This window comes from Pseudomonas extremorientalis (assembly GCF_001870465.1).
Taxonomy (GTDB): Bacteria; Pseudomonadota; Gammaproteobacteria; order Pseudomonadales; family Pseudomonadaceae; genus Aquipseudomonas; species Aquipseudomonas extremorientalis.
In genome coordinates this window covers 1-56856 of sequence record NZ_MDGK01000011.1, presented here as the reverse complement: position 1 = coordinate 56856, position 56856 = coordinate 1, and the positions used below count along the sequence as shown (strand labels likewise).

Here is a 56856-nt window from a genome sequence, read left to right as displayed (position 1 = left end):
AGCCTATGAAAAAGCGCTGGAGCCAAAGAAGCTTGTGATGATCAAAGGAGGGCACTTCACCCCCTATGTTGAACACTTCAAGGTCACCAGTGAAGCCGCCGCCAGCTGGTTCAATCAACACCTTAATACCTGATATGACCAAAGCCTTGACTTGGGCGGGCATCCCGGTATCAGTGATCGGCAATAGACGCGGAGCATACCTAGGGGGTAGGAAAATTACTTGTGAAAGTGTTTGGATGCGTGGCCTGCTGCAAATGCAGTTAGAGTGGTGATCATCGTCCTGACCGCTGTGTGAAAAATGAATGCTCCGCTTTTTATTTCTCTGGACGGCCCCAAAGGCACCGGCAAAACCACGTTGTTGGAGGCCGTAACGGCAGCACTGAGGGCGGACAACAAGAAAGTCATCCGGCTTTGCGAGCGAAAAAGCGATCCCTACAGAGGGGAAACCATGGCCCTGGTGAACGAACTTGCCAGAAATCCCTTACGGGATCTGGAATGGGCTGTGTGCGAGCGCTTTGCCGAGAGTCGCAGTTGGATATCCCGGAATGTCCTGACTCGGCAGCCGTTGGGCAGCATCATATTGATTGATCGCTGGTATCCGTCTGAGGCTGCGTTTCGACACACGATTCCGTTTGCAGAGATTCTGCAGTTGAACCTGGAGCGAAGCGTGCGAGTGCCGGATCTGCATGTCGGTGTGATCACTGCGCCGGATATTTCATGGGCGAGAGCAACGGCACGTTCACGAGGATTGGGCGGCACTGTGATTCAGAAGTATGCAGAGCATGTTGCATGCACAGAGATGTTCGAGCGGGCGATTGTGGGTCAGGGCTGGGTGTTGTGTCGTAATGAGGGTGCGATTGAAGAGGCAGTGAAGCAGGTGGTTGCTGAGATCCATAAATTAACTGAGCGATAAGCCTAGAGTAATACATGATTTAACATAATATACATTATGCGTAATACCGTATTGCGCAATCAGAGGCAGTGCCCGTCAGATTTCAACGGGCAAAACCTCTGTCATGCTTAAACCTGAGCAAAGCCTCCATCGACAAACATTTCACTGCCCGTCATGAAGCTGCTCTCATCCGATGCCAGGAACAACGCGGCGGCTGCCACTTCTTCAGGTTGACCAATGCGGCCCAGTGGAACCTGTGCCGTCATGTCGTCGATGATCGCTTCCTTCTGGCCCGTGCCTGACAACGCCGAGTCCAGACCTGGTGTCGAGATCGGGCCTGGCGACAGTACGTTCACACGAATGCCGGTGCCTTTGAGATCCAGCGCCCAGCTCCTGGCGAAATTACGCAGAGCCGCTTTGGTGGCGCTGTACACGCTGAACGCCGCGGTGCCCATTGTCCCGGTGGTCGAGCCAGTCAGGATCACGGAACCGCCGGCCTGCATCAGTGGCAAGGCTTTTTGCACGGTGAACAGCGTGCCTTTGACGTTGATGCCGAACGTGCGGTCGAATGATTCCTCGGTGATCGAGCCGATCGGTTGGAAATCCCCCAGGCCTGCATTGGCAAACAGTATGTCAACCCGGCCCTTGGCAGCTTTTACCTGGGTGAACACGCGGTCCAGGTCGTCCAGCTTGGCAATGTCGGCCTGGATGGCGATGGCTCCAGGCCCGATCAGCGTCAGCGCCTTGTCCAGTTCTGACTGTCGACGACCTACAATCACCACCTGTGCGCCTTCAGCTGCAAAGCGAATCGCGGTTGCCAGGCCGATGCCGCTGTTACCGCCGGTAACCACTGCGATTTTCCCGTTGAGCTTGCTCATGATGACTCCAAAAAAGAATGTTGAGGCGCAACTCTAGATCCGCTCTATTCTTTTGAATAGTATGCACCTTTTAGTAAGTACCCTTGGGAGATACTTCAATCATGGCCAATAACTCATTCAATTGCGGACTTGAGGCTGCCCTGGCGGTGATTGGCGGCAAATGGAAGCCGCTGGTGCTGTTCAACCTGGCGCAGAATGTTCATCGATATGGAGAATTAAGACGCGCGATTGGCGGTGTGACCGATAAGGTGCTGATCCAGCAACTCAAGGAATTGGAGCGCGATGAGATCATTTTTCGCGTGGATTTCCAGGAAATACCGCCCAAAGTCGAGTATTCCCTGACACCGTTCGGGGAGTCCCTGGCGTCGGCATTGGGTGGATTGTGCCAATGGGGTACGCAGCATATGCAAACGGTAGAGCGCATCGCTGCACGGCGGACGTCTGCCCTCTCCCAATCCTGAGCCCCCTGCCCTGATTGCCAACTCAACTAAATGACTATTTAGTTGAGTTAAATCAGTAGGTTACAAGTGAAACCGATCAACTGACTGCGAAAGCTTACCGGCCAGGCCGGACAACTCATCCGTTGTCGACGCCGTTTGGCCAATAACGCGACTGTTGTTTTCCGACATGCCCGCAATCATCTCCACCTGGTGCGCAATTTCGTTGCTGGCCAGGCTCTGTTCACCAATGGTGCGGGAGATATCGTTGACCATTTCCGTGGTGTTCAAGGTGGCTTGCAGAATTTCGCGAATCGCCCGCTCCACCTCGGCGGTCACCGCCATGCCCTTATCCACTTGAGCCACGCCCTCCTCCATGCTGGTCACCGCTTCGCGCGTGCTTTGCTGGATACGCTGGACCATGCTGGCGATTTCCAGGGTTGAGGCACTGGTACGGCCGGCCAGGCTGCGAACCTCATCGGCAACCACTGCGAACCCCCGCCCCTGTTCACCGGCGCGGGCGGCCTCGATCGCAGCATTCAGGGCCAGCAGGTTGGTCTGGTCGGCGATCCCCTTGATCACTTGGATAATGCTGAAAATTGCCTCGGACTCCTTGTCCAGCGTACGAATCACCTGGGCCGACTGCTGCGCGGAGCGGGCAATGCCGCCCATGTCGTTGACCACCTGATGAATCACCCGCCCACCGTCCTTGGCCAAGGTCTCAGCCTGGTTGGCCATGTCCAATGCGCGCCCGGCATGCCGAGTGATTTCCTCGATACTGGCGGTCATTTCACTCGCGGCCGCGGCCATGGTGCTGGCCGCCGCACTCTGTTGCTGGCTGCTGCCGGCCACTTCATGGCAGCCGTGGCTCAGTTGCTCGCTCATGCCACTTACGCCGTGGGCGTTGCTGCGCACCACTTCGATCATGCCGCGCAAGTCCCGTTGCATGGTGGCGAGGCTGCGAATCAAGGCGCTGGCTTCGTCTTTGCGCCGGGGTTCGACAATCGCTTCGCTCAAGTTGCCCCGCGCAATGCTGGCGGCAATGCGGCTGGCGGCCTGCAATGGCGCCATGATGCTGAGCATCACCCAGCGCCCCTGGGCCAACAGCAGTAAAAGGCTGGCGATCAACACTGCGCCCAGGGTGAAATTGGCGTTGCTGATGGTCTGCCGTGTGCCGACACTTGTCTGCTGGGTGTTGGTCTCGATCAGCTCGCTCAGCGCGGCCATTTGATCTTCAAGCTGGGTGAAGGCGGCATTGAACGTGCCCAGTTCCGCGCGAGCGGCTTCGGGATTGTCCAGCGCCAGCGCGACGATGCGCTCACCGGTGGCGATGTAGTTGTCCAGGCTCGGTTTGATTTTTTCCAGGTTGGCCTTGAGCGAAGCGTCCAGCGGCAGCGCGAGGTTATCCGACAGTACCTGGCGAAAGTGTTCGGCGTGTTCCTTGAGCGAAGCGTTGACCTCGGCCGGTGTGCTGGTGCTTTTGCCCAGGCCCACCAGCATCGCCGACAGCACATCGGCGCGCAGGGCGTCGTGCATCATGTCGGCTTCCATGTGGTTGCGCAGCACCGTCATGCTGACCTCGCTGTCCTGTACGGCATCGCCCATCCGTGAATTGCCCAGGTAACCGGTAAGGCTCATGATCAAAGCAGTGAGCAAGCCAGTCGCTATCAACAACATCAAGCGTAGTTTGATCGTCATGCAAAAATCCCCTTGCCTGGTCATCCGGTTGGGAGCCCAACCGCAGACGCCCCGCTTCTGATGTTATCGGCCACCGTCCCTGGTTATTGAAGCCTAAGTTTGCGGATCTGCGTGGATCCCTTAAGCTGACCGCCCTTTTCCGTGCGGAACCGCTCATGTCTCGACGTATCGCCCACCTCGCCCTGCTACTGGGGTTGATCACCGCCGTCGGCCCTTTCGCCATCGACATCTACCTGCCCGCACTGCCGACCCTCGGCGCGAGCCTGCATGCCTCGCCGGCGCGGGTGCAGATGAGCCTGACGGTGTTCTTCGTGATCGTCGGCGTATGCCAGTTGTTCTACGGGCCGGTCAGCGATGTATTCGGGCGCAAACCGCCGATCTATGCCGGCCTGGTGATTTTTGCCGTGGCCAGTGTCGGATGCGCCTTGGCGCCGACGATCGAAACCCTGATTGCCTTTCGCGCCCTGCAGGCTTTCGGCGCATGCGCCGGCATGGTGATTCCCCGGGCCATCGTGCGTGACCTGTACACGGGGCATGAGGCCGCGAAGTTGATGTCCTTGCTGATGCTGGTGATGAGCGTCTCGCCGATTCTCGCGCCATTGGCCGGCAGCCTGGTGATTTCGCTGTGGAGCTGGCGCGAAGTATTCGCCGTGCTGGCGGTGCTCGCGCTGGCGTGTCTGGTAATGACCATCGTGCAACTGCCCGAAACCCACCCTGCCGAACGCCGGTTGGGCAAGACCCTGGGCAGTGCCTTCAGCAGTTATGGCGCGTTGTTGCGTGACCCGGTATTCATCGGCCTGTCGGTGGTGTGCGGCTTTGGCCTGGCGACCTTCTTCGTGTTTATCGGCAGCGCGCCGTTCGTGTACATCGAGCATTACGGCCTCACACCCACGCAGTTCAGCCTGGCCTTTGCGTTGAATGCCGCGTCGTTTTTCGCCATGAGCCAACTCACTGCGCGCCTCAGTGCGCGCTTTGGCCTGGCGCCGTTGATTCTTTGGTCGGTAGCGGCTGTGGCTGCAGTGATGGCTGTCCTGGCCGTCACTACGCTGTGGGTCGACAGCCTGGCCCTGACCATGGCCTTGCTGTTTATCGGCTTCGGCTTTCTCGGCCTGCTGCTGCCGGCCGCCGGGGTATTGTCCCTGGAGGATCATGGTGCCGTGGCCGGTTCTGCCTCGGCCTTGCTCGGTGCGATCCAGATGATCATCGGGGCCCTGTCCATGACCCTGATCGGGGTGTTCGCCGATCACACGCCGGCGCCGATGCTGATCGGGATTGCGCTGTGCGCCATAGCGGCGATGTTCACCACGGTGTGGACACTGCGGCGCCTGCCGGCTCACCTGGCGAGCGCCCCACCCTCGTCCTGAGGGCGGCCCATGCACTTGAGGTTGGCGTTGCCTGGGGCCAACGCCAACCACTCGTCGGCCCTCGGCGGCATCCGTTACAACTATCAACCGGCCGGCAACTACTAATCCCATAGCCACGTTGGAAACTATGGAGATTGACATGACTGATTACCCTCACCCTCCCTTCGCCCCCCAAGCGCAGACCGTACCTGGTTCGCAGAAGAAAATGGACCCGTACCCGGATTGCGGTGAACAGAGCTACAAGGGCTCCGGACGGTTGGCCAACAAGATCGCCCTGATCACTGGGGCCGACAGCGGCATCGGGCGCGCCGTCGCCATCGCGTTTGCCCGTGAAGGCGCCGATGTGGCCATCGCTTATCTGGATGAGCACGAGGACGCCAGGGAAACTGCGCGTTGGGTCGAGGAAGCCGGTCGCCAATGCCTGCTGCTGCCCGGCGATATCGCTCAGAAAAGCGTGTGCCACGAACTGGTCGACAAAACGGTCGAGCAATTCGGCCGTATCGACGTGCTGGTCAATAACGCAGCGTTCCAGATGAGCCACGAGACTCTTGAAGAAATCTCGGACGAGGAATGGGTCAAGACCTTCGATATCAACATCACCGCAATGTTTCGCCTGTGCAAGGCAGCGGTGCCGCATATGAAGGCTGGCAGTTCGATCATTAACACCACGTCCGTCAACTCAGACATGCCCAAGCCGACGTTGATGCCGTATGCAGCCACCAAGGGTGCGATTGCCAATTTCACCGGTGGCTTGGCGCAGTTGCTCGGCAGCAAGGGTATACGCGTCAACAGCGTGGCCCCGGGCCCGATCTGGACGCCGTTGATCGTGGCGACCATGACCGATGAAGATGTGCAGAGCTTCGGCAGCGAAACCCCGCTGGGCCGCCCTGGCCAACCGGTGGAAGTCGCGCCGATCTATGTGTTGTTGGCCTCGGACGAAGCCAGCTACATCTCCGGATCGCGCTACGCGGTCACTGGCGGCAAACCTATTCTCTAAAACTGCATCGCCCCCCCTTGAGGGGGGGCTGCAATCGTCAACCCTACAGGTCAAACCGGTCCACCGCCCGCCGTCGCTCATTGTCGTCACGCACGTCATAGCTGGCGGTGGTCTGGATATTGGTATGGTGTGCGAGCTTCTGCGCGATCGACAGGTCATGCTCCTCGATCACCCGGGTGATGAACGAGCGACGGAAGTCATGGGGCATGATCTTCACGCCCACCTGTTCGCCGCGCTGGCGGGCGATGTAGTAAATGGCATGTTTGGTGATGCGCTCGCGGGTGATGTGGCTGCCACGGCGGATACGGTTGAACAGGAAGCTGTCATCCTGCTCGCCCTCCTTGAGCTGCTCGCGCCGAAACGCCAGCCACGCCTGCAATTTGGCGAACGCCCAGTCCGGCGCGTACTTGATCAACTCCTTGTTGCCCTTGCCGATCACCCGCAAGCTGCGCTCTTCGAAGTTGATCTGGGCCAGGTCGAGGTTGACCGATTCCGACTTGCGCATGCCGGAGCCGTAGAGAATACCGATCACTGCGGCGTCTCGCAGGCCCTGGGGCCGTGGGTCGTCGGCGCAGACTTCCATCATTTCGCGGATCAGGCTGCGCCGCAGGTTGCGGCCCTGGCCCAGGCGCGTGCCGGGTGCAGCCTTGACCGTGCGCATGCGCAACAGGTGCTCCTGGCTGATCAGGTTCAGGCGCCACGCCTCATTCATCACCCCGCGCACCGCGTTCACATACAACGAGGAGGTATTCGGCGCATAACCGTCTTCGCGCAAGGCGGCGACCAGGGCAATGACGTGTTCGGGCTGCAGCAAGTGCCAGTCGATGTCTTCGAGGTTGATGTCCTCGAAGCCAAGGCGATCGGCCGCATCTTGCAGCACGTAGCGCATGGTCAATTGGCTGGAGGGGGCCAGGCGGGTGAGGTAGAGGGTCAGCGGGTTGCGGATAGACTCAGTCAAGCTAGATCAGCCTTTGGTTTAAATACACCATTTAACTGATTGTTAAATCGACATATTTACGATTGAACAGAGCAAAGAAGTCTAGCCCATGAGTACCGCTGGTACAAAGTACTGAAACGTACCGCGAGGCGGTGCGTCAACGCGTCAGGTACGCGCCGTATTGTCCTATGGAGCGATAAGCCTAATCACTACCGGTCGAAGCATTTTCCTATGCTGCTTTGTAGGCGCCTTGCTTTATTTTCAGCTTTTCATCCCTGCTCATTCACTCAGACAAAGGTCACTTTATGCCTATTGACACTCCTACCTCGCGTTATGCGAACCCTAATCCCTGGGCTGTCAAGCACTCATCCATTGCTCCAGACAGCCAGCCTCCTGCGTACAACACAACACTGTATGCCCCCTCGTATTTTGCGACGGTGGAAAACAAAGCCAAGGTTGATATCTCCCGGGATGACTTCAACCAGATCAATAAGCAGGTCAATGCGCTCGATAGAAAAATCGAAAAGATAGAGCGATTTTCAACCCGATATCCAGCCGCTATAACAGGCAAAGACACTCAAACATTGCGCCAGACAATGCTCAACCTGCGCAACCATGTAGCGACTGGGAACGGCAAAAGCAATGAAATGCAGGCATTGGCCCAAACGGTCAACAATCAAACGACAGCCATTGCGCTGAAAGCGTTACAGGGCGTGCAGAAGAGTGAACATGGCACGCCGGCTTTCGCTCAGAATCTGCAATTGCTTTCAGATGTCGAAAATATGCAGCAAAAAAAATACTGATGGTTTTACCTTGAGGCCTTGGCAGCTAGTCGGGCTCAACCGGGCCGTCCTCGGTTTGCGGTTGGCTCCAAGTCTCATCCTGTTTCTGCATCAACGCAAACCATTGGGTGCGCATGAAATCCAAGTACGGAGCGGGCGCCTTGGCAAAGTCCTTCTCATCGCCATAACACCCCGGCAACGGCAACTCGGTGCCCTGCTCCTTGTACTGGCTGACCAGCGCCTGCTGAGCGGCCACGCTGCAGTCCTTGGGCAGCGGCATGCCGCGCAGGGCGCCGGCCTCTTCGTCCCACCAGGCCGCACCGACGCGGTCGACCCCACGCAGGCGGTACTTCTGCGACTTGCCGACGTGCATGATCAACTTGAATTCGTTGGGGCTGACATCACTGGTGCAGGTGCGCGAATAGCCAACGGTGGCCTGGGTGATGCCGTCGCCAGTGAGGTCGGTGACTTTGGTTGCAGCCCTGTCAAAGCGCAGGGACGCATCGAATTCGCAGTGCTGCACATCGTCGTAGAGCATCCACACGCGCTTGGGGCGGTTGCCGTCGATCAGGTACTGGGCCGCATACACGAATGCCGACTGGGTGCCGTCGTCATCGCGCTCGCTGACTTGTTCGGCGAGCACCAGCAGGTTCTTGCCTTGTTTATCGTCCCAGGTATACGCGGCGATCTGCTTGCCGCGCACTTCCACGCCGTCCGGCACCTGGTCGATGCTGGTCAGCGCCACCCCATCATCGGCGCATACGGTGGTGATGCACGCGACGCTCATCAACAACCCCATCAACACTGGCCGCAATTGGCCGCGTAAAAGCTGCACGCTATTCATCCGTTCACCCTGGCAAGAGACGGCTTACTTTACCGGCACTTGGCGGGCATTGCAGAGAATATTCTTTACTGAACACCGGATTGAATAACATCGCGTCGCGCTCGCCCGGACGCCTTGCCTGGCACCTCGTCCACTTAGCTGAACCCTAGCTGTCTACCTGTCAAATAAACGAGTTTTTCATCTGCCTTTCATATCTGTTCCACATTTTTACGCTTAATCTTGGATACAGCACTTCATAGCAAACCGCGCTATATCGTCTAACCTCTTGATTACGTTCTATCTTCAGTGCCGCTTTCCAACCTGCATTCTGGACGTTTGCCTAATGATTGCTGCTGTTTCCACGCTCCAAGTTGCTCTAACCCCGAGGTCATGAATCTTTGAAACCCTACCCTATTCATTGCGTGTCGATCGTTATCCCGGTCTACAACGAACAAGAAAGCCTGCCTGAATTGCTGCGCCGTACCACCGCAGCCTGCAAGCAACTGGCCTACGCATACGAAATCATCCTGGTGGATGACGGTAGCCGCGACAATTCGGCCCAACTGCTGGAAGACGCCGCCTCGGAAGACGGCAGCAACGTGGTCGCGGTAATTCTCAACCGCAACTACGGCCAGCATGCGGCGATCATGGCCGGTTTCGAGCAATGCCGAGGCGAAGTGGTGATCACCCTAGACGCCGACCTGCAAAACCCGCCCGAAGAAATCCCGCGCCTGGTCGAGCAAGCTGCCCTGGGCTACGACGTGGTTGCCACCGTGCGCAACAACCGTCAGGACTCGGCCTTTCGCCGCTGGCCGTCGCGCCTGATCAACCTGGCCGTGCAGCGCTCCACCGGCGTAGCCATGAGCGACTACGGCTGCATGCTGCGCGCCTACCGCCGCACCATTGTCGACGCGATGCTCGCCTGCCGTGAGCGCAGCACCTTCATCCCGATCCTGGCCAACGGCTTTGCCCGGCACACCACGGAAATCCTGGTGCACCACGCCGAGCGGGAACACGGCGAATCCAAATACAGCGCCATGCGCCTGATCAGCCTGATGTTCGACTTGCTGACCTGCATGACCACTACCCCACTGCGACTGCTGTCCATCGTCGGCTTCAGCCTGGCGGCGCTGGGTGTGCTGTTTGCCTTCGCATTGATCATCCTGCGCCTGGCCTTTGGCGCCGACTGGGCTGGCGACGGTTTGTTCGTGCTGTTCGCGGTGTTGTTCGTGTTCACCGGCGGCCAGTTCATCGGCATGGGCCTCTTGGGTGAATACCTGGGCCGCATGTACAGCGACGTGCGCGCCCGTCCACGCTTCTTTATCGAAAAAGTGCTGCGCAACCAACCGGCAGCACCGGCTCCCGTGGTCGTCGTAGACGGCCTGGTGTCCTCCCATACTTCTACTTCTGCTGATCAGGTCTAATCATGAGTTCAAAAGCTGTTGTATTCGCGTACCACGATATTGGTTGTGCAGGCATTGAAGCGCTGCTCAACACCGGTTACGAAATTGCTGCCGTGTTCACCCATGCCGATGACCCCAAGGAAAACAACTTCTACGGTTCCGTCGCACAACTGTGCGCGCGCAATGGCATCCCGGTGCATGCCCCGGAAGACGCCAACCACCCGCTGTGGATCGAGCGCATCGCCAAGCTGAACCCGGACTACATTTTCTCGTTCTACTACCGCAACCTGCTCAGCGAGGCCCTGCTGGCCACCGCCAGCAAAGGCGCGTTCAACCTGCACGGCTCGTTGCTGCCGAAATACCGTGGCCGCGCCCCGGCCAACTGGGTACTGGTCAACGGCGAGACCGAAACCGGCGTGACCCTGCACCGCATGGTCAAGCGTGCCGATGCCGGCGCGATCCTGGCCCAGCAGAAAGTCATCATCGAACGCAACGACACCGGCCTGACCCTGCACGCCAAACTGCGCGACGCCGCCAGCACCCTGCTGCGCGACGCCCTGCCGCAACTGGCCCAGGGCAAGCTGACGGAAACCGCCCAGGACGAAAGCCAGGCCACTTACTTCGGCCGCCGCACTGCCGCCGATGGCAAGCTGGAGTGGAAAAAACCGGCTGAAGAACTGTTCAACCTGGTGCGCGCCGTGACCCAACCGTACCCAGGCGCCTTCTGCGCCGTGGGCGAACACAAGTTGATCGTCTGGCAGGCCGAAGTGGTCAAGGGCAACGAAGGCCTGGCGCCGGGCCGTGTGATCAGCGTCAACCCGCTGCGCATCGCCTGCGGTGAAGACTCCCTGGTGGTCAAGTTCGGCCAGCGCAACGCCGACGGCCTGTTCCTCGCCGGCCCAGCCCTGGCGGACGCACTGGGCCTGGTCGACGGCTCCGTGCTGCGCGGCGCCGAGTCCGGCCGCAAGCCACGGCGTACCCGCGTGCTGATCCTGGGTGTGAACGGCTTTATCGGCAACCACCTGTCCGAGCGCCTGCTGCGCGACGACCGTTATGAAATCTACGGCCTGGACATCGGTTCGGACGCCATCGAGCGCCTGCGCAGCCACCCGAACTTCCATTACGTCGAAGGCGATATCAGCATCCACACCGAGTGGATCGAGTACCACATCAAGAAGTGCGACGTGGTCCTGCCGCTGGTGGCCATCGCCACGCCAATCGAATACACCCGCAACCCGCTGCGCGTGTTCGAACTGGACTTCGAAGAAAACCTCAAGCTGGTGCGCTACTGCGTCAAGTACAACAAGCGCGTGATCTTCCCGTCGACCTCCGAAGTCTATGGCATGTGCCAGGACCAGTACTTCGACGAAGACACCTCCAACCTGGTGGTGGGTCCGGTCAACAAACAGCGCTGGATCTACTCGGTTTCCAAGCAGCTGCTGGACCGTGTGATCTGGGCGTACGGTGACAAGGGCCTGAAATTCACCCTGTTCCGTCCGTTCAACTGGATGGGCCCACGCCTGGACCGCCTGGATTCGGCACGTATCGGCAGCTCCCGCGCAATCACCCAATTGATCCTGAACCTGGTGGAAGGTACGCCGATCCGCCTGTTCGACGGCGGCGAGCAGAAGCGTTGCTTTACCGATATCGCTGACGGCATCGAAGCCCTGGCCCGCATCATTGATAACGAAAACGGCGTGTGCGACGGCCAGATCATCAACATCGGCAACCCGGAAAACGAAGCCAGCATCCGTCAGTTGGGCGAAGAACTGCTGCGTCAGTTCGAAGCGCACCCGTTGCGTGGCAACTTCCCACCGTTCGCCGGTTTCCGCGACGTAGAAAGCAAGGCGTTCTACGGCACCGGTTACCAGGACGTGGCGCATCGCAAGCCAAGCATCGAAAACGCCAAGCGCCTGCTGGACTGGGAGCCGACCGTGGAAATGAGCGAAACCATCGGCAACACCCTGGACTTCTTCCTGCGTGAAGCCATGCTCGAAATCGCGGACAAAAAGTAATGGATGCAGGTCTTCGCATCGACGTCGACACCTACCGTGGCACCCGTGAAGGTGTGCCACGGTTGCTCGAGTCCCTGGATGAAGCCTCGGTGAAGGCAACGTTCTTCTTCAGTGTCGGGCCTGACAACATGGGGCGCCACTTGTGGCGTCTCATCCGTCCGCAATTCCTGTGGAAGATGCTGCGTTCCAATGCGGTCGGCCTGTATGGCCTGGACATCTTGCTCGCCGGCACCGCCTGGCCGGGCAAGCCGATCGGCCGCGACCTGGGGCACTTGATGCGCCAGGCCAAGGCCGCCGGGCACGAAGTGGGCCTGCACGCCTGGGATCACCACGGCTGGCAGGCCAACGCCGGGCGCTGGAGCGAGGCGCAGTTGATCGAACAGATTCGCCGTGGCGTCGACACCCTCAGCGACATCCTCGGTGAGCGCATCGACTGTTCCGCCGCCGCCGGTTGGCGCGCGGATGAACGCGTGGTGCAAGCCAAGCAAGGTTTCAACTTTCGCTACAACAGCGATTGCCGGGGCACCAGCCTGTTTCGTCCAACCCTGGCCGATGGCAGTGCGGGCACCCCACAAATTCCGGTAGACCTGCCGACCTTCGACGAAGTCGTAGGGCCGGTGGTGGCTGCCAAAGACTTCAATGGGTTCATCCTCGACCGTTTTGCCGAGTCGAAACTCAATGTCTATACGATCCACGCCGAAGTAGAAGGGATTCTGATGGCCAACGATTTTCGCCAGTTGCTCGCCCAGGCCGGGCAGCGCGGCATCGACTTCAAACCACTGGGCGACCTGTTGCCGGTGGACGTGACCACCCTGCCCCAGCAACAACTGGTACGCGGTGCGTTGCCGGGCCGCGAGGGTTGGCTCGGAGTGCAACAGGCATGATCCGCCGTTGGGCCTTGCCCCTGCTGCTGTTGGCGTTTGGCGTGTTCTACCTGCTGCCGCTGGCCACCCATGGCCTGTGGATCCCGGATGAAACCCGTTACGCACAGATCAGCCAGGAAATGCTGCTGACCGGCAAGTGGGCTTCGCCGCACTTCATGGGCATCCGCTACTTCGAAAAACCGGCGGCGGGTTACTGGATGATCGCGCTGGGCCAGGCGATCTTCGGGCAGAACCTGTTCGGCGTGCGGTTTGCCTCGGCCCTGAGTACCGGCTTGAGCATTCTGCTGGTGTACGGGGTGTCGCGTCGGCTGTGGAATGACCCGCGCAAAACCCTGGTCAGCACCGTGCTGTACATGAGTTTTGTCAGCGTGGCCTTGCTCGGTGGCTACGCCAATCTGGATCCGCAGTTCACCTTCTGGGTCAACCTGACCGGAGCCGCCCTGTGGTTCTGCTTCGACAGCACCACCCGCAATGGGCGCCTGGGGTCCTGGGCGTTGCTCGGTTTTGCCTGCGGCATGGGCTTTATGACCAAGGGCTTTCTGGCGTGGTTGCTGCCGGTGTTGATCGCCCTGCCCTATGCGATCTGGCAGAAGCGTTTGCGTGAGCTGCTGGGCTACGGCGTGGTCGCCGTGGTGGTGGCGATTGTCGTCAGCTTGCCATGGGCGCTGGCGGTGCATCTGCAAGAGCCGGACTACTGGAATTTCTTCTTCTGGCACGAGCATATCCAGCGCTTCGCCGGTGACGATGCCCAGCACGCCGAGCCGTTCTGGTATTACCTGCCGCTGTTGGTTGCGTTCTGCCTGCCGTGGGTGGCGTTGTTGCCGTCTACCCTCAAACAGGCGTGGCGGGACAAACGCAGCGCAAAAATCGGTTTTGTCGTGCTGTGGCTGCTGATGCCCCTGGCCTTCTTCAGCCTGGCCAAGGGCAAGCTGCCGTCCTACATCATGCCGTGCCTGCTGCCCCTGGCCTTGTTGATGGGCAATACCCTGGCGGACAAACTGGCCCAGGGACGCAGCCGTGCGCTGCGCATCAACGGCTGGCTGAACCTGATCATCGGTGTAGTGGCATTGCTCGCGCTGACCTGGCTGCAAATGAAGAAGCCGGTGTACGAGCACGGCCAGGAAACCCTCAGCCTGGTGTTGGTGTTCACCTTTCTGTTTGCCTGGATCCTGGTCAACCTGTTGCAGGCGGCCCGGCCTTTGCACCTGTGGGCCGCACCGGTACTCGGCAGTTGGCTGATGGTGGCCTTGTTGCCAGCTGCCCTGCCGCATTCAGTGGTGTACAACAAGACGCCTGACCAATTCATCATTGATCACCTGCAAGAGCTGCAACCGGCCACGGCCCTGCTGAGCAATGACCTGGGCGCAGCGTCGGCGCTGTCATGGCGCCTGGCGCGCCCGGACGTGACGCTCTACAACACCGTCGGCGAAGTCAAATACGGCCTGGCCTACGCGGACGCCACGCACCACAAGGTGGATACCACCCAAGTCCAGCAATGGATGAGCGATGCGCGCCAAAAGGGGCCGGTCGGCGTGGTCATGCGGGTCAAGGGCGACGATGAAATCGCCGAAGTCGACTTGCTGCCCAAGGACGGCAAGCGCTACGAACAAGGCAACATCGTGATCCTGATCTTCCCGCAGGCCGCGCAATGATCACCTTGCTGCTGTTACTGGCCGCCTGCCTGCTCACCTGCATGGGACAGGTCTCCCAGAAGTTCGCCGTGGAACGCTGGCGCGACCTGCCGGATGGCTGGGCGCTGAAACTGCGCTCGCCCTGGTTGTGGTCGGCGCTGGTGTGCCTGGGCCTGGGCCTGCTGGTGTGGCTGCTGGTGTTGCAACGCCTGGAAGTCGGTATTGCCTACCCGATGCTCAGCCTCAACTTCGTGCTGGTCACGCTGGTCGCGCGTTTTGTGTTCAAAGAGCACATCGACACCCGCCATTGGCTGGGTGTCGCGCTGGTGATCGGCGGTGTCGTGCTGCTGGGGCGCCAGGTATGAGCCGGATCCAGGGGTTTGCCCTGGCCCTGGGCAGCGTCGGCCTGGTCAGTGCGGCCCAACTGGGCATGCGCTGGAGCATGACGCGCCTGCCGCTGCCCAGCGGATGGCTGGATGCCTTGAGCCAGAACAGCATCGACCTGGGCGCCCTCGGCGTCGTGACCCTGGCGATCCTGGCCTACGCACTGTCGATGCTCTGCTGGCTCGGTGCGCTCAAGCATTTGCCGCTGGGCCGCGCCTATTCGCTGCTGAGCATCAGCTATGCCTTGGTGTACCTGCTGGCGGCCAGCCTGCCGGTGTTCAACGAACATTTTTCCGTTTCAAAAACCCTGGGGGTGGCCTTGGTCATCCTCGGTGTTCTGGTTATCAACTCTCGTCGTGCTAGCGCCACAAGTCCCAGGAATGCCCCATGAAAATCAGTGTATTTGGTAGCGGTTACGTCGGTCTGGTGCAGGCCACCGTGTTGGCTGAAGTCGGCCACGATGTCATTTGCATGGACGTTGACAAGAACAAGGTCGAGTCACTGCAAAAAGGCCATGTGACCATCTTCGAGCCGGGGCTGGCTGCGATGGTCAAGGAAAACCTGGAGAGTGGGCGGCTGCACTTCACCCATGATGAAAAGTTGGCGGTGGAACACGGCGAAGTCCTGTTCATTGCCGTGGGCACGCCTTCGGACGAAGACGGCTCGGCCGACCTGAAATACGTGCTGTCGGTAGGCGACGCCGTCGCCCGCCACCGCAAAGAGCCGGTGATCCTGGTGGAAAAATCCACCGTGCCGGTCGGCACCGGCGACACCCTGCGCGCCCACATCGAAAAAGCCCTGCACCTGGCCGGCCGGCACCTGGAGTTCGATATCGTCTCCAACCCGGAATTCCTCAAGGAAGGCTCGGCCGTGGCCGACTGCCGCCGGCCGGACCGCATCATCATCGGTTGTGAGCGCGAAGAAGTGCGCGACGTGATGCGCGACCTGTACGCACCGTTCAACCGCAACCATGACCGCATCATTTTCATGGACCTGCGCAGTGCCGAGCTGACCAAGTACGCCGCCAACTGCATGCTGGCGACCAAGATCAGCTTTATCAACCAGATCGCCGAGCTGGCCGAACACCTGGGGGCGGACATCGAAGCCGTGCGTCTGGGCATTGGCGCCGACTCGCGCATCGGCTACCACTTTATCTACCCTGGCTGCGGCTACGGCGGTTCGTGCTTCCCCAAGGACATGCGCGCCCTGATCCACAGCGCCAGGCAAGCCAACTGCTCCAGCGACCTGCTGGAAGCGGTAGAAGCCATCAACCAGCGCCAGAAGAGCAAGTTGTTCGAACGGATCAATGCGTTCTTCAAGGGCGACCTGCGCGGCAAGACCTTTGCCCTGTGGGGCCTGGCGTTCAAGCCCAACACCGACGACATGCGCGATGCCCCCAGCCGCGTGCTGATGGAAGCGTTGTGGGCCGCCGGCGCCAACGTGCGCGCATTCGACCCGGAAGCCATGCAGGAAACCCAACGCATCTATGGCGATGACCCACGGCTGATGCTCATGGGCACCCCGGAATCCACACTGGGCGGTGCCGATGCGCTGATCGTCTGCACCGAATGGCAGCAATTCAAGGCGCCGGACTTCGACCTGATCCACCAGCGCCTGAAAACCCCGGTGATCTTCGACGGCCGCAACCTCTACGACGGCGAGCGCCTGGCACGCAAAGGCTTCCAGTACTACCCGATCGGCCGCGGTGATTCCTGCCAGTTGCCGATTCCCCAGCAACAGTGGCTGCCACAGGTTGTGGAAGCCTGAGACGTGAACAAAGCTCAACCGTCCCCGCTGAATGCAACAATCCGCCGCCAGTCCCTTGGTCTGGGATTGCTGGCGTTGTTGCTGTTTATCGCCGGCAACTGGCACCAGGCGATCATCGGTTTCGACTCGCGCTTTGTGTTGTTTGCCCAGGAAATGCTGCGTCATGGCCCCAGCGTCTTCCCCACCACCTATGGGCAGCCTTATGCGGATTACCTGGCCACCTCGACACTGTTGACCTGGCTGGTTTCACTGCCCCTGGGCCAGGTCACCAGCCTCACGGCCTGCTTGCCCACGGCGATCGCCTCGGCGTTTATCGTCACCTTGGTGTATCGCCTGACGGCGCCCTACTCCCAGCGCTGGGGGCTGCTGAGCATTGCGCTCCTGTTGTTGAGCAGCAACTTCATCAGCGAAACCCGTGCGGTGTCCCTCGACCAGATGCTGGCAGCCATCGCCCTGGCGGTGTTTTACCTGGGGTACGCCCATGATCACTTCGGGTCCGCTAAACGCCTGCATTGGCTGTACCTGCTGCTGATCCTGGGCTTTGCCGTGCGTGGGCCGATTGGCCTGGTGATTCCTACGGGCGTGCTCTGCAGCTACTACCTCATCAACCGGCAATGGCGCCAGTTGTTCAGTTTCGGCTTGCTGGCGCTGGCATTGCTGGTGGCATGCGTGGGCCTGTTGCTGCTGATGGCCAAGTTGAGCGGTGGCGAAAGCTTCATGCAGGACGTGATCCGCATGCAGTTCCTCGGCCGCATGGATGGCAGCGAAGGTTCGAGCGGCATGCTGTACTACTTCACCAGTTCGCTGGGCAATTACGCCTTGGCGTATCCGATGGCGCTGCTGGTACTGCTGGCCATGGTGCTCAGCGGGCGCCGCGCGCCGGGACCGGCATTGCAGTTGGTGTGGTATTGCGCCGCCGCCGGCTTGCTGGTGATGGTCGGCCTGTCGATTCCCCAGGCGAAAAAAGCACGTTACGTGCTGCCGATGTTGCCCATGGCGGCGATCATTGCGGCATACCCGTTCCAGGTCGCACACGGACGGCTCTTCGCCGGGCTGCGTGGGCTGATGCTGGGGATCTGGACGTTGTTGCCGACGCTGTTGATCGTCGGCCTGCTGTTGGCACGACCGCGCTACCCTGAGCAGTTGAGCCATCTCGGCTGGGTGTTGGGCGTGCTGGGCGGCCTGCAGGTGCTGGCCTTGGTGACACTCTTCAAGAGCCGCCTGCGTCCGGTCGGGCCGGCCTTTGCCGCGGTGCTGGCAGTGTGGGCCTCCTATATCCTGGTGGTCGAGCCGCTGGAGCGCAGTATCTACGACACCCGCACCTTTACCTTACGGGTTCATGAGCAGGTGATGCAGCAACGCGCGCCGGTGGTGCTGCATGGCTTGGGCAAAGACGCCAAGGCCATCAAGTACATGGTCAACCTCGATTGCGACCAAGTGCCGTTGTTCACTCAGCAAGCCGCCGACCTCAAGCCACTCCAGGGACCCGCCTGGCTGGTGATGAGCCAAGTGGATTACGAAGGCTTGCAAGACCCGCGCTTTCGTTCCATCACGCCGACCCTGACCGGCGAATTCGACCGCAACCCTTACGTGCTGCTGCACCTGGCCAAACCTGTGCAACCTTGAGTCTGCGCCGGCGCTGCCGGCGCGGAAAATTCCCACGCAGCTTTACGTAATAACTGGTGCCGTTTCTCTTTCCTGCGTCCAAAACCCGACGGTAAACTCGCTTGCCGGGTGCGGTATTCATGTACCGCCACAGGTCATGGGTGACCACAAGGACGAGAGGACAACGCCGTGCCAGATGATGCTTCGCTTGATAACCCAGCCTTGACCAGCACCGAAGTGCATGTCGGCTATATTCCCCTGCCACCGCTGGACCGGCTGATGGGGCTGCGCGACGCGTTGGTGGCGTTGAAAGGCCCGCTGGCCAGTGAACCCGGTTTGCAGGAGAACCTGCGCAAGCGTTTTTTCGATGAAGAGTCCAGTAATCGAGTGCTGGGTAAAGTCTGCTGCTCGATAGTAGTCTGACCGTATTCCAATTCATTATTTTTGCATTCAACCCTCATTAATATGCATTGGCGCCTCTGTTCCACGCGCGGCACACTGCATGGGTTCCTTCCCCCAAATGTTGGAACTTTCAAAGGGCTTTTCCGGGCAACCAGACAAGCCTTTTTTTTGCCCGCTGTTTATGGACTGCCTCCCAATGCTCGCTCGCTGGTTCCCCGCTGCTATCAATACCCGCCCCACCGAATGGAGCCGTGCCGCGATCGGCATGGCCCTTGGCACCTTGTTCAGCGTCTGGTTGTGCTCCCAGGTGTTTGGCATGGATGTCGCGTTGCACCTGCTTGGCCCGCTGGGTGCGTCGGCCGTCCTGTTGTTCGCCGTGTCATCGGGTGCCTTGGCGCAACCTTGGTCGATTATCGGCAGCTACCTGTGCGCAGGCGTGATTGCCTTGCTGGTCACCCGTGTCCTCGGCCCGTCCCTGGGCGGCGCCTGCCTGGCGGCCGGCATGACCGTAATACTGATGTGCTGGTTGCGCTGCCTGCACCCGCCCGCCGGTGGCCTGGCCATGACGCTGGTCCTGGCAGACCCGGCGTCCGCCGCCCTGGGCTGGTATGAGCTGGGTGCGGTATTGCTCGGCGCCGGTGCGCTGCTGGCCTGCGCACTGGCGTATAACAACGCCACGCGCACGCGTTATCCCAAATGCGCGGTGGAAGCACCGGCACCGCTACCGTTCACCCCCAGGGCCGACCGAGACCCTGGTATTACCGCCGCTGATTTGACACTGGCGCTGGCGCAAATGGAGCAGTTCTACGATGTGGAACCCAGCGAACTGGAACAACTCATCCACGCGGCGCAAACCCACGCCAGGCGCCGTAGCATCGGCGAAACACTGGCCAGCCGGTTACCCTGAGCCGGTCGTGCGCTTGCTGCATAAATGCAAAAACGACCTGCAGGATTGAAGGTTGTACTAGGCAAATTTGCACTGGTACGATCATGAGAAGGTTCATCCGTGAACATCTTGATAAAGAACAATAAAAGCAGGGAGTTATCGATGACTGCTCAGGTTTCATCCGAAGCAAGCCACGCCCAGATACTTCAGGACGAAGTCCTCGCCGAGGTCCGCAACCACATCGGCCACCTCACCCTCAATCGCCCCGCCGGCTTGAATGCCATTACCCTGGACATGGTGCGCAGCCTCACGTCCCAGTTGCAGGCATGGGCTGATGATCCGCAGGTGTATGCCGTGGTCCTGCGCGGTGCCGGTGAAAAAGCCTTTTGTGCAGGTGGCGATATCCGTTCTCTGTACGACAGCTTCAAGAACGGCGACACCCTGCACCAAGACTTCTTCGTCGAGGAATATGCTCTGGATCTGGCCATCCACCACTACCGCAAGCCAGTCGTGGCACTGATGGACGGGTTTGTCCTGGGCGGCGGCATGGGCCTGGTGCAGGGCGCTGATTTGCGCGTAGTCACCGAGCGCAGCCGACTGGCGATGCCGGAAGTGGCCATCGGTTATTTCCCTGACGTGGGTGGCAGCTACTTTCTGCCGCGCATCCCCGGCGAATTGGGGGTCTACCTGGGCGTGACCGGGGTACAGATCCGCGCGGCCGACGCGCTGTATTGCGGGTTGGCTGATTGGTACCTGGAAAGCCACAAGCTCGCCGACCTTGACCAGAAGCTCGACCGCCTGCAATGGCACGACTCGCCGCTCAAAGACCTGCAGGGCGTGCTCGCCAAGCTGGCCGTGCAGCAATTGCCCGATCCGCCGTTGGCCGCTCTGCGCCCCGCCATCGACCACTTTTTCGCGCTGCCGGATGTGCCGAGCATCGTTGAACAATTGCAGCAAGTCACCGTGGCCGACAGCCATGAATGGGCGTTGAGCACCGCTAACCTGATGCTGACCCGCTCCCCCCTGGCCATGGCTGTTACGTTGGAGATGTTGCGCCGCGGCCGGCGCCTGCCCCTGGAAGACTGTTTTGCCTTGGAGCTGCACCTGGACCGCCAATGGTTCGAGCGCGGCGACCTGATCGAAGGCGTGCGCGCCCTGATCATCGACAAAGACAAAAGCCCGCGCTGGAACCCGCCCACCCTGCACGGGCTGGCCCTCAGCCACGTTGAGAGCTTCTTTCATCACTTCGAGAAGGTTGCGAAATAAGCCATGCAAGACATTGAATACACTGAAGAACAAGTAATGATCCGCGACATGGCGCGTGACTTCGCCCGGGGTGAAATCGCACCGCACGCCCAAGCCTGGGAGAAAGCCGGCTGGATCGACGACGCCCTGGTGGCAAAGATGGGCGAACTGGGCCTGCTGGGCATGGTGGTGCCGGAAGAATGGGGCGGCACCTATGTCGATTACGTCGCCTATGCCCTCGCCGTCGAGGAGATTTCCGCGGGTGACGGTGCCACTGGCGCACTGATGAGTATCCATAATTCAGTGGGTTGCGGGCCGATTCTCAACTACGGCACAGATGAACAAAAACAGACCTGGCTGGGCGACCTCGCCAGCGGCCAGGCGATTGGCTGCTTCTGCCTGACCGAACCCCAGGCCGGTTCCGAAGCGCACAACCTGCGTACCCGTGCCGAACTGCGCGACGGCCAGTGGGTAATCAACGGGGCCAAGCAGTTCGTCAGTAATGGTAAACGCGCCAAACTGGCGATTGTATTTGCGGTGACTGATCCCGACCTGGGCAAGAAAGGCATCTCGGCGTTCCTGGTGCCCACCGCAACCCCGGGATTCGTGGTGGATCGTACCGAACACAAGATGGGCATCCGTGCGTCCGATACCTGCGCCGTGACCCTGAACCAGTGCAGCGTGCCCGAGGCCAACCTGCTGGGTGAGCGTGGCAAAGGCCTGGCCATCGCGCTGTCCAACCTGGAGGGTGGCCGCATCGGTATCGCCGCCCAGGCATTGGGCATCGCCCGCGCGGCATTTGACGCAGCGTTGGCCTATGCCCGTGATCGGGTGCAGTTCAACAAGGCAATCATCGAGCACCAGAGCGTGGCCAATTTGCTGGCCGACATGCAAACCCAGCTTAACGCCGCACGCTTGCTGATCCTGCACGCCGCACGGCTGCGCAGTGCCGGAAAACCCTGCTTGTCGGAAGCGTCCCAGGCCAAGCTGTTTGCCTCGGAAATGGCCGAGAAGGTTTGCTCATCGGCGATGCAGATTCACGGTGGGTACGGATACCTGGAGGATTATCCGGTGGAGCGTTACTACCGGGATGCGCGGATCACGCAGATTTACGAAGGAACCAGTGAGATTCAGCGGATGGTGATTGCCAGGGAGCTGAAGAACTATCAGCTCTAGCAATGTGGGAGGGGCAAGCCCCCTCCCACCTTTGATACTCAGTCTTTGACACCGGGTTATTTGTCCTTGAAATCCGGCGCGCGCTTGGCCACGAATGCCGCCATGCCTTCCTTCTGATCCTGCGTGGCGAACGCCGCATGGAACACCCGGCGCTCAAAGCGCACGCCTTCCGACAAGCTCACTTCGAATGCTCGGTTCACGCTTTCCTTGACCATCATGCTGATCGGCACCGACTTGCCGGCAATCAGCGTCGCGACTTTCAGCGCTTCTTCCAGCAGTTCATCGGCGGGTACGATACGCGCGACAATCCCGCAGCGCTCCGCTTCCACCGCATCGATAAAGCGCCCGGTCAGGCACATTTCCATGGCCTTGGCCTTGCCCACCGCACGGGTCAGGCGCTGGGTGCCGCCCATGCCCGGCAGTACGCCGAGGTTGATTTCCGGCTGGCCGAACTTGGCGCCGTCACCGGCCAGGATGAAGTCGCACATCAACGCCAGTTCGCAACCGCCGCCCAGGGCGAAGCCGTTGACGGCGGCGATGATCGGCTTGCGGCGGTTGGCCACGCGGTCGCTGTCGCTGAACAGATCGTCGAGGTAGATCTGCGGGTAGGTCAGCTCGGCCATTTCCTTGATGTCGGCACCGGCGGCGAAGGCTTTTTTCGAGCCGGTCAACACGATGCAGCCGATTTCCGGGTTGGCCTCCAGGCCGTCCAGCGCCTGGTTCAACTCGCTGACCAGTTGCGCGTTCAGGGCGTTCAAGGCTTGCGGGCGATTGAGGGTAATCAGCCCGACGCGGCCCTGGACTTCGAGCAAAATGGTTTCGTAACTCATGTATCGGCTCCTTAGAGATTGCGTGAGATGACCATGCGCTGGATATCGCTGGTGCCTTCGTAGATCTGGCAGACCCGCACGTCGCGGTAGATCCGCTCCAGAGGGAAGTCGCTCAGGTAACCGTAACCGCCCAGGGTTTGCAAGGCGGCCGAACAGACTTTCTCGGCCATTTCCGACGCAAACAGCTTGGCCATCGAGGCTTCCACCAGTGCCGGCTTGCCGCTGTCGCGCAGTGCAGCGGCGTAATGCACCATTTGCCGGGCAACCGCGATTTGCGTGGCCATGTCCGCCAGACGGAAAGCAACGGCCTGGTGCTCGATGATGGGTTTGCCGAAGCTTTCGCGCTCGCGGGCGTAGTCGCGGGCTGCTTCAAAGGCGGCGCGGGCCATGCCCACCGATTGCGAGGCAATGCCTACGCGCCCACCTTCCAGGTTGGCCAGGGCAATCCTGTAGCCTTCGCCCTCCTCCCCCAGACGGTTGGCGACAGGAACCTTCACGTCCTCAAACAGGATCTGGCAGGTATCGGAGGCATGCTGCCCCAGTTTGTCCTCAACCCGCGCCACGCTGTAGCCCGGCGAGTCGGTTGGCACGATAAACGCGCTGATCCCGCGCTTGCCCGCCGCCGGGTCGGTCACGGCAAACACAATCACCACGCCGGCGTTCTGCCCGGAGGTGATGAACTGTTTGCAGCCATTGAGCACGTAATGGTCGCCTTCAAGGCGTGCGCGGGTCTTCAGGCTACTGGCATCAGAGCCGGCCTGGGGCTCGGTCAATGCAAACGCGCCGAGCATGGCGCCACTGGCCAGGGGCTTGAGGAATTGCTCTTTCTGCTGGTCGTTACCGAACTTGAGAATCGGCACGCAGCCCACCGAGTTGTGCACGCTCATGATGGTCGAGCAGGCCCCGTCACCGGCGGCAATTTCTTCCAGCGCCATGGCGTAGGCCAGGTAACCGGTGTCGCAACCGCCCCACTGTTCCGGCACCAGCATGCCGAAAAAGCCCAGCTCGGCCATTTCACCAATGGCTTGCGTGGGGAACCGGTGCTCGCGGTCCCACTCGGCGGCAAAGGGTTTCAGGCGTTCCTGGGCAAATTGCCGGGCGGCGTCGCTGATTTGCAGTTGTTCTTCATTGGGCAGCATGATGGTTCCTTAGTACAGGCATTCGACGGCCATGGCCGTGGCTTCACCGCCGCCGATGCAGATGGCGGCGACGCCACGCTTGAGGCCTTTCTGGCGCAGGGCCGAAAGCAAGGTCACCAGGATCCGTGCACCGGAGGCACCGATCGGATGGCCCAGGGCGCAGGCACCGCCATGCACATTCACCTTGGCATGGGGGATCTCCAGCTTGCTCATGGTCACCAGGCTGACCACGGCAAAGGCTTCGTTGATTTCGAACAGATCGACCTCACCCAGGCTCCAGCCGGTCTTGCTCATCAGTTTGCGGATCGCTCCCACCGGCGCCACCGGGAACAACCCCGGCTCGTCGGCGAACGCCGCATGCCCATGGATCACCGCCAAAGGCTTGAGGCCACGTTTCTGTGCCTCGGACTGGCGCATCAGCAACAAGGCCGCCGCACCGTCGGAAATCGAGCTGGAGTTGGCGGCCGTCACGGTGCCGCCTTCACGGAAGGCCGGTTTCAGGCTGGTGATCTTGTCCAGCTTGGCCTTGGGCGGCTGTTCGTCATGCAGGATGGTTTTCTGTTCTTTGCCCACGGTGACCTGCACCGGGACGATTTCTGCGGCAAAGCTGCCATGGGTAATAGCTTCTTGCGCCCGGGTCAGCGAAGCGATGGCGAACGCATCCTGGGCCTCGCGGGTAAAACCGTTGTGCATGGCGCAGTCTTCGGCAAAGGTGCCCATCAGGCGGCCCTTGTCGTAGGCGTCTTCGAGGCCGTCGAGGAACATGTGATCGAGCAACTTGCCGTGGCCCATGCGGTAGCCGCTGCGCGCACGGTCCAGCAGGTACGGCGCGTTGGACATGCTTTCCATGCCACCGGCAATCACCACGTCGACGCTGCCGGCCAGCAGTGAATCATGGGCCAGGATCGCGGCCTCCATGCCCGAACCGCACATCTTGTTGAGGGTGGTGCAGCGCGTGCCCTTGTCCAGCCCGGCGCCCAGCGCAGCCTGACGTGCCGGTGCCTGGCCGAGGCCTGCGGTCAATACGCAGCCGAACAGTACTTCATCCACGGCGTCGGGGGCGACACCGGCACGCTCGACGGCGGCGCGAATCGCAGCGGAACCCAACTGCGGCGCGGTCAGGCCCTTGAGGTCGCCCTGGAACCCACCCATGGGCGTGCGCACAGCGCTGACGATAACGATAGGATCGGTCATGGGAATTGCTCCTTATTTGGCCGCCATGCGCAAGGCACCGTCGAGACGGATCACCTCGCCATTGAGCATGCTGTTTTCAATGATGTGCCGCACCAGCGCGGCGTATTCGGCGGGCTTGCCCAGGCGCGGCGGGAATGGCACGCCAGCGGCCAGGGAGTCGCGCACTTCCGGCGTCATGCCGGCCATCATCGGGGTCTCAAAAATGCCGGGGGCGATGGTCATCACGCGAATACCAAAGCGCGCCAGCTCACGTGCCGCAGGCAACGTAAGGCTGGCAATGGCGCCCTTGGACGCGGCATACGCCGCCTGGCCGATCTGCCCGTCAAACGCCGCTACCGAAGCGGTATTGATGATCACGCCGCGTTCGCCATCGGCATTTGCCTCGGTTTCGGCGATGGCGGCGGCGGCCAGGCGCAGCAGGTTGAAGCTACCGATCAGGTTGACGTTGATCACCTGGGCAAAGCTCGCCAGCCCATGGGGGCCGTTCTTGCCGAGGATTTTCTCGCCACGCACCACACCGGCGCAGTTCACCAGCCCATGCAAACCGCCAAACGCCGCAAGCGTCGCCCGCACCGCCGCTTCGGCAGCCGCTTCCTGGCTGATATCCGCCACGCAGCTGCGTGCGTTGTCGCCAAGCTGCCTGGCCTTGGCTGCCACGGCGTCGGCATTCAGGTCCACCAGCATGACCTTGGCGCCAGCGCCAATCAGCATCTCGGCAGTCGCCGCGCCCAAGCCCGATGCGCCCCCGCTGACCAGGAAGCTCTTGTTCTCAATCTGCATTGTTGTTTCCTTGAACGGTCCGAATCGTCGAAATAGTCGCGCCAGAGCCGCCCGCCGACAATGGTCAAAGCCTTCAACCTGCCTGACTGTTTTGGCCAGTCATCGACCCCACCGATCATCCGGTCGGCCCAAGCGATTGGACGCTTGCGACGCTTGCTTCTAACCTGATGGCTTGCGCCACCTGAAGAAGCCCATCTCTGCATGATAGTCCGCCCCAAACCCAACCTCCTCGGCATCCTGTTCTCGCTCAAGGGTTCCATTGCCAAGCGCATCGCCCTGCGCAGCCTGCTGGTCACGCTGCTGGCCTCGGTGATCGTGCTGGTGGAAACCCTGCACCCGGCCTACTTCTCCAAGGTCAATGCCACGCCGTTCACCCTGCTCGGGCTGTCGTTGTCGATTTTCATGAGTTTTCGCAACAACGCCTGCTATGACCGCTGGTGGGAAGGCCGCAAGCAATTGGGGCAGATGATCATCGATGTGCGTTCGCTGATCCGCGAAACCCAGGTGCTCACAGATCCGGCTGAGCGTGCTGGCCTGCTGCGCAGCCTGTGCGGCTTCTCCCACGGCCTGGTTGCACGGTTGCGCCATGAGGATGAAGCCCGGGCCATCAAGCCGTGGGGGACGGTCCAGGCCAATCACCCCAACCTCCCCGACAGCCTGCTGCAACAGCTGGGCGCCCGGTTTTCAGTGCTGGCCGAGCAAGGTGTGATCAGCGAGTGGCGCTACACACAATGGGAAACCCGACTGGTGAGCCTCAGCCAGGTGCAGGCGTCCTGCGAGCGCATCAAGAGCACGCCGCTGCCCTTCCCCTACACCCTGCTGCTGCATCGCACCATTTACCTGTTCTGCATTTTGCTGCCGTTTGCCATGGCCGAGCCGCTGGGATGGTTGACGCCAGTGTTCACCGCGATTGTCAGCTACACCTTCTTCGGCCTCGATGAAATCGGCGATGACCTGGAGGACCCGTTCGGTTTTGACGAGAACGACCTGCCCTGCAATGCCCTCCTGCGCACCCTGGAACGCGAAGTGTTGGCCGCCCTCGGTGAAACCGACCTGCCGCCACCCCTGGAGCCGGAGGACTACGTGCTCACCTGACGCGAGTTTGACACCCGTCGTGGTCTGACCGAAGCTGACGGCTTTGCTGCCCTCGCTTTCGGACGCCTGCATGTCAAAGTCACGCCGTTATTCCATCGTCGGCCTGTGCGCCCTGCTGTTGATTGTGCTGCTCACCTGGTATTTCTCTCGCGCCACCCCGGCAGTCGTGCCCCCCGCTATTGCCCACGGTTATTCAAAAGCCTTGAAACAGGCGCGCAACGGTGAGCCCGGTGCGGCGCGTGTGTTGTACCAGCAACTGGGTCGACCGGATCTGTCGCCCGAGCGCCGCGCCGCGTTGCACGCCGAACTGCCCAACTACCCCAGCCCCCAGGCGCTGAAACTGGCGGACAAAGACCTGGCCAGTGACTCACCGCTGGTACGCGAGGCTGCCATCCACAGCATTGTCGGCCTGGTGCCCACCGGCCAGCGCACGCTGCTGCTCGGCCCGGTGCTGGATGATCCCGAGCAAGAGGTACGGTTTGCCGCCGCCAATGCCTTGCTTGGCCTGTCTCCCGATACTCTGGGCCTGTACTTCGGGCCGTTGCAGCAGGTGCTGGATGAGTTTGTGAAAAAGCTCAAGGCCCAGCCCGAAACCGCCGAAGGCTGGATTCAACTGGCGCGCCTGTACATTCACAGCGCCCTGCTGCCGGACGCGCAAAACGCGCTTGAGCAGGCCATGCGCCTGCAACCGGATAACCTGCAAGCCGTGGTCGCGCAGATCGAGCTGCTGGACAAGCAAGGCAAGACCGAGGAGTCCCGCCAATTGTTGGCACGCCAGCTGGCCGCGCATCCGGAGTCGGCCTACCTGCAACATGCGCTGGGCATGTGGCTGCTGCACCATGGTGAACGCCCCTACGCCCTGCTCGGCCTGTCCAAGGCGGTGGAGCTGGAGCCGGATAATCAGGATTACCGCTACGACCTCGCGACGACGTTGCATGCGCAAGAGGAATTGGAGGCTGCGCAGCGCCAACTCGAAGAGATCATCCAACGCCACCCGGCCAATCGCAAAGCCCGGGTATTGCTGGTCAATTATTGGAAAGAAAGCGGCCAGTTGCAGAACGTCCAGGTCCTGCTCGCCCAGCTCGAGCAACAGAATCCGGACGATCCTGCATTGCAGCAAGGCCTGTAGGCCGGACTGGAATTTGTTGAACCGCCACAAATTGCTACGGTCAAGAGAACATGGCGCGTCCATTTGGGCGCGCATCCTCTACTCGTATGTGACCTGAGGGCACTTCTTGTCTACATCCCAAGCGCAATTACCCGAAGAGAAAGCGGCCACTGGCATTGACGGTCTTGATGACATTCTTGCCGGGGGGCTCTCGCGCAGTCACCTGTTCCTGCTGGAAGGTGAACCCGGCACCGGTAAAACCACGGTCGCCCTGCACTTCCTGCAGTCCGGGGCCAGAGACGGCGAGCGATCGCTGTACATCACCCTGTCGGAAACCGAGCGTGAGTTGCGACAAGGCGCCAAGTCCCATGGCTGGGACCTGGATGACAATATCCATATCTTCGAACTGACGCCGCCGGAAAGCCTGCTCAACGCCGACCACCAGCAGAGCCTGCTGTACTCCTCCGACCTGGAACTGGGCGAGGCCACGCGCCAGATCTTTGAAGTGGTGGAAAAGGTCAAGCCAAAGCGTGTGGTCATCGACAGTCTTTCGGAGATCCGCCTGCTCGCACAAAGCTCCCTGCGCTACCGTCGGCAGATCCTCGCGATCAAGCACTATTTCGTGCGTTACGACACCACAGTGCTGTTGCTGGACGACCTGACCACCGAATCCCTCGATAAAACCGTGCACAGCGTGGCGCATGGCGTGATCCGCCTGGAAGAGCTGACCCCCAACTACGGTGCCGAGCGCCGTCGCGTGCGGGTGGTCAAGTACCGAGGCCAGAAATACCGGGGCGGCTTTCACGACTTCACCATCATGGGCGACGGCGTTCATGTATTCCCGCGCCTGGTGGCGGCCGAACATCGTGGCGGCTACAAGCGCGAGACCTTGAGCAGCGGCATCGCCGCGCTGGATGCGTTGATGGGCGGCGGTGTCGAGACCGGTTCCAGCAGCCTGATCCTCGGCCCGGCCGGTACCGGCAAGTCGTTGATCTCGATGATCTTTGCCGCAGCCGCCGTGGCGCGGGGCGAGAAAGCCGCGTTGTTTATCTTCGATGAAGAACTGGGGCTGCTGTTCGAACGCATGAGAAACATGGGGATCGACCTCGCCGCCCTGCAGGCGACCGGTAACCTGTTGATCGAACAGGTGGATGCGGCCGAATTGTCCCCGGGCGAGTTTTCCCACCGGGTGCGCCGCTGTGTCGATGAGCGCGGCATCAAGACGGTGGTGATCGACAGCATCAACGGCTACCAGGCGGCCATGCCCGAAGAAAATGCGCTGATCCTGCATATGCACGAGTTGCTGCTCTACCTCAACCGCCGCGGCGCAGCGACGTTCATGACCGTCGCCCAACACGGGCTGGTCGGCGACATGCAGGCGCCTGTGGACATCACCTATCTGGCCGATACGGTCATTCTGCTGCGCTACTTCGAAGCATTGGGCAAGGTGCGCCGCGCCATCTCGATCATCAAGAAGCGCACCGGCAGCCATGAAGCCACTATTCGTGAATACCGGATTGGCGCCCAGGGGATGACGGTTGGCGAACCGCTGGATAATTTCCAGGGGGTCCTGCGCGGTATTCCGACCTACATGGGCGCCGGCTCCCCGCTGCTCAAGGATGAGGGGGTGTGACGGGCCTCATTCCGGTCTCCGAGCGTGCAATCGTATTGGCGCCAATGGGACGCGATGGCTCGCTGGCGCTGATGATGCTCAATGAAGCCGGGTACGCCGGCATCGTCGCCAGCAACCTTGGGGCATTGTGCGAGGCCCTGCAGGAGGGCGCCGGGCTGCTGATCATCGCCGCCGAAGCCCTGCGTGGGGTGGATCTTGACCCGCTGTTGACCTACCTGCACCAGCAGCCGGCATGGTCGGACTTGCCCATTGTGTTGATGACCCACCACGGCGGGACCGAACAGAATGGCTCATCCCACCTGAGCGGCCTGCTGGGCAATGTGACCTTCCTGGAGCGCCCCTTCCACCCGGTAACGCTGATCAGCCTGGTGAGCACCGCCTTGCGCGGTCGCCGCCGGCAATACGAAGCCCGCGACCGCCTGATCGACCTCAGCGATAGTGAGCTGCGCCTGCAACGCACGCTTGAAACCCTTGAACAGCAAGTCGAGGAACGTACCGCCCAACTGCGCAGCAACGAAGAGGCACTGCGCCAATCACAAAAAATGGAAGCCGTCGGCCAATTGACCGGTGGTATCGCCCATGACTTCAACAATATGCTCACCGGCATCATCGGCAGCCTGGAGCTGCTGCGAAGGCGTGTGTCCCGAGGCAAGTTGGACGATCTCGACAGCCTGATCGACCTGGGGGTGACCTCGGCCAACCGTGCCGCCGGCCTCACCCACCGCCTGCTGGCGTTCTCGCGCCGTCAATCCCTTGATTCCAAACCGGTGCAGATCAACCGCCTGGTTACCTCCATGGGGGAGCTGCTGCAACGCAGCATCAACGAAAGTATTCGCTTGGATATGCGTCTGGCGACTGATCTATGGACGGCCGAGGCCGATCCCAACCAATTGGAAAGCGCCCTGCTCAACCTGGTCATCAATGCCCGCGATGCCATGCCCGGTGGCGGCAGCCTGTCCGTGGAGACCACCAACCGGCATCTCGACAGCGTGTTCACCGCCGCCTACGGCACCTTGAAGCCCGGTGACTACGTTGAGTTGAGCGTCAGCGACACCGGCTGTGGCATTCCGGAAAGTGTGATGGGCCGCGTGTTCGACCCGTTTTTCACCACCAAGCCCATCGGCCAGGGCACCGGCCTTGGGCTCTCGATGATCTATGGCTTCGCCCGCCAGTCCCATGGCCATGTGACCATCCATAGTGAAGTGGGAAAAGGCACCACGGTGAGCCTGTTTCTGCCACGGTTTATCGGTGAAGTTGTCGCCGATGCCGTGGTGGATCCGGCGTTGTTGCCGTTCGCCAATGCCGGTGAAACCGTGCTGATTGTCGAAGACGACCCGGCCGTGCGGGTGCTGGTCAGCGCGGTTCTGAAGGAGCTGGGCTACGGTTTTGTGGAAGCTGTCGACGCCAACTCCGCCGTGCCCATTATCGAGTCGGAACAGCGTATAGATTTGATGATCAGCGACGTTGGCCTGCCCGGTATGAATGGTCGTCAATTGGCGGAAATCGGCCGGCAGATACGCCCGCAACTCAAGGTTCTGTTCATTACGGGGTATGCCGAGCATGCAGCCGTGCGGGGTGGGTTCCTCGACCCGGGCATGCAACTGATCACCAAACCGTTCACGTTTGATCTGTTGACGGCAAAAGTCCGAGAAATGATCAGGGGTTAGGGCTGCATGCGAGCAGCCCTATTGCGCTTCAGGCCAGCAAGCGCTGGATATGTTCCTGCAGGGTATCCAGATCAAACGGCTTGGCCAGGATCGGCGCGTTGCGTGTGATCGGGCTGTTGCAGTCGAGGATTTCCTGCGGATAACCGCTGATAAAGATGACTTTCAGCTCCGGCCTCAGCAGCAGCGCAGGCTCGGCGATCTGCACACCGGAGATACCCCCCGGCAAACGGTAATCCGTGACCATCAGGTCCAGGTGCGGCTTGGTCGCGAGAATTTCGAAAGCCTGCTCCCCGTCGATCGCCTTCAACACCCGATAGCCCAGGCCGGCCAGGTATTCACCCAACACAAACATAATGGATTCGTCGTCCTCGACGATCAGAACGACATCTTGTGCATCTTCACTCATGGGAAGCCTTTGTCCGGTCAATAGCTGCAATTACGACCATGGGGTCACGCAGAGGTTGCGTCGAGGTGACGATTGAATTCAAGCCGTCGCCTGCAAGGGCAGGCACACCCTGAACAAGGCGCCCTCGCCTATCCGGCTCTCGACTTCGATGGTGCCGCCATGGGCTGCAACGATCTGCTCGGAAATGAACAGCCCCAGGCCCAGGCCGGCCGCAACCTGGCTGGCCGATACCCGTTCGAACTGCTGGAAGATACGCTTCTGGTTGTCTTCACTGATACCAATGCCGTGATCGCGCACTTCTACGCGGGCTTCGTCATGCTCGCTGTACACGCGCACTTCTATCGGACTCTTGGCCCCGTAGCGCAAGGCGTTGGTCAACAGGTTGGTGACCACTTGCTCAATGCGGAACTCATCCCAGTGACCCTCCACGGAGCCTTCGGCAGTCAGGGTCATGGATGAATCCGCCGCCGCGACCTGGGGCGCGAAGTTCTCCACCAGGCTGCTGACAAGCTGTGTGAGGTCAAACCGCGCCGGGCGTATCGACAGTTTGCCGGTGCGGATGCGCGATACGTCGAGCATGTCTTCAATCAGGCGGATCAGGCTCTGGATCTGCCGTTCATCACGGTCGACCATGGCGTGCATCTTGTCCAGGGTGAACGCGGCGGCGTTGTCGCGGGCCAGGTGCATCTTGCGCAACTGGGTTTCGAGGATCAGCCCGTTGAGCGGCGTACGCACTTCGTGGGCGACGATCGACATGAAGTCATCACGCATGCGCACCGCCTGCTCCAGCTCGGCCTGGGTGGCCTGAAGACGTGTCAGCAGCAGTTCCTGCTCGCGACGGCTGCGCTCCAGGGCTTCGACCTGTAGCTTCATGGCCTTGCTCTGGCGGTACAGGTCGACGAACACGTTGACCTTGCTCTTCACCGCATGGATATCCAGCGGCTTGTGCAGGAAGTCCACGGCGCCGCTTTCGTAGCCCTTGAAGGCGTAATTGAGTTCGCGGCCGGCGGCGCTGACGAACACAATCGGGATGTTCTTGGTTTTCTCGGTGCCGCGCATCAGTTCGGCCAGCTCGAACCCGTTCATGCCGGGCATCTGCACGTCGAGAATCGCCATGGCGAATTCGTGCTCCAGCAACAGGGACAAGGCCTCGTCGGCGCTCAAGGCCTTGAATACCTGGCGGTCCTCGCGCTTGATCAGCGCTTCGAGGGCGAGCAGGTTTTCCGGCAGATCGTCGACGATCAGCAGTTTGGCCTGGACAGTACTTAACATGGGGAATATTCCAGCGAAGCCAGCAATGAGCCAATGCGGCTCAACGTCAGAATGTGGTCGGGTGTGTGCAGCGCCAGGGCTGCTCGGGGCATGACGGCGACACGTGCCTCAGTGGGCTCCTGCACCACGGTGGTTCCGCCCTGCTGCTTGACGTGGGCCAGGCCACGGGCGCCGTCCTGGTTGGCGCCGGTCAACAGGATGGCGAGCAAGCCCGTGCCGTAGGCATCGGCGGCGGACTCAAACAGGAAGTCGATTGCCGGGCGCGAATGGTGCACGCGGTCCTCCTGACTCAGGGACAGGCTGCGATCATGCTCCACCGACAGGTGATAACCAGGCCCGGCAAAGTACAGCGTGCCGGGCTTGAGCACTTCCTTATCGCGCGCCTCCACCACCGGCATGGCGACGCGGCGATCAAACACCTCGGCCAGCTGGCTGCGGCGCTCGTCGGGCAGGTGCAGCACGGTGATGATGGGCAGGCCGAAGTCCGCAGGCAATTGGGCAAATACCGTCAGCAACGCTTCTACGCCACCGGCGGAGGCGCCGATAACAATAGCCTCTATGCCCCGGACCTGTGCCGGGCTGGCAGCCGCTTGATTCATAGCTTTCGGTAGATCCGTTCCTGTTTGACCAACGGTTCGAATTGCTTGCTGTACGCGGAGAAATCCAGGGTCTCCTTGCTGCCCAGCACCAGGAAGCCGCGATGACACAGCGACTCATGGAACAATCCAAACGCTCGATCCTGCAATTTTTTATTGAAATAAATCAGTACGTTACGACACGAAATTAATTGAGTTTCCGAGAATACACTATCGGTTGCCAGGCTGTGATCGGCAAAGGTCACATTCTCACGCAGTGTTTTATCGAAGATCGCGTAATCGTAAGCCGCGGTGTAGTAGTCGGCAAATGAACGTTGTCCACCGGCCTGCTGATAGTTGGCGGTATAGGCGCGTACGTTCTCCAGGGAAAAGATCCCCTGCTTGGCCTTGTCCAGCGACGCCGGGTTGATATCGGTGGCGTAGATGATCGTACGCTCCAGCAACCCCTCCTCGCGCAGCAGGATGGCCATGGAGTACACCTCCTCGCCGGTGCTGCAGCCGGCGATCCAGATCTTGATCGACGGGTAGGTCTTGAGCAGCGGCACCACTTCCTGGCGGATCGCGAGAAAGTGCGACGGGTCGCGAAACATCTCGCTTACCGGAATCGTCAGGAACTGCAGCAACTGCATGAACGCCGCCGGGTCGTGCAACACGCGCTCCTGCAAGGCGGAAATGGTCGCGCAATCAAACTGGCGCAAGGCATGAGCCACGCGGCGCTTGACCGACGCCCCGGAGTAATCCCGGAAGTCGTAGCTGTACTTGAGGTAAATCGCCTCGATCAACAGGCGCAGCTCAATATCGCTGCTTTTTTCCAAGAAACTTCGCTCCACTTAAATGCGTTCCATCTTCGGTAGCCACACGCGAATCAGTGAGAACAGGCGATCCAGGTCGATCGGCTTGGCCAGGTAATCGTTGGAACCGGCCGCGAGGCAGCGCTCCTGATCGTCTTTCATGGCCTTGGCCGTCACCGCGATGATCGGCAGCTTTTTCCAGCGCGGGTCCTGGCGGATCAGGGCAGTGGCCTCGTAACCATCCATTTCCGGCATCATCACGTCCATCAGCACCAGGTCGATATCTTCGACTTCATTGAGTTTGTCGATGGCCTCACGGCCGTTACGCCCGATGACCACCACCGCGCCTTTGTGCTCCAGGGCGCTGGTCAGGGCGAAGATGTTGCGCACATCGTCGTCCACCAGCAGGATCTTGCGCCCCTCGAAGACCTTGTCGCGGCTGCGGGCGGTCTTGAGCATCTTCTGGCGATCATGGGACAGCTGGGATTCGACTTTGTGCAGAAAGAGTGTGACCTCATCCAACAGGCGCTCCGGCGAGCGGGCGCCCTTGATGATGATCGAGCGCGAATACTTGCGCAGTTCGGCTTCTTCATCGCGGGTCAGATTGCGCCCGGTATAGACGATCACCGGCGGGAACGAGCAGATGTCCTCGGTGGCCATGCGCTTGAGCAGTTCGTTGCCGAGCATGTCTGGCAGCTTGAGGTCGATGATCATGCAGTCATAGACGTTAGTGCGCAGCAGGTCCAGGGCGGCCTGGGCGTAGCCGACGTCGGTGATCTCGATGTCATCGTCGCCGATCAGGCGGGCAATGCTGTCGCGTTGCAGGTCATCATCCTCTACCAGCAGTACGCGCTTGACCTTCTGGGTCAGCTTGGCTTCCAGGCGCGCGAACACGTCCTTGAGCTCTTCGCGGGTGGTGGGTTTGACCGCATAACCGATGGCGCCCATGTGCATGGCGGCTTCCACGCGGTCTTCCACGGAAATCACATGCACCGGGATGTGCCGGGTATTGGCGTGTTCCTTGAGGCGCTGCAGCACGGTCAACCCGGAATGGTCCGGCAGGCGCATGTCCAGCAGGATGGCGTCGGGCACATATTCCTCGGCCAGGCTGTAGCCTTCGTCCGCACCGTGGGCCACCAGGCAGTGGTAACCCAGCTCATGGGCCAGGTCGAACAGGATACGGGCGAAGTTAGGTTCGTCTTCCACCACCAGGATACAACGTGTGGTGAACGGGGCCTTGTCGCGGTCATCGGCGAAGCGCGGGATCTGGCTGGCATCGGCCACCGGCAGCGGCGACACCTTGGCTGGAGCCGGTGCGGGCACCACCACTTGGCGCGGCGGCTCGATCGGTGCTGCGTCCTCCCCTGGCTCTGCATAATGTTCCGGCAGCACCAGCGTAAAGGTGCTGCCTTTGCCCGGGGCACTGGTCACGCTGATATAGCCACCCAACAGGGCCGCCAGGTCGCGGGAAATCGACAGGCCCAGGCCGGTGCCGCCGTAACGGCGGTTGGTGGTGCCGTCGGCCTGGCGGAAGGCTTCGAAGATGCTTTCCTGCTGGTCTGGCGCAATGCCGATGCCGGAGTCGCGTACCGTAAAGGCAATGCCCTCCTCCGATGCTCGCGACACCGACAGGCTGACCTCGCCCTGTTCGGTGAACTTGACCGCGTTGGACAGCAGGTTCTTGAGGATCTGCTCCAAACGCTGGCGGTCGGTGAACAGCATGGTCGGCGTGCCTTCCTGCACCTCTACCTGGAAGCCCAGCTTGCGATCAGCCGCCAGCGGCTCGAACATGCCGCGCAGGCCGTCGACAAGCCGTGCCACGCTGGAGTTTTCCGGGCGCATCTCCAGCTTGCCGGCCTCCACCTTGGAAATATCCAGGATGTCATTGATCAGGTTGAGCAGGTCATTGCCGGCGGAATAGATCGACTCGGCAAACTTGACCTGTTCGGCGCTGAGGTTTTCCTGGGGGTTCTCGGCCAGCAACTTGGCCAGGATCAACGAGCTGTTCAGCGGCGTGCGCAGCTCGTGGGACATATTGGCGAGGAATTCGGACTTGTACTTGCTGGAGCGCTGCAATTCTTCGGCGCGTTCTTCCAGTTCGAGCTGGGCCTGGTTGAGCTCGATGTTCTTGCGGTCCATGGCGTCGCGTTGTTCGGCCAGGGTCTCGGTCTGTTCGGCGAGTTGCTCGTTGGTCTGTTCCAGCTCGGCCTGTTGGGTTTCCAGGTGGGCCTGGGACTCCTTGAGGATGCGCGACTGTTCTTCCAGCTCTTCGTTGGCGGTCTTGAGTTCTTCCTGCTGCACTTGCAGCTCTTCGTTGAGCTGCTGGGTTTCGGCCAGCACTTCCTGCAGGCGCTGGCGGTACCGCGCCGCTTCGATGGAGGTGCCGATATTGCCGGCGATCAGCTCCAGCAGCTCTTCGTCACGCTCTTCCAGCGGGCGCAGGAAGCCCAGTTCGACCACGCCATTGACGCGGTCATCATCACTGGTGGGCATGACCAGCACGCTGCGCGTAGGCCCTTCACCCAGACCGGAGCTGACCTTGAAGTAATCCACCGGCACGTCATCCAGGCGAATCAGGCGATCGAGCTGGGCAGCCTGGCCGACAATGCCTTCGTCACTGTAGATCGCTTGTTCCCGCTGTTCCTGTTCGCGGGAAAAACCATAAGTGGCCACGCGCTTGAGACCGCCGTGTTCTTCGCGCACATACAGCGCGGCAACCGCCGAGCCCATGTACTGGGCAAAAAATTGAAGGATGTTGCGCCCGAGCATATTAAGGGTCAGTTGGCCGAGCACCTGCTCGGCCAGTTCGGTCTGGCCATTACGCAGCCAGGCTTGTTGTTCCAGGCGTCGCGCAATCTTCTGCTGTGACATGAGGTTTGCGCTGTAACTCTCTGATAGAGATACGAGATTTTTACGGCCGATATATGCCAGGAAGCCACTCAAGCCCAGCACAAAGACCAAATACAGGGTGACGCTGATCACCGTGGTGCGGGTGACTTGTTCGTTGCGGGTGATGCGGAACTGCTGCTCCATCGCCACCGCGTCTTCGTATTCCTTGCGGATTTCATCGGTCAGGCGCTTGCCACGGCCGGCCTTGACCGCGCTGCGGTAGTCACCGCTGGTGCGCTGCATATCTATCATCGACTGGGCGTAGTTGTTCCACTCGGCCTGCAGGGCTTCCAGGCGCTTGAGGCGATCCACCTGCTGCGGGTTGTCCGCCACCAGCTCCTGCAGGTTACGCAGGTCGGCGATGATGCGCGGCTTGGCCACTTCATACGGGTCGAGGAAATGCTCGTCGCCGGTGATCAGGAAGCCACGCATGCCGGTTTCCAGGTCCACGGTCAGCTTGGACGATTCATTGAGGTTATTGATAACCCGATCGGTGTGCTCAACCCACTGGATCACCGACAGCAGGTAGGTGATGAGGCAGACGAAAAACACCGCGCTGAGCACGCCCACACCCAGGGGCAATGCGACGTTTCGGCTCAGCAGGTTACGAAAGCTCTTTTCATCGACGGACGAAGCGGGAGTCATGGGCATGCCTTGGCCAAGTGTGTAAAAACCGGAAGTTTGCCCCAAAGTCGCACAGGAACGCCATTTTTCTACCGTACAACGACGAAAAGGGTGACTGCCATCGTGGAAAAGAGCCGCTCGGTCAACCCCTTGCATCCGGTGGACGTCGTACTTTTTCACACATCCTCGCGTCAGGCTCCGGAACGTTAAAGAGCAGCCATTCCACGTAAAGAGGCGTCTTAAGAACAGGGAGGCTCGACCACAGAGGCGCCACTTCCTTCCAATACAGGTGCTCACAGATGGCAATTTCCGTTCAACCCCGGCCACGCGTAACCCCGACGCCTCCCCCCCTGATGACTGATAACCCACACACCTCCACGTCCACCGCCGTGGCAAACAGTAAAAAGCCTGATCTCAAGAGCGCCCTGGCCGACAAACAGAACCTGATCACCCTGGGTATTGCACTGAATAAACTGGCCAAGCAACTTGGCGAGAACGCATCGGCTCCTGCGATATTGGCAGCGCTGAACGCAACATCAATGGTGATTCATCCCGATACGCGCTCCCCCCAGAACGCCGGCAACCGCGTCCCCCTTGAAGCATTCATCAGTAGCCTCGGCTTGCCACTGCCAGACAGTCACTTTGCGCTCACCGGTCTCGCGACCGCCGTCACCGACCGCGGCCAAGTGCATCCTTTGGGCAATATGACCGGCGCGCTGTCCTGGCTCGTCCCGCCGAGCGCAGATGACAAACGACGCATTCGCCTCATTACCATGAACCATGGCGATCCCCACGGGCAGTATCCGCTCGTGATGCAGACCAATGGCCTGTTACTGGAGTTCTTGCGCAGCCGCACAGCGCTTCCCACCGGGGCGCTGAAGGACCCGGCCACAGCACGGGACGCGCTGCTCAGTTCACCCGAAGGACAATTGCTCGGCGAAACGCTGCAGAAAACCATGCGAGGTGTCGCCACCGACAGCAGCACGATGGACTACCTGCTCGCCGCCGTGATCTTGCAACTGGACCCGGAGTCCATCACGCAAACACGCCGCAATATGGTCGCAGGCTTCGATATGATGAGTGACAAGCACTGGGGCAAGCCGATGTCCACAGTGCTCAAATCGTTCGAACAGCATCTGGTCACCGAAAAAAGGACCAGCGCGGCCATGGCAGGCGTCGCTTCGAGTGTACTGCTGCCTAGTCGCGTAGCCGCCTTTGGGATCAAGGATATTCCAGCCTCCGTTACCTACGGCAGCCCAGCGTGGGCGGAGGTGTCGATAATCGCCGCCATTATTGAAGGACTCACCCCTGGCAAAGTCGCGAACATGACCTTTGCCGAAGTCATGCTGGCGGCTTCCAGCGTCATCGCGGCGGACCCGGCCTTGACCCAGCGTGCGCAACGTGAAGCCCTGGTGGATTGGGGGGTGATCAATGGGGTACTGCCCAAGAAAGATGATCATCTCTACAGCGCTGACGAACTTGATACCCTGCTCCTTGAGTTCAACACACGCAAAGTGCTGACCAGTACCGCGAACCAAGCACTGGACGCAGACATTCCGTCGCGCAAAGAGATGGCCCTGATCGAACTGAAAAAACGTTTCCCCGGGCAAGAAGCCCTGTTCGATCAGAAGCTGATTCACATCAGCCGCAGGGAAACCACGGCGAGTGGCGACGTTGGTTATCGAACGGTCGAGGTCGGGCCTCATTCGATGCTGGACATCGCCATGATGAAGTTGCCGCAAGTCGATCTGGTGTTTACCTCGAACGACGTACGTGTTCCATTGGCCGCCTTGACCGCCACACCGCATTTCGGGGTAGCCGACGCTTTTGAACCGCTGTTCACCCACGCCATTCAAGAAAAAAAGGCTGCGATCAACACCTACATCAAACACTTGATCAGCCAGGCGCCCCTGGAGGTCCGGGAAGATCTCGAGTACGGCAAGATCAGCTTCTTCCAGGAACATTCACGCACCTTGGGGCCAGGGTTTACCGGCTCTACGCCGCGCCCGAAAAATGAAGAACTGCTGGTTCGAGTCGAGCGCAACGGGATAACCAAGGTGTACGCGATCAGCTTTAACAGGGGCACGATAGACGCAGTCGATTCATCGCGGGCAACCCCTCGCAGCCACCGCGAGGCGAACGTTGTGCACGACACAAAAGCCTTCACCCCCACCGGGGACGATGCCACGCGCCGCGCAGAGCAAAAGCGCCCGAATCAACGCCCGCCGAACAGCTTCGGCTCAGAGCGCACCGGCCTGATCGCCAACGCATTCGTGCAACATGTCGATCTGGATGACGATGCAATCAAGCAAGAGGCTCGCGGCCTTACTACTGCCGACAGCAATTACAGGCGCGGTGAAGCCGTCACCGGGTTTATCCTGGACCTGATCCCCTTTCGCTCGGCGATCAATAATTTTCGCAAAGGCGATATCGGTGCAGGCTTGTTCGACCTGGCCATTGACCTGTTCGGCATCGTGACGGCCGGTGCCGGGATCGGCGGCAAGGTGGTCAAGATCGCGGGCTCTGGCGTTTCCGCGGCCACCAAGGTGGCACGCTCAGCCAAAGTCATCGGAACGGCAACCATCAGTGCGCTCAACCCCCTGGACGGCGTGGGCGACTTGGCAGTGGGCGTCTGGAAAGGCGCAAACGCAGTGAGCACCGGCCTCAAACGCATGAGCGGCATAAAAGCGCGCCCCGACCTGATCGCGGCAAGTCGTCATTTCGACGCCGCCTCGATAGGCACATTCACACGCAAGGACGATATTCTTGAAAGCCAGGCGGTCCTCATCAACGACCAATGGTATGCCTACAACCCAACGACCCGACAACCCTATGGCTCCCCGCTGGAGAACTTTGTACCCTCCGCGCACATGGAGGCGCAAAACATGGGCAAATGGGCGACATCGGGGGATTCGGCTAAAACGATTGATGAGGACACTTTCAAGAGATGGACATCATCGGTCGTACGCCATAGAACCGGCCCGGAAGCGTCCGCCTTCGAAGCGGGGTACAACGCTGGAGATCTGCGAAGTATCAAGGGGATCTCCAAGTCCTCAAGCATTGCGGATCTGATAATACGGGGCTCGGATAAAAGCTTGACCGCAGAGCAGGTCGGTATTCTGGTCAGGCGATACGATGATCTTGCATACGAACTGGGCCGTATCGGCAGCGCCCGCTTTATCGACAATCTGGAACCGCGTTTCGGTACTGTGACACCGATACCACAAGTTCTTTATTTCTCGCTGACAAAGCAACTGTCTGACGGAGAATGCGCCGCACTCGCCCGAGTCATGGCAACGGCGGTGGAGGAAGGAAAGGAACTTGAGTTAATCCGTAACATGTATCGGGCTGCGGCTTTACCCAAGGACGCTGCGTCGATCATGTTCATGAAAAAGCTGAGGAAGCTGCAACTTCAGGTCGGCAGTAAAACAGCGTTCCATGCCAGTATGACCACTCGCCAACTGACTTATCAAAATATGGTGAAAGAGCTGAGTGACTCCACGGTTTCAAAATCAATCATGATTGACTCTCCCGGCCATGCCATGGCGGCTGGAGTCAAAGTCAACGGCGACAAGAAGGTTTTCTATTTTTATGACCCGAACTTTGGCTATGCGACCTTCTCCAGCGCAGACGCCATGCAGGGGGGCCTGACAAGGTTGTTCAATGACAGGAAACTGGTACCGCAATATAGAACCCACGGGACCGATCAAAACAGTCTGGAGTTCATCGTGTTTGATCACAATGACGACTGGCAGAAAAAAAACAGTGTTTTCCGCTCCGACATCGAAGAACTCTATAACGCGCCCATTGCAACCGGACCTTTGCCGCCTGCGTAACCCTTGGAATAACTTGGGTGGCATCGTCTTCGACGACAAGGATGGTGGCTGCACGTCAACGCAAGACATTGATAAGGATTGACTGTCGCTGAACTTCAGGAACTGGCCTTGCAACGCGGTTTGACGACTGAAGAAACCTGATGAACACCGTCGGCAGCTAGCACTCGGCGAGACGTCAGAAACTCCACCGCAGACTCATGCGGGACATTCTGTTGCAACACCGGCACAATACCGGCGTCGGTGAGGGAACTTGCCGAGATCGCCGCGACTCATTAGAGGATGGTCTTTGCACCGCTCACGGCCAATCCTTTTCACTCTCGGGAATTTTTTATGTCCGTCACCGCCTCCACCATCCTTGTCGTCGAAGACGATGCCATCGTGCGCATGCTCATCGTCGATGTCCTGGAGGAGTTGGAATTCAACGTACTGGAGGCCGGCGATGCTGAAGAAGCGCTGGCACTGGTGCGAAACACCGACCAGGTGATCGACCTGATGATGACCGACGTCGGTTTGCCGGACATGGATGGCAAGCAACTTGCCACCAAGGTGCGCGAACTGCGTGCGGACCTGCCGATCCTGTTCGCCAGCGGTTATGCGGAAAACATCGACGTGCCGACTGGCATGCACGTGATCGCCAAGCCGTTCTCGATCGATCAATTACGCGACAAAGTCAAATCGATGCTGCCCGCACGTTAATTCCGACCTGTACCCGGTGCCGCCTGTATGGGCGGCATTTTCGCGTCAGGCGCTCAGAGATTAACGTGACCTTCGGTGAATAAAATCGGAAACTCAGCGCGTTCCCGCGCTATTCAGCGCGCGCCCCTACAACACGCACTCAGGAAGGACGCAACAACATGATTGGAAAACCGACGCGCCTGCTGTTGGCGAGCCTCTCGATACTCATGAGTACCGGCGCCTGGGCCGACTTCACGGCAACCCCGGCCGAAGCCCGGGCCATTGCCAAGGAAGCCTACCTGTATGGGGTTCCGGTGGTGGACATGTACAAGACGCTCTATACCCAGGCCGTTGACAAGGGCGGTGCCAACTTCAAGGCACCGTTCAACCAGATCGGCAATACCGCGCAGGTGCTCACGCCCAAGGACACGGCCTTCGTCACGCCCAACGCCGACACGCCCTACTCGTTCGTCTGGATGGACCTGCGCCGCGAACCGCTGGTGCTGACCCTGCCCAAGATCGAAGACGACCGCTACTACTCGGTGCAGTTGATCGACCTTTATACGCAGAACTTCGCTTACCTGGGCACCCGCAGCACCGGTAACAACGGCGGCCACTACATGATCGCCGGCCCCGACTGGAAGGGTCAGCAGCCGGTGAATGTCGACCGCGTGATCTACAGCGAAAGCACTATCGCCTACGCCCTGTACCGGACGCAGTTGTTTGATGAAAAAGACCTGGGCAAGGTCAAGCAGATCCAGGCCGGCTACAAAGTGCAGCCACTGAGCAGCTACGTGAAACAACCCGCGCCAGCCAAGGCGCCCAAGGTCGAATGGCCAAAGCCCACGGCGACCATGACCGAAGGCCCGCAACTGTTTCGCTACCTGAACTTCATGCTGGCCTTCGCCGCGCCGCAGGACAGCGAAAAAGACCTGCTGGCCCGGTTTGCCAAGATCGGAATCGCCCCGGGCGCGCCGTTCAAGGTCAAAGAGTTGACCGCCGAACAGCGCAAGGCTCTGGATGAAGGCATTGCCGACGCCCATGCCGAATTTGCCGCGTTCAAGAAAGACAAAGTGGACACTCACCAGGTCTCCAGCGGTGATCTGTTCGGCAGCCGCGACCACCTGAACAACAATTACCTGTACCGCTATGCTGGCGCCAACCTGGGCATTTTCGGCAATTCCGCCGACGAAGCCGCCTACATGAGCTACTTCGTCGACAGCGAAGGCAAGCCTGCCAACGGCGCACGACACAGCTACACCGTGCACTTTGCCAAGGACCAACTGCCGCCGGCCGATGCGTTCTGGTCGCTGACCATGTACGACGCCAAGACCAAGCTTTTGGTGCCCAACCACAAGAAGCGCTACCTGATCAATTCACGGATGCTGCCCACCCTCAAGCGTGACGCCGATGGCGGCCTGACACTGGCCCTGCAGCACCACGAGCCGCCGAAAGCCGAGCAAAGCAACTGGTTGCCGGCGCCACCCGGTCCGTTCTACGCGGTATTGCGCATTTACCTGCCCAAGCCTGAGGTGGGTAACGGCCAATGGAAGCTGCCGCCGTTGACGCCGCTCAAGTAACGCCACGTACCCGGTCGCAACAAGGGTGAGGGCACCGCAGCCCTCACCTTCTCGCACGTTCTAGCGGGTAAGTTTCACGTACGACTGATGCAGGTCCGACGCCCAGCCATCAATCACGCTTTTCACGTCATCGGCCTTCATCACCTGCGAATCGTTGGACAGCGGCTTGCCTGTGCCTTTGCGCACCACCTGGGCGAGCACCTTGCCATTGGCGCCATCGAGGAACTGCGCCTCGGTGCCCAGGGTGGTTTCCTGATCACGGATCCCGGTGCCGGTGCTTACCGCCGCCACGACGAAGGCCACCGGAATATACTCATAGGGTTTGAGGCCTTCGGTCTTGCTGCTCACGGCGGTGATTGCTGCACGCACCACGATCACGCCTGGACCTGGCGCATTGGCCAGGGGCAGGGATTTTTCCAGCTCACGCTTGAGTGCCTGGTTGTAGTAGGTGTTGATGCCGTTGAGGGTGGTTAGCGGAATTTTCGCGGTGGCCTGGGGCTTAGGGTAGAACTGGGTCGGTTCGACGTACACCGCGTGATAGCGGCTCAGATCCAGCTCGGGATCGACCCAGCGCATCACCTCGGCCCCCGATGGAGACTTGGCTTCCTTGAGCCGGCTGTAGTCCGAGAGAAAGCCGGAATACTCATCCGGCGCGGTGATCTTGCTGGCACACCCCGCCAGCCCGAGCGAAGCGATGCACAACGTGCAGAGCAAATGCCTAAGTGTCATGTTTGAACTCCCTGGCGGTCGACGTTGGAACACTGAGCTGTAGGTATAGCCAATCCTGGCAAAATAACCCTGTTCCCATCATTCGACGTTTCAGCTGCGTTCGCGGGGGATCAGGCTTTGCAACTGCGAGGCCAGGAAGTTGGCGTCGAAACCAAAGGTGTCCGGATCTTTGAGGCCATTGGTTTTCTTCCACAACCAGTCGTTCTTATCCGCGGGCAATACCAGCGACACACTGCCGTGGCGCGCCGCGGTCAGGCCCATGACCGACACGGAGATCAAGCCGCCCGCGCCCATTACATCCGGCACGAACTCCACCGGTTTGCCGGTGATCTGCACGGTCAGTTTCTCGGTCTTGAATGTCGAGGTCTCCATTGGCACGCTCGGGCCGCTGGCTACATAAGCTTCACGGTGGACTTCAAGCAACCCCACCGTCTTCACCGGCTCAAGCCACTGCTCGATCTGCCCGAACAGCTCATCGAGCTTCTGCGCCCAACGGGCCGACTGCACGTCGAACTGTTGCTTCTTGTGCGCTTCGCTGTCGGCGTAATGACGAAGCATCTCGCCCAGTTGCTGTACATCGTCCATTGCGGCGTTCCTTGGGTGAGCCTGGTTGCGAAGCCTGATCATGGCAGATGCAGCCATTCGACGTACGGCTAAAAACTGATCCGCAACAATGAGGTTTTTCTGAGCCTGTTTTGTTTTACCCATGCTTCCTACAGTGCCGCCACTTGGAACCGTGGGAGGACTGAGCATGAGCAGCGCAACAATCGGGCAGGCCTATAACTATAAAGTCGTCCGTCAATTCGTTATCGCCACTATTGCCTGGGGCGTGGTGGGCATGGCCATGGGCGTGTGGATCGCCTCGCAACTGGTCTGGCCGCAGATGAACCTGGATTTGCCATGGACCACCTTTGGCCGCCTACGCCCCCTGCACACCAGCCTGGTGATTTTCGGTTTTGCCGGCAGCGCGCAGTTCGCCGCCAGCTATTACGCGGTACAGCGTACCTGCCAGGTACGGCTGTTTTCCGACCGCCTGGCGGCGTTTACCTTTTGGGGTTGGCAGTCGGTGATCGTGATCATGCTGGTCAGCCTGCCGCTGGGTTACACCACCACCAAGGAATACGCCGAGATCGAATTCTCCGGCGCGGTGTGGATGGCGGTGGTCTGGGTGGCGTATGCCATAGTGTTTTTCACCACTGTGGTGCGACGCCAAACCCGGCACATCTACGTGGGCAACTGGTTCTTCGGCGCGTTCATACTGGTGATCGCCATGCTGCATGTGGTCAACCACCTGGCGATCCCGGTGGATTGGTTCAAGTCCTATCCGGTGTATTCCGGGGCGACCGATGCCATGGTGCAATGGTGGTACGGGCATAACGCCGTAGGGTTTTTCCTGACCACAGGTTTCCTGGGGATGATGTATTACTTCGTGCCGAAACAAGTCGGGCGCCCGGTGTACTCTTATCGCTTATCCATCGTGCACTTCTGGGCGTTGATCACCCTGTATATCTGGGCCGGTCCGCACCATTTGCACTACACCGCCCTGCCCGACTGGGCGCAGTCGCTGGGCATGGCCATGTCGCTGATCCTGCTGGCGCCTAGCTGGGGCGGCATGATCAACGGCATGATGACCTTGTCCGGTGCCTGGCATCAGTTGCGCACCGACCCGATCCTGCGCTTTCTGGTGCTGTCCCTGGCGTTCTACGGTATGTCGACATTCGAAGGCCCGATGATGGCGATCAAGACCGTCAACGCCCTCTCCCACTACACCGATTGGACCATCGGCCACGTACACGCCGGAGCCCTGGGCTGGGTGGCGATGATCACTTTCGGTTCGCTGTACCACATGATTCCCAAGGTGTTCGGCCGCGAGCAGATGCACAGCGTGGGGCTGATCAACCTGCACTTCTGGCTGGCCACCATCGGCACCGTGCTCTACATCGCGTCCATGTGGGTCAACGGCATCACCCAGGGCTTGATGTGGCGGGCGGTCAACGATGATGGCACCCTGACCTATTCGTTTGTCGAAGCCTTGCAGGCCAGCCACCCGGGGTTTGTGGTGCGGTTTGCCGGTGGTGTGTTCTTTCTGACCGGCATGCTGCTGATGGCCTACAACACCTGGCGCACGGTGCGCATCGCGGATCTGCAAATAGCGCAACTTGATGCGCGGATCGCCTGAAATGTGGGGCCTGTTGATGGTGGTATGCCTGTATGGCGCGGTGGAGTATTGCTTGCGCGGTCAATCGGACAAGAGCCTGGACGACGCCAGCCTGATGCCCTTTGCCGATGACCCGCAAGTGGCGCGGCGTGTGGAGTTGGCGACCGGCAAGCGGGTGCACGCAGTGGCACTGGATGAGGCCAAGCCCGGCTGGACCAGCCTGGACATGTGAAACTGCACCGGTCATTTCGCGGGCAACTGCGTATGACTAATCAATGGCCGATGGGTAAGGTGAAGCGACTTTCCTTGTCAGGAGCATCGCATGCGCACCATCGGCCTTATCGGCGGCATGAGCTGGGAGTCCAGCGCCGAGTACTACCGCATCATCAACCAGCGCGTGCGCGACCAGCTCGGCCCGCTGCGCTCGGCACAACTGTTGATGTACAGCGTGGACTTCGGCCCGGTGGAGCAGGCGCAACATACCGGGCGCTGGGATGACACCGCGCTGATCCTCGAAGACGCCGCGCGCCGTCTGCAAGCCGGCGGCGCCGACTGTGTGGTGCTGTGTACCAACACCATGCATTTGGTGGCGCCACGTATCGAGGCGGCGGTGTCGATCCCCTTCCTGCACATCGCCGATGCGGCGGGTGCGGCTGCCGTGAAGGCCGGTACGCTGACGGTCGGCCTGCTCGGCACTGCGTTTACCATGGAACAGGATTTCCTCAAGTCGCGCCTGGCCGCCCAGGGCCTGACCGTGCTGGTGCCCGAGGCCAACGAGCGTCAGGCCGTGCACCGGATCATCTATGAAGAATTGTGCGTCGGCGTGATCAGCGAAGCGTCACGCAAGGTCTACCAAGGCGTCATCGAGTCCCTGGCCGCACGTGGCGCCCAGGCGATTATCCTCGGTTGCACGGAAATCGGTTTGCTGATCAAGCCTGAACACAGCGACCTGCCATTACTGGACACCACCGAGCTGCATGCGCAGGCTGCGGTGGCGTTTGCCCTGGACTAGGCCGACTTGCGCAGACGCGCCATGCTCACCGTGTCGACAAACTGGCCGTCACGCAGGGCGTAATCACGCAATACGCCTTCGACCGCAAAGCCGAACTTGCGGTACAGCCGCTGCGCCGCTTCGTTGTCGGCGTACACCGTGAGTTCCACGCGGTGCAGGTTCATCCAGTTGTCGGCCACGTCCAACGCGGCCGTCAGCAGCCGCGAACCGACGCCCTTGCCCTGCCACGCCGTTGCCACGCCCATGCCGAACGTACCGACATGGGCCTGGCGCACGCGCAGGTACTGTTCCAGGCCCAGCTGGCCGACCACCTCACCGCCATGCAACGCCACCAGTTGCAGCCGCCGCTCGTTGTCCATCACCAGGCGTTTGCGCCACATCTCGACCGACTGGAAAGGCATTTGCAGCACCTGACGGCACACGGCCGGTTCGTTGTAGAGCGCAGCGACGCCTTCAAGGTGGGCCTCGGTGAAGCGCTGGATCACGATAGGGGGTTCAGGCGTGTGCATGGTGTTTCATCCTTTGAAAGACACGTGGCCGGCCAGTGTAGGGGCGACATTGAGCCGATGGCTAGGGGGCTGGCACGGTTGACCACAGCGACGGCCAGTCACCGTAACCGACCCCGGTGCAACGCGGCATCCGGTGGAACTCGCTGAGCTGGAAGCGCTTGCCGTCGAACACCCAGGAGGCCCCGCCGCCGCAATCACCGATGCCACGCTGCTTGTAGAAGTAACTCAGTGTGCCGGAAGCCTCGTCATAGCCGACCGAGCCTTGCAGCGCGGCGTCTTCCAGAGGCAGCGGCTGCAGGTCCATCAGCGTCTCGGTGTAGGGCGCCTGCCGCTCACGGCTGCTGACATTGAACTCGCAGTTGTAGGCCGCACAGTCATAACGTGTCACGGTCATTGCCTGGCGTGCCGTCAGGGCACCGGCTTTTGCCTCGGGCTCACCCTCTTCCGGCGTGACGGCCTGCAATGCAGCCGCCACCAACCCGGCCTGCTCCTGCGCGGTCAACGGCGGCGCTGGCGTAAACTTGCGCAATATCGGCGTTGGCGCCCGTGGTGGCACGTCGCTGGCCGCGCCCTTGCCAGGTCGAGCCAGGGCCGTCACGTTGTCCACGCGTCCCTGTACTGCATCCATCAACAGCAGCGAAGCACTCAACCCGCTCAGCGATACGTGCGCGGCGCCCTCGCCTGGCAACTGCAGGCGCTGGCCATTGCGCAGGCGCTGCAACCAGCGCCGCGTCGCTGCGTCATCAATCACCCCGTACGACTGCACCTCGGGATCACCGCCCTGGTCATCCAGCTCAACGTGCAATTCCCGCGTCAGTTCCTGGCCCAGGGGCTGGCCGTCCAGCAGCAAGGTGGAAAGGTCTACGTCTTGACCGCGATGATCAAAGCGCAGACGCGGATACCCTTGCGGACCGGCCTGATGCCAGATGTGCAAGGTCAGCGAGCTGTAGTCCTCCTCATCCACGCCGCTGGGCGCGCTGAGGGCGTGACAATTGCGCAGGTTGTCGCAACCGACCACCCACTGCTTGATCTCGCGCAGCAGCGGTACGGTTTCGGAGGATGGTTGGGCGAAGACCGGGACAGTGGCGCCGGTGAGCAACAGGGCCAGGAATGCGGGACGCAGCATGGGGACTCTCCGTGTCGAAAAGGCGCGGATTGTCCCATGTTCGGGCTCGTCCGTCAGTGCTTGCCTGCGGTGCGCCACAGCCGCGCAACATCGGCTGCCCGTTCACTGAGCAGGCGCGGCGCCTCAGCGCAGGCCTGTTCCAAAGTCATGGGTCCTGAGGGCAAGGCAAATGCCGCATCCACGCCATGGGCATACATCTGCTCGTAGCCATCGCCCAAGGTGCCGGCGATCACGATAACGGGCACCTTGTGTTGCCGGGCGATGCGCGCCACACCGAACGGGGTTTTGCCGCGCAGGGTCTGGGCGTCGAAACGGCCTTCGCCGGTGATCACCAGGTCGGCGCCGCGTACGGCGGCGTCCAGGCCGACCAGTTCGGCCACTACCTCTACGCCAGCGCGGAACTGCGCGCCGAAAAAGGCCTTGGCCGCAAAGCCCAAGCCACCTGCGGCGCCGCTGCCAGGTTCATCGCGTACATCCTTGGATAGCATGTTGGCGCAGTGATCGGCGAAGCGGCCAAGGGCGGCGTCGAGTTGTTGGACTTGCTCGGGATTCGCGCCTTTTTGCGGGCCGAAAATCGCCGAGGCGCCGTGGGGGCCGCACAGCGGATTGTTCACGTCTGCGGCGATTTCAAAGCGTACCTGCGCCAGGCGTGGGTCGAGGTGTTCCAGGCTGATCCGCGCCAGGCGCGCCAGGGCCAGGCCACCGGGTGCCAGCGGTTGGTCTTCGGCGTCGAACAGCTGCACACCGAGCGCCTGCATCGCGCCGGCACCGCCATCGTTGGTGGCACTGCCGCCAATCGCCAGGATGATGCGCTCAGCGCCGGCATCCAGTGCCGCACGGATCAGTTCGCCAGTGCCATGGGTGGTGGTTGTGCATGCGTCGCGCTGGCCCGGCGGCACCAACTGCAGGCCGCTAGCCTCGGCCATTTCGATGATCGCCGTGTGGCTGTCGGCCAACCAGCCCCAGTGTGCTTCAACCGCGGTGCCAAGCGGGCCACGCACGACGTGGTGGCGCAATTGGCCTTTGCACGCCGCGAGCACCGCATCCACTGTGCCTTCACCACCGTCCGCCATGGGGCATTGGACCAACTCGGCATCGGGCCACACCTGTGCCAATCCTTCGGCAATCGCCTGGGCGACGCCTTCGGCACTCAGGCTGTCCTTGAACGAGTCGGGGGCGATGATGATCTTCATGGGCTTTCTCCGGTTTTTATGACGCCCATGCTGCCAGTTGCTACCGCCGCTGACGCCGGTCCAATGCACAAGTGTGGCGGTGCTTTGTTGTTCATTCCGACAAAGCCTGGGGCAACAGCTGTACGCCCAGGTAGAGGGCGAGCATGCCGTCCAGGGTCAACGGGTCGACGCCACTGAGTTCGGCAATCCGCTCCATGCGGTAACGCAGGCTGTTGCGGTGAATGCCCAGGGCCTCGGCGCAGGCCTGGCTTTGCCCGTCGTGTTCACACCAACTGCGCAGTGTGGCCAGCAGCTGGCCGTTGCCGTCCTTGGCCAGTACTTTGCGCAGCGGGTTGAGCAGTTCGTCGAGGGCGTCGTCGTTGCGATGGCGCCAGAGCATTACCGGCAGGCGATAGCGGTTGAGCGTCAGCAAGCGTGACTGCGGCAACACATCGCGACCGTAGGCCAGTAAATCACCGACGCGCCGATAGCAGCGACGCAGCCCCGCCAGCCCATCCGCTTGCCCGCCCACGGCAACACGCAGGACATGCCAGCCGAGGCCGTCGAGTTTTTCCAGCAGGCGCGGGTTGTCGACCGGAACCGCCGCCGGCCGGCACCACAACAATGAATACTGCGCCGAGCTGACACACCAACTGTCCGGATAACGCGAGGTCAGCCAGCTACCCAACGCCTCTGCCGATTGCCCCGCACCGAGTTCGAACAGATACGGGGTGCGCGCCATCTGCGGCTTGAGCCCCAGTTGCTGGGCTTCGTCCACCAGGCGTGGCGAGTCGCCGGTTTCCGCCAGCAGCAGGGCCAGCAGATCATCGCAACGCTGGCGCCGCCATTGTTGCTCGGCCTGCTGGTGGCGATGGCTCACCAGCATTTCGGCGGTCATGCGCACCAGTTCGGCGTAGGTGCGCAGGCCTTCCGGCTCGCCGGTGATGCCCAGCACGCCGATCAGGCGCCCGTCGTGCAGCAGCGGCAGGTTGATACCGGGCTGTACGCCCTTGAGGTGCTTGGCGGTCTGGCCGTCGATTTCCACCACCCGGCCATTGGCGAGCACCAGTTGCGCGCCCTCATGGCGGGTATTGATACGCTCGGGTTCGCCGCTGCCGAGAATCAGGCCCTGGCTGTCCATGACATTGACGTTGTAGGGCAGGATCGCCATGGTCCGATCGACGATATCCTGCGCCAGGTCATGATCCAGCTCGAACATGCGGCTAAATTCCTTGAAAGGGTGATTGTTCATCGGCACAGCGCAAAGCAGGGTTCGCTGTGCGCAAGCACAAAGACAGCGGCCTGCCAGAGGGCCGAGACTCTTCAGGCGATCAACGTTACCCTCGCATCGCGAAAAATCATAATAAAGAGAGACTCCCATGTCACAGAGCGCCGCAGCCACACTGGCCACCGATGACGATAAAAACGCCATCTACAAGCGCATTACCCTGCGCCTGATCCCCTTCATTTTCATCTGCTATCTGTTCAACTACCTGGACCGGGTAAACGTCGGCTTTGCCAAGTTGCAGATGCTCGACGCGTTGAAATTCAGCGAAACCGTGTACGGCCTCGGGGCCGGGATCTTCTTTATCGGCTACGTGCTGTGCGGCGTGCCGAGCAACCTGGCATTGACCAAATTCGGTCCACGCCGCTGGATTGCGTTGATGATGATCGTCTGGGGCACGCTGTCCACCTGCCTGCTGTTCGTCACCACACCGACGCACTTCTACACCCTGCGCCTGTTCACCGGTGCCGCTGAAGCGGGCTTCTTCCCCGGTGTGGTGCTGTACCTCTCGCAGTGGTTCCCGACGTTCCGCCGTGGGCGGATCATGGCGTTGTTCATGTCGGCCATTCCGGTGTCCGGTTTGCTCGGCAGCCCGTTCTCCGGCTGGATCCTCAACCACTTCGCTGCCGGCCAGGGTGGCTTGGCGGGCTGGCAGTGGATGTTCCTGCTGCAAGGTATCCCGACCGTGATCCTGGGCGCCCTTGCCTACTTCCTGCTCAGCGACAGTTTCGCCAACGCCAAGTGGCTCAAGCCCCACGAACGCGCGGTGCTGGAAGCCGACCAAGCGACTGACCTGGCCAATAAGCCGAAAACCACCACCGATTCGCTGGCCGAAGTGTTCAAGAACCCGGCGATCTGGGCGTTCGGCCTGATCTACTTCTGCATCCAGAGCGGCGTGTACGCCATCAACTTCTGGCTGCCGTCGATCATCAAGAACCTGGGGTTCAGCGATAACCTGGTGATCGGCTGGCTCAGTGCTATCCCCTACCTGCTGGCGGCGTTATTCATGCTGCTGGTGGGCCGTTCCGCCGACTTGCGCAAGGAGCGTCGCTGGCACTTGGTGGTGCCGATGTTGATGGGCGCAATCGGCCTGGTAATCGCGGTGAACTTCGCCACCACGCCGGCGATTGCGATCCTCGGCCTGACCATCGCCACCATGGGTGCGTTGACCGGCCTGCCGATGTTCTGGCCGGTGCCCACCGCCATGCTCAGTGCGGGCGCGGCGGCAGGCGGCCTGGCGTTGATCAATTCCATGGGCCAGATGGCCGGCTTCCTCAGCCCGTATATTGTGGGTTTTGTGAAGGATGCCACCGGGTCCACGGATGTGGCGCTGTACCTGCTGGCGGCGGTGATTGTCGCCGGCAGCGTGTTGGCGTTGCGGATGACGCGTACCCTTAAGGGCTAAGCGGCCTGCGTCAATAAGTGATTTTCGAATCGGGTGCTACGGGTTTCCCCTCCAGCACTCGCTTCTGGTCATCCGTCAGTGGTCTTTGTTCGGTGGGTTGCCGGCCTTGAATCGTGCCGATAATCGACTCGATGAGGGCGTTGGCCCCTAGGAACGGTGTAGGGTGATTCACTGTTGACATGGGCTCTCTCCAGAAAATGAACGTGAAGGGCTGCTCGGCTCGAGCAGCCCTCATGGGCTATGTGGTCTGCCGGACAATTTCGTTCAATCACCTTTCTCAACAAGCTACAGCGTACCGCCGCCGTCGATATCGATCACAGCACCGGTCATAAACCCATTCTCCATCGCCAACACATAGACCTGTGCTACTTCTTCAGCCTGTCCCACTCGCCCTACCGGCACCCCCTCTCCCACCTTGGCGAACATCGCCAGACGTTGTTCTTCAGACAACCCCGCATACGCTGGCGTATCAATCACGCCCGGGCTGATCACATTGACCCGACGCGGGGCCAGTTCTTTGGCCAACTGTTTGCCCAGAGCTTCGGTCGCCGCGTTGATCCCAGTCTTGATGAACTGGCCCGGCGCCAATTTACGTCCCAGTTGCCCAGAGGTCAGGCTGATGCTGCCGTGCTTATCCAGGAATGGCAGCGCCAGTTGGATCGCCCGTAACGAGCCCCAGAGTTTCACGTTGAAGTTGTCCTGAGCCTCGGTCAGATCGGTTTCGATCAAGGTCTTGGCACGCACGGTTGGCCCTGAGGTGTAGACCAGGTGGTCGAACCGCCCCACGCGTTCGAACAATTGTTGCAAAGACCCTGCATCGGTGACGTTCACCGGTTCGCTGCGCAGGCCGTTTACCACGCCGCTGGTCAAGCGCCGCCCGGCCAGCACCACCTGCGCCCCGCGCGCAGCAGCGGCCTTGGCCACGGCCGCGCCGATTCCGCTGCTGCCGCCAATCACGATGACGGTTTTGCCGTTGAGGGAAGAAGTCATGGGGAAATTCCTGATTGATTAAGTGAGGGTTCATCTTCCCAGCTTGGCAATCGACGAAAAATCCCGGTAAAACGACAAGATCTTTAAAGGATTTTTACAAATGAGCTCGACCCTCGACCTTGAAGTCTTCGTGCGCACCGCCGACACCGGCAGCCTGTCTGCCGCCGCCCGCGGCCTCGGCTTGACCCCGGCTGCCGCGAGTATCGCCCTCAAGCGCCTGGAAACCCGCCTGGGCATTCGCCTGCTGGCGCGCTCGACCCGCAGCATGCGCTTGACCGAAGAAGGTCGGCGCTACCTGGAGAGCGTGCGCGTCGCACTGGAGGCGCTGTCCGAGGGCGAGCAGGCGATCAAGCAGCAGGGCCAGAGCCTCAGTGGCCTGCTGCAACTGGCGGCGCCCTCGGACTTCGGGCGCAATGTACTGCTGGGCTGGCTGGATGCGTTCAAGCTCGAACACCCGAATATCCGCCTGCAATTGCTGCTCAACGACAGCAATGCCGACCTGTTCCGCGACACCGTGGACATTGCCCTGCGCTTTGGTGTCCCCCGGGACTCCAGCCTGGTAGCGCTGCCGGTGGTGCCCGACCACCACCGCATCCCCTGTGCCAGCCCGGATTACCTGGCGCGCCACGGCACGCCACGGGCTCCAGCCGACCTGGCACAACACAACGCGCTGCGCTACATGCGTCGGGGCCGTGCCAACAACACCTGGTATTTCCGTCAGGGCGCGGTGTTGCAGGAGGTCGAAGTGTCGGGGGACTACTTGAGCGATGACGGCGAAATCGTGCGGCGCTGGGCATTGGCCGGTCACGGCATCGCCTACAAGGCCAACCTGGATATTGCCCAGGACATCAAGGCCGGTCGGCTGGTGCCGTTGCTGCCTGACTGGCAAGGCGAACCGACGCCCTTCAACCTGATGTGCCCGCACCGGCTGCAGGTGTCGGAACGGGTGAAGGTGCTGCACCGTTTCCTGCAGCAGCGTTGTCAGGTGCTGCTGAGTCCATGAAGAAACGCGTGCAGGGCTTGTCCCAGAGCGGCCGAGTCTGGTATTGCATGGGACACGTTTCCCTGCCTTGAGGAGTTTTCCATGATTTACCGCACACTGGGCCAGTCCGGGTTGAAGGTCAGCGCCTTGACCCTGGGCACCATGATGTTTGGCGAACAGACCAACACCGAGGACTCGCTGCGCATCATCGACAAGGCCTGGGACCAGGGCATCAATTTTATCGACACGGCGGACGTCTACACCGGCGGACGTTCCGAGGAAATCGTCGGCGAAGCCATCGTGCGCAATCGCCAGGATTGGGTGGTGGCGTCCAAGGTTGGCATCGGCCCGGTGGACGGTTTGCCCAACCGCAGCGGCTTGAGCCGCAAACGTATTTTCAACGCACTGGAAGCCAGCCTGACCCGGCTCGATACCGATTACCTGGACATCTACTACCTGCACCGCGAAGACCACAACACCCCGCTGGAAGTGACGGTATCGGCGATCGGCGACCTGATCCGCCAGGGCAAGATCCGCTACTGGGGCTTGTCGAACTATCGCGGCTGGCGCATTGCCGAGGTGATTCGCGTGGCCGAACGCCTGGGTGTGGACAAGCCGATCATCAGCCAGCCGCTGTACAACATCGTCAACCGTCAGGCCGAAGTCGAGCAGCTCACTGCCGCAGCCGCCTACGGCCTGGGCGTGGTGCCTTACAGCCCATTGGCCCGTGGCGTGCTCAGTGGCAAATACGCGCCGGACGTCACCCCCGAGGCCGGCAGCCGTGCGGCACGCCAGGACAAGCGCATCCTGGAAACCGAATGGCGCGTGGAATCGCTGCGCATCGCCCAGCAGATCCAGCAGTACACCCAAGGGCGTGGTGTGGGGATCGTGGAGTTTGCGATTGCCTGGGTATTGAACAATTCGGCGGTGAGCTCGGCGATTGTCGGGCCGCGCACCGAAGCGCAATGGGATGCCTACCTCGGGGCGTTGGACGTGGACATCACGGCGGAGGATGAAGCGTTCATCGATTCGCTGGTGACGCCGGGGCATTCGTCGACGCCAGGGTTCAATGACGTCGGGCACTTCGTGTCGGGGCGCGTGGCGCGCTTAAGCCGGTAACCCTGTTATTGAGCAGAACACAGTGTTGTGGCGAGCGGGCTTGCCCCG

Annotated in this window: 51 protein-coding genes and 1 pseudogene (1 of these 52 only partly in view); 31 read left to right on the top strand and 21 right to left on the bottom strand. The window is 60.8% G+C overall.

From position 1 onward, the window contains the following. Positions 1 to 133 carry the 3' end of an alpha/beta hydrolase gene (locus BFN10_RS02555; protein ID WP_071488319.1) on the top strand. 764 nt of this gene lie to the left of the window's left edge, so only the last 133 of its 897 coding nucleotides appear in the window; its start codon lies beyond the left edge, outside the window; its stop codon occupies positions 131 to 133. A 165-nt stretch (positions 134 to 298) separates the two neighbouring features. After that, positions 299 to 913, top strand: a complete 615-nt coding sequence (locus BFN10_RS02550; RefSeq protein ID WP_071488318.1) for a dTMP kinase — start codon at positions 299 to 301, stop codon at positions 911 to 913. A gap of 107 nt (positions 914 to 1020) precedes the next feature. On the opposite strand, the gene BFN10_RS02545 is transcribed toward BFN10_RS02550, so the two are convergent. After that, positions 1021 to 1770, bottom strand: coding sequence for an SDR family NAD(P)-dependent oxidoreductase (locus BFN10_RS02545; RefSeq protein ID WP_071488317.1), 750 nt, complete (start codon positions 1768 to 1770; stop codon positions 1021 to 1023). Between the two features lie 101 nt (positions 1771 to 1871). On the opposite strand from BFN10_RS02545, the gene BFN10_RS02540 reads away from it, so the two are divergent. Then, the gene (locus BFN10_RS02540) at positions 1872 to 2231 is read left to right on the top strand and encodes a winged helix-turn-helix transcriptional regulator (RefSeq protein WP_071488316.1); all 360 of its coding nucleotides are present in this window, start codon (positions 1872 to 1874) and stop codon (positions 2229 to 2231) included. Between the two features lie 60 nt (positions 2232 to 2291). Here the strand turns inward: BFN10_RS02540 and BFN10_RS29995 are convergent, their stop codons facing one another. Beyond that, positions 2292 to 3017 (bottom strand): methyl-accepting chemotaxis protein, encoded by a 726-nt coding sequence (locus tag BFN10_RS29995; RefSeq protein WP_371917394.1) that lies wholly within the window; start codon positions 3015 to 3017, stop codon positions 2292 to 2294. A 132-nt stretch (positions 3018 to 3149) separates the two neighbouring features. Further along, a pseudogene (locus tag BFN10_RS29990) lies at positions 3150 to 3905 on the bottom strand (MCP four helix bundle domain-containing protein); the annotation flags it as partial. A gap of 155 nt (positions 3906 to 4060) precedes the next feature. Between BFN10_RS29990 and BFN10_RS02530 the strand changes: the two are divergent. Continuing rightward, entirely contained in the window at positions 4061 to 5269 is a 1209-nt protein-coding gene (locus BFN10_RS02530) for a multidrug effflux MFS transporter (RefSeq protein WP_071488314.1), read from the top strand. Between the two features lie 139 nt (positions 5270 to 5408). Then, positions 5409 to 6266, top strand: a complete 858-nt coding sequence (locus tag BFN10_RS02525) for an SDR family oxidoreductase (RefSeq protein WP_071488313.1) — start codon at positions 5409 to 5411, stop codon at positions 6264 to 6266. A 43-nt stretch (positions 6267 to 6309) separates the two neighbouring features. Here the strand turns inward: BFN10_RS02525 and BFN10_RS02520 are convergent, their stop codons facing one another. Continuing rightward, positions 6310 to 7224, bottom strand: a complete 915-nt coding sequence (locus BFN10_RS02520; protein WP_071488312.1) for a site-specific integrase — start codon at positions 7222 to 7224, stop codon at positions 6310 to 6312. Positions 7225 to 7508: 284 nt separating this feature from the next. Here BFN10_RS02520 and BFN10_RS29140 point away from each other — a divergent pair, with 284 nt between their 5' ends. Then, on the top strand, positions 7509 to 8006 hold the full coding sequence (locus tag BFN10_RS29140) for a hypothetical protein (RefSeq protein ID WP_130898152.1): 498 nt from the start codon (positions 7509 to 7511) through the stop codon (positions 8004 to 8006). A gap of 25 nt (positions 8007 to 8031) precedes the next feature. Here BFN10_RS29140 and BFN10_RS02510 read toward each other — a convergent pair whose 3' ends face one another. Further along, entirely contained in the window at positions 8032 to 8829 is a 798-nt protein-coding gene (locus tag BFN10_RS02510) for a M949_RS01915 family surface polysaccharide biosynthesis protein (protein WP_071488310.1), read from the bottom strand. A gap of 377 nt (positions 8830 to 9206) precedes the next feature. Between BFN10_RS02510 and arnC the strand changes: the two genes are divergently transcribed. From arnC to BFN10_RS02450, 12 genes are all read left to right on the top strand, one after another. Further along, entirely contained in the window at positions 9207 to 10232 is a 1026-nt protein-coding gene (gene arnC, locus BFN10_RS02505) for an undecaprenyl-phosphate 4-deoxy-4-formamido-L-arabinose transferase (protein WP_071488309.1), read from the top strand. Between the two features lie 2 nt (positions 10233 to 10234). Continuing rightward, positions 10235 to 12226 carry a bifunctional UDP-4-amino-4-deoxy-L-arabinose formyltransferase/UDP-glucuronic acid oxidase ArnA gene (arnA, locus tag BFN10_RS02500; protein ID WP_071488308.1) on the top strand — a complete coding sequence of 664 codons (1992 nt, stop codon included), beginning with the start codon at positions 10235 to 10237 and terminating at the stop codon, positions 12224 to 12226. After that, the gene (gene arnD, locus BFN10_RS02495) at positions 12226 to 13110 is read left to right on the top strand and encodes a 4-deoxy-4-formamido-L-arabinose-phosphoundecaprenol deformylase (RefSeq protein WP_071488307.1); all 885 of its coding nucleotides are present in this window, start codon (positions 12226 to 12228) and stop codon (positions 13108 to 13110) included. Before arnA ends, arnD begins: the two co-directional genes overlap by 1 nt. After that, positions 13107 to 14762 carry a lipid IV(A) 4-amino-4-deoxy-L-arabinosyltransferase gene (arnT, locus tag BFN10_RS02490; protein ID WP_071488306.1) on the top strand — a complete coding sequence of 552 codons (1656 nt, stop codon included), beginning with the start codon at positions 13107 to 13109 and terminating at the stop codon, positions 14760 to 14762. The genes arnD and arnT overlap by 4 nt, the downstream gene beginning before the upstream one ends. Next, a complete protein-coding gene (arnE, locus tag BFN10_RS02485; protein WP_071488305.1) occupies positions 14759 to 15106 on the top strand; it encodes a 4-amino-4-deoxy-L-arabinose-phosphoundecaprenol flippase subunit ArnE in 348 nt (115 codons plus the stop codon). The genes arnT and arnE overlap by 4 nt, the downstream gene beginning before the upstream one ends. Continuing rightward, positions 15103 to 15516 (top strand): 4-amino-4-deoxy-L-arabinose-phosphoundecaprenol flippase subunit ArnF, encoded by a 414-nt coding sequence (gene arnF, locus BFN10_RS02480; RefSeq protein WP_071488304.1) that lies wholly within the window; start codon positions 15103 to 15105, stop codon positions 15514 to 15516. Before arnE ends, arnF begins: the two co-directional genes overlap by 4 nt. After that, complete coding sequence (locus BFN10_RS02475; RefSeq protein ID WP_071488303.1) at positions 15513 to 16892, top strand: UDP-glucose dehydrogenase family protein; 1380 nt, start codon at positions 15513 to 15515, stop codon at positions 16890 to 16892. The genes arnF and BFN10_RS02475 overlap by 4 nt, the downstream gene beginning before the upstream one ends. 3 nt (positions 16893 to 16895) lie before the next feature. Continuing rightward, positions 16896 to 18518 carry an ArnT family glycosyltransferase gene (locus tag BFN10_RS02470; protein WP_071488302.1) on the top strand — a complete coding sequence of 541 codons (1623 nt, stop codon included), beginning with the start codon at positions 16896 to 16898 and terminating at the stop codon, positions 18516 to 18518. 168 nt (positions 18519 to 18686) lie between these two features. Further along, entirely contained in the window at positions 18687 to 18920 is a 234-nt protein-coding gene (locus tag BFN10_RS29570) for a type VI secretion system contractile sheath small subunit (protein WP_130898151.1), read from the top strand. A 175-nt stretch (positions 18921 to 19095) separates the two neighbouring features. Beyond that, entirely contained in the window at positions 19096 to 19806 is a 711-nt protein-coding gene (locus BFN10_RS02460; RefSeq protein WP_071488300.1) for an HPP family protein, read from the top strand. Positions 19807 to 19947: 141 nt separating this feature from the next. Next, the gene (locus BFN10_RS02455; protein WP_071488299.1) at positions 19948 to 21051 is read left to right on the top strand and encodes an enoyl-CoA hydratase/isomerase family protein; all 1104 of its coding nucleotides are present in this window, start codon (positions 19948 to 19950) and stop codon (positions 21049 to 21051) included. Positions 21052 to 21054: 3 nt separating this feature from the next. Continuing rightward, positions 21055 to 22206: an acyl-CoA dehydrogenase family protein gene (locus tag BFN10_RS02450; RefSeq protein ID WP_071488298.1), complete on the top strand. Its 1152-nt coding sequence runs from the start codon at positions 21055 to 21057 to the stop codon at positions 22204 to 22206. 56 nt (positions 22207 to 22262) lie between these two features. Here the strand turns inward: BFN10_RS02450 and BFN10_RS02445 are convergent, their stop codons facing one another. The 4 genes from BFN10_RS02445 to BFN10_RS02430 are packed head-to-tail and all read right to left on the bottom strand — an operon-like array spanning position 22263 to position 26149. Next, the gene (locus BFN10_RS02445) at positions 22263 to 23036 is read right to left on the bottom strand and encodes an enoyl-CoA hydratase (RefSeq protein WP_071488297.1); all 774 of its coding nucleotides are present in this window, start codon (positions 23034 to 23036) and stop codon (positions 22263 to 22265) included. Positions 23037 to 23047: 11 nt separating this feature from the next. Continuing rightward, positions 23048 to 24175, bottom strand: a complete 1128-nt coding sequence (locus BFN10_RS02440; protein WP_071488296.1) for an acyl-CoA dehydrogenase — start codon at positions 24173 to 24175, stop codon at positions 23048 to 23050. Positions 24176 to 24184: 9 nt separating this feature from the next. Then, positions 24185 to 25369, bottom strand: a complete 1185-nt coding sequence (locus BFN10_RS02435) for an acetyl-CoA C-acyltransferase (protein ID WP_071488295.1) — start codon at positions 25367 to 25369, stop codon at positions 24185 to 24187. Between the two features lie 12 nt (positions 25370 to 25381). Further along, the gene (locus BFN10_RS02430) at positions 25382 to 26149 is read right to left on the bottom strand and encodes an SDR family NAD(P)-dependent oxidoreductase (protein ID WP_071488294.1); all 768 of its coding nucleotides are present in this window, start codon (positions 26147 to 26149) and stop codon (positions 25382 to 25384) included. 201 nt (positions 26150 to 26350) lie between these two features. Between BFN10_RS02430 and BFN10_RS02425 the strand changes: the two genes are divergently transcribed. From BFN10_RS02425 to BFN10_RS02410, 4 genes are all read left to right on the top strand, one after another. Further along, on the top strand, positions 26351 to 27244 hold the full coding sequence (locus BFN10_RS02425; protein WP_071488293.1) for a bestrophin family protein: 894 nt from the start codon (positions 26351 to 26353) through the stop codon (positions 27242 to 27244). 70 nt (positions 27245 to 27314) lie between these two features. After that, a complete protein-coding gene (locus BFN10_RS02420) occupies positions 27315 to 28373 on the top strand; it encodes a tetratricopeptide repeat protein (protein ID WP_071488292.1) in 1059 nt (352 codons plus the stop codon). A gap of 106 nt (positions 28374 to 28479) precedes the next feature. Further along, positions 28480 to 29985, top strand: a complete 1506-nt coding sequence (locus BFN10_RS02415; protein ID WP_071488291.1) for an ATPase domain-containing protein — start codon at positions 28480 to 28482, stop codon at positions 29983 to 29985. Beyond that, positions 29982 to 31652 carry an ATP-binding protein gene (locus BFN10_RS02410; RefSeq protein ID WP_071488290.1) on the top strand — a complete coding sequence of 557 codons (1671 nt, stop codon included), beginning with the start codon at positions 29982 to 29984 and terminating at the stop codon, positions 31650 to 31652. Before BFN10_RS02415 ends, BFN10_RS02410 begins: the two co-directional genes overlap by 4 nt. A 28-nt stretch (positions 31653 to 31680) precedes the next feature. Here BFN10_RS02410 and BFN10_RS02405 read toward each other — a convergent pair whose 3' ends face one another. The 5 genes from BFN10_RS02405 to BFN10_RS02385 form a co-directional block, all read right to left on the bottom strand. Then, positions 31681 to 32058, bottom strand: coding sequence for a response regulator (locus BFN10_RS02405; RefSeq protein WP_071488289.1), 378 nt, complete (start codon positions 32056 to 32058; stop codon positions 31681 to 31683). Positions 32059 to 32136: 78 nt separating this feature from the next. Then, positions 32137 to 33330: a hybrid sensor histidine kinase/response regulator gene (locus BFN10_RS02400; RefSeq protein WP_071488288.1), complete on the bottom strand. Its 1194-nt coding sequence runs from the start codon at positions 33328 to 33330 to the stop codon at positions 32137 to 32139. Beyond that, positions 33324 to 33929 (bottom strand): chemotaxis protein CheB, encoded by a 606-nt coding sequence (locus tag BFN10_RS02395; protein ID WP_071488287.1) that lies wholly within the window; start codon positions 33927 to 33929, stop codon positions 33324 to 33326. Before BFN10_RS02395 ends, BFN10_RS02400 begins: the two co-directional genes overlap by 7 nt. Then, on the bottom strand, positions 33926 to 34756 hold the full coding sequence (locus BFN10_RS02390; protein ID WP_371322019.1) for a CheR family methyltransferase: 831 nt from the start codon (positions 34754 to 34756) through the stop codon (positions 33926 to 33928). The genes BFN10_RS02395 and BFN10_RS02390 overlap by 4 nt, the downstream gene beginning before the upstream one ends. Continuing rightward, the gene (locus BFN10_RS02385; RefSeq protein ID WP_071488286.1) at positions 34757 to 38251 is read right to left on the bottom strand and encodes a response regulator; all 3495 of its coding nucleotides are present in this window, start codon (positions 38249 to 38251) and stop codon (positions 34757 to 34759) included. Between the two features lie 278 nt (positions 38252 to 38529). On the opposite strand from BFN10_RS02385, the gene BFN10_RS02380 reads away from it, so the two are divergent. The 3 genes from BFN10_RS02380 (at position 38530) to BFN10_RS02370 (ending at position 44321) form a co-directional block, all read left to right on the top strand. Then, positions 38530 to 42066, top strand: a complete 3537-nt coding sequence (locus BFN10_RS02380) for a YopT-type cysteine protease domain-containing protein (protein ID WP_130898150.1) — start codon at positions 38530 to 38532, stop codon at positions 42064 to 42066. 330 nt (positions 42067 to 42396) lie between these two features. Beyond that, positions 42397 to 42762, top strand: coding sequence for a response regulator (locus BFN10_RS02375; protein ID WP_071488284.1), 366 nt, complete (start codon positions 42397 to 42399; stop codon positions 42760 to 42762). Between the two features lie 158 nt (positions 42763 to 42920). Continuing rightward, a complete protein-coding gene (locus BFN10_RS02370) occupies positions 42921 to 44321 on the top strand; it encodes a DUF1254 domain-containing protein (protein ID WP_071488283.1) in 1401 nt (466 codons plus the stop codon). A gap of 60 nt (positions 44322 to 44381) precedes the next feature. On the opposite strand, the gene BFN10_RS02365 is transcribed toward BFN10_RS02370, so the two are convergent. Both BFN10_RS02365 and BFN10_RS02360 read right to left on the bottom strand, forming a co-directional pair. Beyond that, positions 44382 to 45050 carry a DUF3313 domain-containing protein gene (locus BFN10_RS02365; RefSeq protein ID WP_071488282.1) on the bottom strand — a complete coding sequence of 223 codons (669 nt, stop codon included), beginning with the start codon at positions 45048 to 45050 and terminating at the stop codon, positions 44382 to 44384. A 90-nt stretch (positions 45051 to 45140) separates the two neighbouring features. Beyond that, positions 45141 to 45635 carry a hypothetical protein gene (locus tag BFN10_RS02360; protein WP_071488281.1) on the bottom strand — a complete coding sequence of 165 codons (495 nt, stop codon included), beginning with the start codon at positions 45633 to 45635 and terminating at the stop codon, positions 45141 to 45143. Between the two features lie 166 nt (positions 45636 to 45801). On the opposite strand from BFN10_RS02360, the gene ccoN reads away from it, so the two are divergent. The 3 genes from ccoN to BFN10_RS02345 all read left to right on the top strand — a co-directional run bounded on the left by ccoN (position 45802) and on the right by BFN10_RS02345 (position 48220). Further along, a complete protein-coding gene (gene ccoN / locus BFN10_RS02355) occupies positions 45802 to 47229 on the top strand; it encodes a cytochrome-c oxidase, cbb3-type subunit I (RefSeq protein WP_071488280.1) in 1428 nt (475 codons plus the stop codon). A 1-nt stretch (position 47230) separates the two neighbouring features. Then, positions 47231 to 47440, top strand: coding sequence for a cbb3-type cytochrome c oxidase subunit 3 (locus BFN10_RS02350; protein ID WP_071488279.1), 210 nt, complete (start codon positions 47231 to 47233; stop codon positions 47438 to 47440). A gap of 90 nt (positions 47441 to 47530) precedes the next feature. After that, positions 47531 to 48220, top strand: a complete 690-nt coding sequence (locus BFN10_RS02345) for an aspartate/glutamate racemase family protein (RefSeq protein ID WP_071488278.1) — start codon at positions 47531 to 47533, stop codon at positions 48218 to 48220. On the opposite strand, the gene BFN10_RS02340 is transcribed toward BFN10_RS02345, so the two are convergent. The 4 genes from BFN10_RS02340 to BFN10_RS02325 all read right to left on the bottom strand — a co-directional run bounded on the left by BFN10_RS02340 (position 48217) and on the right by BFN10_RS02325 (position 52246). Beyond that, on the bottom strand, positions 48217 to 48729 hold the full coding sequence (locus BFN10_RS02340) for a GNAT family N-acetyltransferase (RefSeq protein WP_071488277.1): 513 nt from the start codon (positions 48727 to 48729) through the stop codon (positions 48217 to 48219). The two genes, BFN10_RS02345 and BFN10_RS02340, sit on opposite strands and share 4 nt — an antisense overlap. Before the next feature lie 61 nt (positions 48730 to 48790). Continuing rightward, entirely contained in the window at positions 48791 to 49855 is a 1065-nt protein-coding gene (locus tag BFN10_RS02335; RefSeq protein ID WP_071488276.1) for a DUF1176 domain-containing protein, read from the bottom strand. Between the two features lie 53 nt (positions 49856 to 49908). Beyond that, positions 49909 to 51048 (bottom strand): glycerate kinase, encoded by a 1140-nt coding sequence (locus BFN10_RS02330; RefSeq protein WP_071488275.1) that lies wholly within the window; start codon positions 51046 to 51048, stop codon positions 49909 to 49911. A 91-nt stretch (positions 51049 to 51139) separates the two neighbouring features. Next, complete coding sequence (locus BFN10_RS02325; protein WP_071488274.1) at positions 51140 to 52246, bottom strand: sugar diacid recognition domain-containing protein; 1107 nt, start codon at positions 52244 to 52246, stop codon at positions 51140 to 51142. Between the two features lie 160 nt (positions 52247 to 52406). Between BFN10_RS02325 and BFN10_RS02320 the strand changes: the two genes are divergently transcribed. Further along, on the top strand, positions 52407 to 53717 hold the full coding sequence (locus tag BFN10_RS02320; RefSeq protein WP_071488273.1) for an MFS transporter: 1311 nt from the start codon (positions 52407 to 52409) through the stop codon (positions 53715 to 53717). Between the two features lie 285 nt (positions 53718 to 54002). On the opposite strand, the gene BFN10_RS02310 is transcribed toward BFN10_RS02320, so the two are convergent. Beyond that, positions 54003 to 54707, bottom strand: a complete 705-nt coding sequence (locus BFN10_RS02310) for an SDR family oxidoreductase (protein ID WP_071488271.1) — start codon at positions 54705 to 54707, stop codon at positions 54003 to 54005. Positions 54708 to 54807: 100 nt separating this feature from the next. Here BFN10_RS02310 and BFN10_RS02305 point away from each other — a divergent pair, with 100 nt between their 5' ends. Both BFN10_RS02305 and BFN10_RS02300 read left to right on the top strand, forming a co-directional pair. Continuing rightward, on the top strand, positions 54808 to 55710 hold the full coding sequence (locus BFN10_RS02305) for a LysR family transcriptional regulator (protein ID WP_071488270.1): 903 nt from the start codon (positions 54808 to 54810) through the stop codon (positions 55708 to 55710). An 81-nt stretch (positions 55711 to 55791) separates the two neighbouring features. Beyond that, the gene (locus tag BFN10_RS02300; RefSeq protein ID WP_071488269.1) at positions 55792 to 56808 is read left to right on the top strand and encodes an aldo/keto reductase; all 1017 of its coding nucleotides are present in this window, start codon (positions 55792 to 55794) and stop codon (positions 56806 to 56808) included. Positions 56809 to 56856: the final 48 nt, after the last annotated feature.

Excerpts from the sequence above, each read along its gene's own strand:
- BFN10_RS02450 (WP_071488298.1), top strand. The coding sequence starts at position 21,055 with ATGCAAGACATTGAATACACTGAAGAACAAGTAATGATCCGCGACATG.
- BFN10_RS02365 (WP_071488282.1), bottom strand. The coding sequence starts at position 45,050 with ATGACACTTAGGCATTTGCTCTGCACGTTGTGCATCGCTTCGCTCGGG.
- BFN10_RS02370 (WP_071488283.1), top strand. The coding sequence starts at position 42,921 with ATGATTGGAAAACCGACGCGCCTGCTGTTGGCGAGCCTCTCGATACTC.
- arnE (WP_071488305.1), top strand. The coding sequence starts at position 14,759 with ATGATCACCTTGCTGCTGTTACTGGCCGCCTGCCTGCTCACCTGCATG.
- BFN10_RS02405 (WP_071488289.1), bottom strand. The coding sequence starts at position 32,058 with ATGAGTGAAGATGCACAAGATGTCGTTCTGATCGTCGAGGACGACGAA.
- arnD (WP_071488307.1), top strand. The coding sequence starts at position 12,226 with ATGGATGCAGGTCTTCGCATCGACGTCGACACCTACCGTGGCACCCGT.
- BFN10_RS02350 (WP_071488279.1), top strand. The coding sequence starts at position 47,231 with ATGTGGGGCCTGTTGATGGTGGTATGCCTGTATGGCGCGGTGGAGTAT.
- BFN10_RS02330 (WP_071488275.1), bottom strand. The coding sequence starts at position 51,048 with ATGAAGATCATCATCGCCCCCGACTCGTTCAAGGACAGCCTGAGTGCC.
- BFN10_RS02425 (WP_071488293.1), top strand. The coding sequence starts at position 26,351 with ATGATAGTCCGCCCCAAACCCAACCTCCTCGGCATCCTGTTCTCGCTC.
- arnA (WP_071488308.1), top strand. The coding sequence starts at position 10,235 with ATGAGTTCAAAAGCTGTTGTATTCGCGTACCACGATATTGGTTGTGCA.
- BFN10_RS02345 (WP_071488278.1), top strand. The coding sequence starts at position 47,531 with ATGCGCACCATCGGCCTTATCGGCGGCATGAGCTGGGAGTCCAGCGCC.
- arnF (WP_071488304.1), top strand. The coding sequence starts at position 15,103 with ATGAGCCGGATCCAGGGGTTTGCCCTGGCCCTGGGCAGCGTCGGCCTG.
- BFN10_RS02385 (WP_071488286.1), bottom strand. The coding sequence starts at position 38,251 with ATGACTCCCGCTTCGTCCGTCGATGAAAAGAGCTTTCGTAACCTGCTG.
- ccoN (WP_071488280.1), top strand. The coding sequence starts at position 45,802 with ATGAGCAGCGCAACAATCGGGCAGGCCTATAACTATAAAGTCGTCCGT.
- BFN10_RS02540 (WP_071488316.1), top strand. The coding sequence starts at position 1,872 with ATGGCCAATAACTCATTCAATTGCGGACTTGAGGCTGCCCTGGCGGTG.
- BFN10_RS02400 (WP_071488288.1), bottom strand. The coding sequence starts at position 33,330 with ATGTTAAGTACTGTCCAGGCCAAACTGCTGATCGTCGACGATCTGCCG.
- BFN10_RS02420 (WP_071488292.1), top strand. The coding sequence starts at position 27,315 with ATGTCAAAGTCACGCCGTTATTCCATCGTCGGCCTGTGCGCCCTGCTG.
- BFN10_RS02305 (WP_071488270.1), top strand. The coding sequence starts at position 54,808 with ATGAGCTCGACCCTCGACCTTGAAGTCTTCGTGCGCACCGCCGACACC.
- BFN10_RS29995 (WP_371917394.1), bottom strand. The coding sequence starts at position 3,017 with ATGGCCGCGGCCGCGAGTGAAATGACCGCCAGTATCGAGGAAATCACT.
- BFN10_RS02430 (WP_071488294.1), bottom strand. The coding sequence starts at position 26,149 with ATGCAGATTGAGAACAAGAGCTTCCTGGTCAGCGGGGGCGCATCGGGC.
- BFN10_RS02440 (WP_071488296.1), bottom strand. The coding sequence starts at position 24,175 with ATGCTGCCCAATGAAGAACAACTGCAAATCAGCGACGCCGCCCGGCAA.
- BFN10_RS02545 (WP_071488317.1), bottom strand. The coding sequence starts at position 1,770 with ATGAGCAAGCTCAACGGGAAAATCGCAGTGGTTACCGGCGGTAACAGC.
- BFN10_RS02510 (WP_071488310.1), bottom strand. The coding sequence starts at position 8,829 with ATGAATAGCGTGCAGCTTTTACGCGGCCAATTGCGGCCAGTGTTGATG.
- BFN10_RS02445 (WP_071488297.1), bottom strand. The coding sequence starts at position 23,036 with ATGAGTTACGAAACCATTTTGCTCGAAGTCCAGGGCCGCGTCGGGCTG.
- BFN10_RS29140 (WP_130898152.1), top strand. The coding sequence starts at position 7,509 with ATGCCTATTGACACTCCTACCTCGCGTTATGCGAACCCTAATCCCTGG.
- BFN10_RS02340 (WP_071488277.1), bottom strand. The coding sequence starts at position 48,729 with ATGCACACGCCTGAACCCCCTATCGTGATCCAGCGCTTCACCGAGGCC.
- BFN10_RS02460 (WP_071488300.1), top strand. The coding sequence starts at position 19,096 with ATGCTCGCTCGCTGGTTCCCCGCTGCTATCAATACCCGCCCCACCGAA.
- BFN10_RS02435 (WP_071488295.1), bottom strand. The coding sequence starts at position 25,369 with ATGACCGATCCTATCGTTATCGTCAGCGCTGTGCGCACGCCCATGGGT.
- BFN10_RS02300 (WP_071488269.1), top strand. The coding sequence starts at position 55,792 with ATGATTTACCGCACACTGGGCCAGTCCGGGTTGAAGGTCAGCGCCTTG.
- BFN10_RS02360 (WP_071488281.1), bottom strand. The coding sequence starts at position 45,635 with ATGGACGATGTACAGCAACTGGGCGAGATGCTTCGTCATTACGCCGAC.
- BFN10_RS02475 (WP_071488303.1), top strand. The coding sequence starts at position 15,513 with ATGAAAATCAGTGTATTTGGTAGCGGTTACGTCGGTCTGGTGCAGGCC.
- BFN10_RS02455 (WP_071488299.1), top strand. The coding sequence starts at position 19,948 with ATGACTGCTCAGGTTTCATCCGAAGCAAGCCACGCCCAGATACTTCAG.
- BFN10_RS02380 (WP_130898150.1), top strand. The coding sequence starts at position 38,530 with ATGGCAATTTCCGTTCAACCCCGGCCACGCGTAACCCCGACGCCTCCC.
- BFN10_RS02525 (WP_071488313.1), top strand. The coding sequence starts at position 5,409 with ATGACTGATTACCCTCACCCTCCCTTCGCCCCCCAAGCGCAGACCGTA.
- BFN10_RS02550 (WP_071488318.1), top strand. The coding sequence starts at position 299 with ATGAATGCTCCGCTTTTTATTTCTCTGGACGGCCCCAAAGGCACCGGC.
- BFN10_RS02530 (WP_071488314.1), top strand. The coding sequence starts at position 4,061 with ATGTCTCGACGTATCGCCCACCTCGCCCTGCTACTGGGGTTGATCACC.
- BFN10_RS02310 (WP_071488271.1), bottom strand. The coding sequence starts at position 54,707 with ATGACTTCTTCCCTCAACGGCAAAACCGTCATCGTGATTGGCGGCAGC.
- BFN10_RS02325 (WP_071488274.1), bottom strand. The coding sequence starts at position 52,246 with ATGTTCGAGCTGGATCATGACCTGGCGCAGGATATCGTCGATCGGACC.
- arnT (WP_071488306.1), top strand. The coding sequence starts at position 13,107 with ATGATCCGCCGTTGGGCCTTGCCCCTGCTGCTGTTGGCGTTTGGCGTG.
- BFN10_RS02335 (WP_071488276.1), bottom strand. The coding sequence starts at position 49,855 with ATGCTGCGTCCCGCATTCCTGGCCCTGTTGCTCACCGGCGCCACTGTC.
- BFN10_RS02395 (WP_071488287.1), bottom strand. The coding sequence starts at position 33,929 with ATGAATCAAGCGGCTGCCAGCCCGGCACAGGTCCGGGGCATAGAGGCT.
- BFN10_RS02320 (WP_071488273.1), top strand. The coding sequence starts at position 52,407 with ATGTCACAGAGCGCCGCAGCCACACTGGCCACCGATGACGATAAAAAC.
- BFN10_RS02375 (WP_071488284.1), top strand. The coding sequence starts at position 42,397 with ATGTCCGTCACCGCCTCCACCATCCTTGTCGTCGAAGACGATGCCATC.